The sequence below is a fragment of the Enterococcus sp. AMC1086 genome, assembly GCF_058216575.1.
This window is the reverse complement of sequence record NZ_CM177100.1, coordinates 2363429-2421099: the sequence shown is the minus strand read 5'-3', so window position 1 is coordinate 2421099 and position 57671 is coordinate 2363429. Positions and strand designations below refer to the sequence as shown.

The following is a 57671-nucleotide window of genomic DNA, read 5'->3' as shown; positions in this document are numbered from 1 at the left end:
GCGTACATTGAAGCACCTGCGTGAAGATAAGCAGCGCCGAATCGCACAAGAAACGATTGAAATTTATGCACCTCTTGCTCATCGTTTAGGGATCAGTCGAATTAAATGGGAGCTAGAAGATACGGCATTACGCTACATCAATCCCAATCAATATTATCGAATTGTTAATCTGATGCAAAGCAAACGAGATGAGCGAGAGGCTTACGTTGAAGAAGCGGTGGAAGACATTCGTCTGGCTACAGAAGACTTAGATATTTATGCTGAAATCTATGGTCGTCCCAAACATATATACTCAATCTATCGCAAAATGAAAGACCAGAAAAAACAATTCAATGAAATTTATGATTTACTGGCGATTCGTGTGATCGTTGATTCAATCAAAGATTGTTATGCTGTCTTGGGGGCGATCCACACAAAATGGACACCGATGCCAGGACGTTTCAAAGACTATATTGCGATGCCAAAAGCTAATATGTACCAATCTATTCATACTACAGTCATCGGGCCAAAAGGTAATCCAGTAGAAGTGCAGATCAGAACACATGAAATGCATCAAATCGCTGAATTCGGGGTTGCAGCTCACTGGGCTTATAAAGAAGGTAAAACTGAAAAAGTCGATGAAGATAATGATACAAAACAACTAAGCTGGTTCCGTGAAATTCTTGAACTGCAAGATGAAAGCTATGATGCTTCTGAATTTATGGAAAGTGTCAAAGGGGATATTTTCAGCGATAAGGTTTATGTTTTCACCCCCACAGGCGAAGTTACAGAGTTGCCTAAAGGTTCTGGTCCATTAGATTTTGCGTATAGTGTGCATACTGAAATCGGGAACAAAACAACTGGTGCTAAAGTGAATGGGAAAATGGTTCAGTTAGATTATACACTGAAAAATGGTGATATTATTGAGGTATTGACATCGCCAAATTCCTTTGGTCCAAGTCGAGACTGGCTGAAAATGGTTGCCACAAGTAAGGCAAGAAATAAAATTAAACGCTTCTTTAAAATTCAAGACCGTGAAGTTAATATTATTAAAGGGCATGATGCCATTAGTAAATACTTGATCGAACATGGTTTTGCTCCAAAAGAATTTTTGAGTAAAACGAAAATGGCAGAAGCGTTGGATCGCTTTAATTTTCAAACAGAAGATGATCTTTATGCTGCTGTTGGCTATGGAGAAATTAGTGCCCAAGTAGTCTTTAATCGTTTAACTGAAAAAGAACGCAAAGAACAAGAAATAGAACGCCAAAAGCAAGAAGCAGAGGAATTGATGACGCAACCTGTCAAAAAAGAATCTGATAAAATGAAGGTTCGCCATGAAGGTGGAATCGTGATTCAAGGTGTTGAAAACTTGCTTGTTCGCATTAGCCGCTGCTGCAATCCAGTACCAGGAGACAAAATTGTCGGCTATATTACAAAAGGACGTGGTGTTTCGATCCACAGAGCAGATTGTCCAAATGTTCAGCATCAAGAAGAACTTGCTCAACGACTGATTGAAGTTGAATGGGAAGATACCGACAATTCAAATAAAGAATATGATGCCGATTTAGAAATTTATGGTTATAATCGTAGTGGATTATTGAATGATATCCTGCAGGTTATTAGCTCAATGACCAAGAATCTAGTGAGCGTTGAAGCAAAACCAACAAAAAATAAAATGGCGATGATCCATGTGACCGTTAAAATCCAAAATTTAGCACATTTAAAAACAATTGTCGATAAAATCAAAAATATACCAGATGTATATAATGTTCGTCGAACCAATGGTTAGGAGGGATAAGCTATGAGAGCAGTCATCCAGCGAGTGACACAAGCTGAAGTTAAGATCAATCAAAAAAGTGTCGGGAAAATAAATCGAGGGTTCATGATTTTACTGGGTATTCATGAATCAGATGATCTAGACGATGTCGCTTATTTGGTCCGTAAAATCAGTAAGCTTCGTGTGTTTGAAGATAATGCTGGTAAAATGAATCTAAGTATTGAAGAGGCAAAAGGTAGTATTTTGAGTGTTTCTCAATTTACGTTATATGCAGACACTAAAAAGGGCAACCGTCCTAGCTTTACAGAAGCTGCTCGACCAGAAGTTGCGATTCCTTTGTATGAGCTATTCAATAAACAGCTTAAGGGACTAGGAATTTTAGTAGAAACGGGAGAATTTGGAGCTGATATGGCAGTTTCACTCATTAATGATGGGCCAGTGACGATCATTATTGATACAAAAGATAAATAATCGACAAACATTATTCTTGCAACGCAATGTAGCAGGGATAATGTTTTTTGATAAGTTTTTAGAAAAGGCTATATTAAGAATAAATGCTTGGTATAATAAACTATAAAGTGATTGTAGAGGTGTAAAATGAAAAAATATAATGAAGAGTTGTTACCAAAATTAAAAAAATTACCAGTACCAGAATTACACGAAACGCTCGTTTCATTAAGTGATTGGTTGAGACCCTTGGTTACAGTAGACGAATTAAAGGATTTTCAAAAAAGAGCAATGACCTTCAGTGTCTCCGATGGCGTATTATTACAAAAAAGTCTAGTTGATTATGCGGAAAATATGGCTGGTAGCTGGCTAGCCCCCCTTTGGGAAGAGAATTATTTAGAGAGTCGAGGCCATTTACAAAGTGAGTCAAATTTCGCCTTGATCATTGACGAAAGCTACTACGATCATATCGAATCAAAAGAAATACTGGCAGCTCAATTGATCTATCAAATGACTACTATTTATCTTAGCTTAGCGAATGAAACCTATCCGATCGAGTATACAAAAAATAAGCAAAATATCGATATGTCCTTTTATTTAAATTTTTTCAAAAGCTGTAGAATACCTGGAAAAGACCGAGATTCTTTTTACAGAGGTGAAATACAAACTGCTGGAAATTATATCGTGATTATTGCAAATGGTACTTATTTTCGTTTAGATGTGACAAACGATTTAGGAGAAATCAATGCTCTAGAACAAATACTAGAAAATGTGAAGTATGTTTTATCGTTAGAGCATATACCAAAACATGGTGATGATCTGATTTCGTATTTAACCGGGGTAGAAAGAGAACAGTCAAATTTGATTTATCAACAGATCAAAGCGGAGGAGCTGAATAGCCAAAATTTAAAACAAATCGAAGAAGCACTATTCGTTTTGAGCTTTTCAGACGGGAAAGATGAGTCAAAAGAAGATCGAATCACGGATGTTTTGTTAAATACAAGCCATCAATTTTTAAGCAAAACGACACAAGCAGTCATTACCAAAAGTGGTCATATCGGTTTTAACATGGAACATACAGCGATTGATGGTGTACCAACATTGAATTTACTTACCCAAATTTTTCAATCATTTAATAAGTTGAAACTAGAAAAGACTGAAAAAATCTCTTCAAATTTGGTTCAAAAAATTGAATGGACACTGACAAATCAAATGATCAGTTCGTTAAAAGAAGCGCAAAAACTTGTAGAAATAGAGAATAATTCCTATATCTTCAAACATCTTGTTTTCAAAGAATTTGGAAAAGAACAAATGAAAAAAGCGAAAGTAAGCCCGGATGCTTTCTTCCATATCGCCTTAGCAATGGCGCAGTACAGCGTTTTTGGAAAACTAAGATCTGTTTACGAACCAGTTGCTATGCGTATGTATTATGAAGGCCGAACAGAATCTGCCCGTTCAATCAGTCAAGAGAAAAAAATGTTTGTAGAAGCATTCTACGATGAAACAAAATCGATTTCTGAGGAAAAATTAGTGGAGTTATTTGTAGAAGCAGCAACAGCACATTCTGATCGAATCTTGCAATGCCAAAAAGGGAAAGGGTTAGAACGTCATTTGTTTGGACTTCAAAAAATGGTATGTAACCCTAAAGAAGGTCAATCCTTCTTCTCAGCAGAAGCCCTTAAACGATTAGGGGAAGATTTTATTTCAACCACTGGACTTTCGTATGATCTATTAGAATCATTTAGCTTTGGCCCAGTCAACAAAACAGGTTTTGGTCTTTATTATGGCATTTTAAATGAAAAAATCCTTTTGACCTTATCCGCTAAAAAAACGCATGAAAGTGAAGCGGCACAAATGCTAGAAGCAATTTCTGAGGCACTGATCGCTTTAACTGAGTTTTTAGACATTTAGTAAAAAAAGAGGTTGGACAGAAGCGTTTAACTCGGAAAAATAAGAGTTGTTTCTGGTCCAACCGTTTATTCGGAGCCCTTAAGGCAAGCTAAAATAATTTATTGATTCGTTGATAATCTTCTTGAGTCAAATGGACATCCAAAGCTTTTACATTATTGATTACTTGCTCAGGTTTTTTCGCACCTGGGATCACAACAGCTACAAAGGGATTTTTGATATACCAAGCAAGCACGATTTCTGCAACGCTGGCATTATAATCTGCTGCAATCAATTTAAGTTGGCTGACTTTGTCGATAACGGCTTTAAATCGCTCACCCTGAAAATCTGTTTTTTTACTTCGTAGATCTTCAGGTGGAAACGTTACATCGCTTTCGTATTTTCCTGTCAATAAGCCAGAAGCCAATGGAAAATAAGGAACAAAGGAAATCTGCTGTTCCTTTAAATAGGGCAGTAATTCATTTTCCGCCTCACGATGAATTAAACTATATTCATCTTCAACGATATCGATATTCCCTTCTTGATTTGCTTCTTTGATTTGCGCCAAACTAAAGTTAGAAACGCCAATTGCTCTAATTTTTCCCAGTTCTTTTAACTTTTGTAGGGCAGCAATTGCTTCATTTTTAGGGGTTGTTTCATCTGGAAAATGAATGTAAAAAATATCGATATAATCTGTTTGTAGTCGCTCTAATGCTTCATTAACAGAACGTGTTAAAAATTCTGGTGTATTATTGAACGCGCCATCTTTCGCTGGATCATGAGCAGCTTTAGTTGCGATAACAATTTTACTACGATCAAATTCTTTTAAAACCTCACCAATCAATTCTTCTGAACGACCCATCCCATAAGCAAAAGCGGTATCTAATAAAGTAATTCCACTATTTAAAGCCGTTCGGATGATTTCTTTCCCAATGTCATCATTTAAGTTTGGAAAAAGGTTATGACCACCTACCGCATTTGTTCCTAAACCTAGAGGTGTTGAAAAAACCTGAGTTTTACCAATTTGTACGTCTTGTGTCATTATAATTCCTCCTAAGTTTTTCTTTTAGTGTAGTTGATATCGGTGAATCAGTGAAGTGTTTTGACTTATTTTTAACTTTACAAACAAGAAACGCGCATTCTTTTTGATTTCAGCGCTGAATTAGTTGGATCCCTCTTGACTTTACGATGAAATTTTAGTAATTTATATGTAATATCAAAAAAATCAATGAAAGAACGAGTAAATTTCAAACTGATCGTATAAGAGAAAGTTGCCAAGGCTGAAAGCAACTTCATTAGGGAAATTGAAAGACATTCTGGAGATGAACGGATAAAAAACCGTTCCGTTGCGAGCGTTAATCGTTAGAGGAAAGAGCAATCTTTCAAACTTAGGTGGTACCGCGTGTGTCTATTCACTCGCCCTTGTATTTATACAAGGGCGAGTTTTTGTTGTGAATCACTACGATTGGCTCTGCCAGAGTAGATGATGAACAATACTTGGCGAACGCAGTGAGAGAAGTGACCGTACTAGTGAATCACGCCACTTCGATTCGAACGCATCACTTTCTAAAAGCCAACGGTTCAAGAATTAAAGGACTACGATTGGCTTCGCCAGAATAGATGATGAACAATACTTGGCGAACGCAGTGAGAGAAGTGACCATACTAGTAATTCATCAAACGCTATGCTCTCAAACAAACAACAAGGTCAATCAATAAAAAAGTGCGCCCGACGCGTCCGATCAAAATCTTGATCAATCGTTAGAAAAATACAGTGCAAACAATAACTAGGAGATGAAGCCAATGAGTTATCAAAAACCAAAAGGAACTAATGACTTGTTACCCGGAACTTCTGAAAAGTGGCAGTTTGTTGAAGAAACTGCCCGTTTGATTTTTCGTGACTACCAATATGAAGAAATTCGTACCCCTATTTTTGAACATTATGAAGTGATTTCTCGCAGTGTAGGAAATACGACCGATATCGTTTCAAAAGAAATGTATGATTTTTACGATAAAGGAGATCGACATGTAACCTTGCGTCCAGAAGGAACAGCACCAATTGTCCGTTCATTTGTAGAAAATAAATTATTTGGACCGGAATTTGTAAAACCATATAAAACATACTATATGGGCCCCATGTTTCGTTATGAGCGTCCTCAAGCAGGGCGTTTGAGACAATTCCACCAAATCGGTGCAGAAGCCTTTGGTAGTGTGAATCCAGCGGTAGATGTTGAAAGTATGGCGATGGCGTTAGACTTTTTCAACCAATTGGGAATCAATCAAATTCGTTTAGTAATCAACTCTTTAGGCGATAAAGCAACAAGAGCTGCTTATCGTCAAGCGTTGATCGATTATTTAGAACCAAAAATGGCTGAACTAAGCGAAGATTCAAAACGTCGCTTACATGAAAATCCTTTACGTGTTCTAGACAGCAAAGATAAAAAAGATCAAGTGATCGTCGCCGATGCACCCTCTATTTTAGATTATCTGAGTGCTGAGTCAAAAGAACATTTTGAGACAGTCCAAACGATGTTAAACGAATTGAATATTCCGTTTGAAGTGGACAGCAATATGGTTCGTGGGTTAGATTATTACACGAATACAATTTTTGAAGTGATGAGTGAGGCTCCAGGTATGGGCGCTCAAGCGACAATTTGTGCTGGTGGACGTTATGATGGCTTAGTCGAAGAATTGGGTGGGCCAGCAACACCTGGTTTTGGTTTTGCAATAGGAATTGAACGTGTGCTGATCACAATGGAAGCAGAAGAGATCGTAGTTCCGGTAATCAATGAAATCGATGCTTATGTTGTCGGAATTGGTGACCAAACAAATGTTGCAACACTAAAACTTGTACAAGCTATTCGGAACTTTGGTTTCTCAGCAGATCGAGATTTTATGGATCGTAAAGCAAAAGCTCAATTTAAAACAGCGGCTAAATTAAATGCAAAACTTGCTTTGACCTTGGGTGAAACTGAATTATCTGAAGGGATTGTAAATGTAAAATCAATGGCTAATCGTAATGAAAAAACGTTTCCACTATCAGATATTTATGAAAGATTCGATGAAGTTTATGATGAAATGATGACAGTGATGTTTGATTAATAATGAATAAAAAATGAAGAGGAGTAATGATCAATGACAGAAAGAACAGTATACTGCGGAGAAGTCTCAGCAGATTTAGTAGGGCAGGTTATAACATTAAAGGGTTGGGTACAAAAACGTCGTGATTTAGGCGGAGTTATTTTTATCGATTTACGTGATCGAGAAGGCATCGCACAAGTTGTTTTCAATCCAGCACATTCAAAAGAAGCATGGGAAATTGCAGATAAATGTCGTAGCGAGTATGTGATTGAAATCACTGGAGAATTAACGTACCGTGATAAAGAAGCTATCAACCCTAAAATGAAAACCGGTGAGTTTGAAATAATGGCGACAGCTATCACGATTTTAAACACAGCTAAAACGCCACCCTTTTTAATTGAAGATGAAAATAATGTCGGCGATGAAATTCGTATGAAATACCGCTATTTAGATTTGCGCCGTCCACAAATGACAGCTAACATAAAATTACGTCACGAAGTGACAAAATCAATTCGTCATTATTTAGATGATACTGATTTTATTGATATCGAAACGCCTTATTTTGGCAAATCAACACCTGAAGGCGCTCGTGATTATTTAGTTCCTTCTCGCGTTCATGCGGGTCATTTCTATGCATTGCCACAATCACCTCAAATTTTTAAACAATTATTGATGAATGCTGGTTTTGATCGTTATTACCAAATCGTTCGCTGTTTCCGTGATGAAGATCTACGTGGGGACCGTCAGCCTGAGTTTACTCAAATTGATATCGAAACGACTTTCTTATCACCAGAAGAAATCCAAACAATGACTGAAGAAATGTTAGCAAAAGTGATGCGTGAAACAAAAGGGATCGAAGTCACATTACCGTTCCCGCGTATTAGCTATGATGAAGCAATGGCACGTTATGGAAGTGATAAACCAGACACACGTTTCGATATGGAATTGATCGATATCGCGGATGTGGTAAAAGACGTTGATTTCAAAGTGTTCCAAATGGCCTTAGAAAATGGCGGACAAGTTAAAGCGTTAAATGCTAAAGGTGCAGCTGATAAATATTCAAGAAAAGATATGGATAACTTAGGTACTTATGTAAGCCAATTTGGTGCTAAAGGGCTCGCTTGGTTAAAAGTAGAAGAAGATGGACTAAAAGGACCGATTGCAAAATTTTTAACGGATGTGTCAGATGATTTGATCAAGGCAACAAATGCTGAAATCGGTGATATTTTGATGTTTGGTGCAGATAAACCAGAAGTGGTTGCAGCTTCATTGGGTGCGGTTCGTTCACGTTTAGGGAAGGAATTAGGATTGATCGATGAGTCTAAATTCAACTTCCTATGGGTCGTTGATTGGCCATTGTTTGAATACGATGAGGAAGCAGGTCGTTATGTTTCTGCCCACCATCCATTCACACAACCAAAAGAATCAGACATCGAATTACTTTCAACAGATCCAGCAAAAGTTTACGCTGAGGCATATGATATCGTCTTAAATGGCTATGAATTAGGCGGCGGTTCACTGCGTATCCACAAACGTGCGTTACAAGAAAAAATGTTTGAAACACTAGGCTTCACTAAAGAATCAGCACAGGAGCAATTTGGTTTCTTATTGGATGCTTTAGAGTATGGTTTCCCTCCACATGGCGGAATTGCTTTAGGCTTAGATCGTTTAGTAATGTTGTTGGCAGGTGAAAATAATATTCGTGAAGTGATTGCCTTTCCTAAAAATGGAAAAGCGGCTGATCCGATGACAAGCGCACCAAGTGTGGTTTCACCATTACAATTATTTGAGTTGAACATTGATGTAACAGCAGTTGATGAGTAAATAAAAACTTAAGAAGAGAGGGTGCTTCTGCTCTCGCCGTTTATTCGGATTCTTTAAGGCTAGGAGATAACTCGTAGAGTTATCTCCTAGCCTTTTGTTGTTAAAGAGAATGATATATCGTTAAATTTGATAGTGTAGGCATCGTTTATAAAATATTTATATTTATGTTTTATACTGAATATATAACGTTTCAAAGGAGGGATATGGTGATTAAAAAGAAACTTTTGACAAAAGTATCGTTGATAACACTATTTTTAATTATTCTATCAGCTTGCCAAGTAAAAAAAACGGATCAAACAATGCCAACAAAGGAGAGTACAGCCATGACAAAAGAAGAGAATAGTACAAATCAATCAAGTGAAACAGTGGAAATAAATTCATCAGAGTTACCTAATAAATCTTTTGCTGAGGGATCTTTAATTCAAGCTGTAAGAGAAAATGATTTGAAACAAGTTCAAGAAATACTAAAAGATGACAATTACAAGATCGATGAAGTTGATACTCAAGATGAAACGCCACTTTTAATCGCAACGCATCAAAACTCTATTGAAATTGCAAAATCATTGATCGATGCAGGAGCAGATATTAATAAACAAGACACAATTTCAGATAGCCCATATTTATATGCAGGAGCCCAAGGTAAGACAGAGATCTTACGGTATATGTTAGAAAAACAAGTGCCTGATCAGCAAAAAGTTAATCGGTTTGGCGGAAATGCGCTGATACCTGCTGCTGAAAAAGGACATCTGGATAATGTCAACATTTTATTAAAAGATGAGCGCTCAAATGTTGATCATCAAAATAATTATGGCTACACTGCTTTGATAGAAGCTGTTGCATTAACAGATGGTTCTTCAATCTATCAACAAATTGTCAAAGCGTTGCTAGAAGGTGGGGCTGATAAAACATTGAAAGATAATACAGGTCGAACAGCTGAAGACTATGCTAGAAGTTTAGGTTATTCTGAAATATTGACTTCATTAAATGAGTATTAAACAATAATGGAACAGAAGTTTCCCTTTAAAGAGGTTACTTCTGTTTCGTTTTTTTATTCACAATGAGTTTGAATAAAAAATAGTATAAACATAAAAAATGCCTAAAGAAAGATTAAAGATAGTGAAACTTTTGGTTTATTTAAAAGATTCTGCTTTTTTTCTTCCCTTAAAGCACGTATAATGAAATTCAAATGAATCGAGTAAAGTGAGGCTGCTTCCACATGAAAAAATTATTTGAAAGTTTACCTGTCCATGATTATACGACAAAACTTTCAGTGTCGATCGTTTACGCGATTTTGGCATCTGTTGCAATGAACTTCTTTTATCAACCAGGAAACATTTATTCCAGTGGGATTACTGGATTGGCACAAATTTTAACGACATTATCAACAAATGTTGTGGGATTCCATGTGCCGGTGTCGATTACGCTGTACGCGTTGAATATTCCTTTATTTTTTATAGCATGGCGTAAAATAGGTAAAAAATTTACAATTTTTACTTTTTTAACTGTTACGTTGACATCTATATTTATGCAAATCGTGCCACAAACAAGTCTGTCAGATGATCCTATTATTTGTGCGATTTTTGGTGGGGCTGTTATGGGATCTGGAATTGGATTTGCATTGAAAAATGGTTTATCTTCAGGTGGCCTAGATATTTTTAGTATCACGATCAGAAAAAAAACAGGGCGCTCAGTAGGTTCTATTTCAATGTACTTTAATGCCTTGATTATTTTTGTTGCAGGCTATTTGTTTGGTTGGCAGTATATGTTTTATAGTGCGTTATCGATTTTTGTGAGTGGAAAAGTGACAGATGCCGTCTATACGAAACAAAAGAAAATGCAAGTCATGATCATCACAAAAAATCCAGATGCTGTGATCGATGGGATTCAGCAGAAAATGAGAAGAGGAATCACAATCATTCATGAAGCGGAAGGTGCTTATCGTCATGATAAGCAGACATTATTGTTGACAGTTGTCACTCGGTTTGAATTGCCGTCATTGGAAGCAGCAATGAAAGAAACTGATCCGTCAGCTTTTGTAAGTATCTCAGATAATGTCAAGATTCTTGGCCGGTTTTATGAAGAGGATCTATAGGGAAAGAAGTGTCTCATCCTAAGAAATAAGGAGGAATTAACGGGAGTTGTTCAATAAAATTTTGTGAATTTAAGCTTATTTATAAAGAGATTACTTCTGCTCCAATCGTTTATAAAGATTCCAAGTGAGTGGGACATGACTGAAAGAGAGTTGTGTCCCGCTCACTTTCTTTTTTAAGATTATATTTGAAGTATAAGAGTGTAGAATAAAGTATTGTATTGATAAGATCAGGCTATAAATTATCGGGTTATAATTTTAGTTGTATTGATTCAAGTAATGTCAGAAACTTTTTGACGGTTAGTTAAAATGGCTGGATATAAAATTAAGAAACAAGTGACTAATTCAAAAAAATAATCTCTTTTTCTTGAAATGAAAAGTGAAAACTGGTACACTTAGAATGTAAGATTGAGGGGCACTTTTAAGATGTTAATAGAATTTAACAATGCGAAAGAGGAACATCAATCCTATTTTTTTAAAGTTCATAGGTCGTTTTAAGTCTTACTTGGACGTTTTTAGACCAACGAAGGAGCGCATCATGCTAGATGAATTGAAAATGATTGAAGCAGTTGCTCCAGATTTGCTCGATGTAATGCAGGAAAGGTTTCATATTCTTCGTAATATATACTGGATGCAGCCTATTGGACGTAGAAGTCTATCGGATAGTATGGGAATTACAGAACGGGTCTTAAGAACAGAGACCGATTTTCTGAAAAACTTACAATTGATAGAGACTTCTAAAAGCGGAATGACATTAACTGAAAAAGGATTAGATGTTTATCAAGGTTTAGAAGCTGTTATGAATCAGTTACTTGGTATGCATCAAGTCGAAAAAGAAATCAGTCAATATTTTGGGATCAAGCGTTGTATCGTTGTGGCCGGTAATAGTGACAATCAAGAGAAAGTTCTTTACGAATTCGGTGATATTTTGACCGATTCATTAGACTTACTTTTACCTGAAAGCAATAATATTATTGCTGTTATGGGTGGCACTACAATGGCAATGACTGCTGAGCATATGGGCACGCTAGAGACGGAAAAAAGACATAATTTGTTTGTTCCAGCTAGAGGCGGAATCGGAGAAGCAATGACGGTTCAAGCTAACTCAGTAAGTGCTGTAATGGCCAGCAAAACTGGTGGTCATCATAGAGCATTATATGTTCCAGAACAATTGAGTCTTGAAACATATAATTCATTACTGCAAGAACCATCGATTCAAGAAGTATTGACACTGATCGAACAAAGTAATTGTGTTGTTCATAGTATCGGACGTGCTTTGCATATGGCTGCACGCCGCAAAATGTCAGATGATGAAATGGTCATGTTAAAGCAAAACAACGCTGTTGCAGAATCTTTTGGTTATTTCTTTGATGAAGAGGGGAAAGTTGTTTATAAAATCCCTCGCATTGGACTTCAGTTAAAAGATGTACAAAAAATTCCGAATGTCGTAGCAATTGCTGGCGGTAAGACAAAAGCCAAAGCAATTCGCGCATACATGAAAAACGCACCAAAACAAACGTGGCTCATCACGGATGAAGCTGCTGCAAATGAGATTTTAAAAGGGGTAACCCTTTAAAATAAAAAAATTTTTGATTTTCATAAGGAGGAAATCTTTAATGACAGTTAAAGTAGGTATTAATGGATTTGGACGTATCGGACGCTTAGCATTCCGTCGTATCCAAGATGTAGCAGGAATCGAAGTAGTAGCAATCAATGATTTAACAGATGCTAAAATGTTGGCTCACTTGTTAAAATATGACACGACTCAAGGACGTTTCAACGGAACTGTTGAAGTTCATGATGGATCTTTCAACGTAAACGGTAAAGAAGTAAAAGTTCTTGCTAACCGTAACCCAGAAGAATTACCATGGGGCGATTTAGGTGTAGATATCGTTCTTGAATGTACTGGATTCTTCACTTCAAAAGAAAAAGCTGAATTACACTTAAAAGCTGGTGCTAAACGTGTTGTTATCTCTGCTCCAGGCGGAAATGACGTACCAACAATCGTTTATAACACTAACCACGATATCTTAACAGGTAAAGAAACAGTTATCTCAGGTGCTTCATGTACGACTAACTGTTTAGCTCCTATGGCTAAAGCTTTACAAGATAACTTTGGTGTTGTTGAAGGTCTTATGACTACGATCCACGCTTATACAGGTGACCAAATGACTCTTGATGGACCTCACCCAGGTGGAGACTTCCGTCGTGCACGCGCTGCAGCAGAAAACATCGTACCTAACACAACTGGTGCTGCTAAAGCAATCGGTCTAGTTATTCCTGAATTGAACGGTAAATTAGACGGAGCTGCTCAACGTGTTCCTGTAGCAACTGGTTCATTGACTGAATTAGTAACAGTTCTTGACAAAAAAGTAACGGTTGAAGAAGTAAATGAAGTTATGGCTAAAGCTGCTAACGAATCTTACGGCTACAACACAGACGAAATCGTTTCTTCTGATATCGTAGGTATGACTTTCGGTTCATTATTCGATGCTACTCAAACAAAAGTAATGACTGTTGGCGACCAACAATTAGTGAAAACTGTTGCTTGGTATGACAACGAAATGTCTTATACTGCACAATTAGTTCGTACTTTAGAGTACTTCGCTAACTTATAAGATTCATTCTTATCATTAGTGAAATTTGAACAACTGTGAAATAATAAGCGGGGAAGCAACGCGCTTCTCCGTTTTTATTATTTTGTTTAAAAATACCTAAAAACTTTTTATAGATAGGAGTACTCCATAATGGCTAAAAAGACAATCAAAGATGTAGAGTTAAAAGATAAAAAAGTACTTGTCCGTGTTGACTTTAACGTGCCTTTGAAAGATGGTGTGATCACAAACGATAACCGTATCGTAGCGGCACTTCCAACAATCAAATACGTAATCGAAAACGGTGGAAAAGCGATTTTATTTTCTCACTTAGGTCGTGTGAAAACAGAAGAAGATAAAGAAGGCAAATCATTAAAACCAGTTGCTGAGCGTTTAGGTGAATTATTGGGCAAACCAGTAACTTTCGTTCCCGAAACTCGTGGTACTGAATTAGAAACAGCTGTCAACAACATGAAAGACGGCGACGTTTTAGTGTTTGAAAACACTCGTTTTGAAGATATCAATGGTAAAAAAGAAAGCGGAAATGACGCTGAATTAGGTAAATACTGGGCTTCTTTAGGCGATGTATTTGTTAATGATGCTTTTGGTACAGCGCACCGTGCGCATGCGTCTAACGTAGGAATCGCGTCAACGGGTATTCCAACAGTTGCTGGATTCTTAATGGATAAAGAAATCAAATTCGTTGGTGAAGCTGTTACTGCACCAAAACGTCCATTCGTTGCTATCTTAGGTGGCGCAAAAGTTTCTGATAAAATCGGCGTTATCGAAAACTTGATTTCTAAAGCAGATAAAATCCTTATCGGTGGCGGAATGACGTATACTTTCTATAAAGCTAAAGGTATGAACATTGGTAAATCTTTAGTAGAAGAAGACAAAGTTGAATTAGCAAAAGAATTGATCGAAAAAGCGGGCGACAAATTAATCTTGCCAATCGATTCGATCACAGCGGCTGATTTCTCAAACGATGTACCAACAGAAGAACATACTGGTGATGTTCCTGATGGCCAAATGGGTCTTGACATTGGACCTGAAACAATTGCTTTATTCGCTCAAGCATTAGAAGGCGCAAAAACAGTTGTTTGGAACGGACCAATGGGCGTATTCGAAATGAGTAACTTTGCTAATGGTACAATCGGTGTTTGTGAAGCAATCGCAAACTTACAAGATGCAACAACGATCATCGGTGGTGGTGATTCAGCTGCAGCGGCAATTCAATTAGGTTTTGCTGACAAATTCACTCACATCTCAACTGGTGGGGGCGCAAGCTTAGAATTGTTAGAAGGTAAAGAATTACCTGGATTAGCAGCAATTAACGATAAATAAAAAGTTTTCTTTTTGAACACTGTGATCGATATATACCATAAATCGATATATACCATAATAAGAAAAGGATGTGCTTTTCCATGCGTAAACCAATCATCGCTGGTAACTGGAAAATGAACAAAACTTTAGCAGAAGCGCAAAGCTTTGCTGAGGCAGTAAAAAATGCTATTCCGTCAAAAGATGTTGTTGATTCAGTAATCGGATCTCCAGCGTTATTCTTAGCACCACTTGCTTGGAGTCTTAAAGATTCTGAAGTACAATTATCTGCACAAAACTGCTACTGGGAAAACTCAGGCGCTTTCACTGGCGAAAACTCACCAGCTGCTATTGCAGACTTGGGCATTCAATATGTGATCATTGGTCATTCTGAACGTCGTGAGTATTTCCACGAAACAGATGAAGATATCAACAAAAAAGCGAAAGCTATTTTTGCAAACAACATGACACCGATCTTTTGTTGTGGTGAATCTTTAGAAACTTACGAAGCTGGTAAAACTGCCGAGTGGATCGAAGGTCAAATCACAAATGGTTTAGTTGGTTTATCAAATGAGCAAGTATCTTCAATGGTTATTGCTTATGAACCAATCTGGGCAATCGGAACTGGTAAATCTGCTGATGCAAACATTGCAGATGAAATCTGTGGCGTTGTTCGTGCAACAGTTGAAAAATTATACGGTAAAGAAGTATCAGAAGCTGTACGTATCCAATACGGCGGTTCTGTAAAACCTGAAAATATTGCTGAATATATGGCAAAAGAAAACGTTGATGGTGCTTTAGTCGGCGGAGCGAGCCTTGAAGCAGACTCATTCTTAGCTTTGTTAGATGCGGTTAAATAATCACGGCTTATAACAATATACGCAATTAATCAAAGATTTATTGAATAATCTATGAATTATGCAAAAAATGTTTGCATAGCTCGCGTTTATTCACTACAATCATAATTAAGGGAATCGAATCCCCTTAGTATAAAACAAACTCAAAGGAGAGACAAAACATGTCAATTATTACTGATGTTTACGCACGCGAAGTCTTAGACTCACGCGGTAACCCAACAATCGAAGTAGAAGTATACACTGAAAGCGGTGCTTTTGGTCGTGGAATGGTTCCATCTGGAGCTTCGACTGGTGAATACGAAGCAGTTGAATTACGTGATGGCGACAAATCTCGTTACTTAGGTAAAGGGGTTGTTAAAGCAGTTGACAACGTTAATAACATCATCGCTGAAGCAATCATTGGCTACGATGTACGTGACCAAATGGCTATTGATAAAGCAATGATCGATTTAGATGGAACTCCTAACAAAGGTAAATTAGGCGCAAACGCTATTCTTGGTGTTTCGATCGCTGTAGCTCGCGCTGCTGCTGATTACCTAGAAATTCCTTTATACCACTACTTAGGCGGATTCAATACGAAAGTATTACCAACTCCAATGATGAACATCATCAATGGTGGATCTCATGCTGATAACAGTATCGACTTCCAAGAATTCATGATCATGCCTGTAGGCGCTCCTACATTCAAAGAAGCATTACGTTATGGTGCTGAAGTATTCCACGCATTAGCTGGAATCTTAAAAGCTCGTGGCTTAGCTACTTCTGTAGGTGACGAAGGTGGATTTGCTCCTAACCTTGGTTCAAACGAAGAAGGTTTTGAAGTAATCATCGAAGCAATCGAAAAAGCTGGTTATGTACCTGGTAAAGATATCGTTCTTGCTATGGATGCTGCTTCTTCTGAATTCTACGACAAAGAAAAAGGTGTTTACGTTTTAGCTGATTCAGGCGAAGGCGAAAAAACAACTGAAGAAATGATCGCATTCTACGAAGAATTATGTGCGAAATACCCAATCATCTCAATCGAAGATGGATTAGATGAAAATGACTGGGATGGCTTCAAAAAATTAACGGTTGCTTTAGGCGACAAAGTTCAATTAGTTGGTGACGATTTATTCGTTACAAACACAACTAAATTAGCTGAAGGGATTGAAAAAGGCATCGCGAACTCAATCCTTATCAAAGTGAACCAAATCGGTACTTTAACTGAAACATTCGAAGCAATCGAAATGGCTAAAGAAGCTGGTTATACAGCAGTTGTATCTCACCGTTCAGGTGAAACAGAAGATTCAACAATCTCTGATATCGCTGTTGCAACAAACGCTGGCCAAATCAAAACTGGTTCTTTGTCACGTACTGACCGTATTGCTAAATACAACCAATTATTACGTATCGAAGACCAATTAGGCGAAGTTGCTGAATACAAAGGCTTGAAATCTTTCTACAACTTAAAAAATAAATAATTTTCGTTGATTATAAAGTAAAAAGGGACAACTGATTCTTGGATCTTTTCTCCTTATGCTCATACGTAAAGCCTCCTTTTACATTCGTAAGAGGAGGTTTTTTTACATATTCAATAACCGAAATGGATTATAAAAAGAGCTGCTAATTAGCAGCTAAAAAAGTGGAAACAGGTTCTATTATCAAAAATAAAAAATCGGTGTTATACTAAAAAAAACGAGGAGGGTGCAACATGAACCAATCAGATCTCCAGACTATCATGAAAAAACAACACGATTTTTTTAACACAAACCAAACAAAATCAATTCCGTTTAGAAAAGAACAATTGGAACAACTGTTGGTAAACATAAAGAAACACGAAGAGGATTTCTACTGGGCTTTTGAAAAAGATCTAAAAAAACCTAAAGCAGAAGTTTATGCAACAGAGCTAGGACTCGTTCTCTCAGCAATAAAAGACATGCTTAAGAATCTTGATAAATGGACCAAACCAGTAAATAAACCAAGAGCTGTCTCGTCTTTATTAAATAAAAATACTGTATTTTTAGAACCTTATGGAACAGTCTATATTATTGGACCCTTTAATTATCCTCTTCAATTGACCTTAGTTCCTTTGATTGGAGCATTAGCATCTGGCAATTGTGCAATAGTAAAACCGTCATCAAAAACACCGAATGTAGCTGCTGTGATCGGTGCGATCATTGGAGAAACATTTGATGAAGAATATGTCAAAGTTCTTTCACCTAATTCAATCGACAATGCTTCTGTTTTAAAAGAACGTATGGATTTTATCTTTTTTACAGGAAGCACTAAAGTTGGAAAAATCGTCATGGAAGCAGCGGCGCAACACTTAACACCTATCGTCCTGGAACTCGGTGGTAAAAGCCCGGCAATTGTGACGGAACAAGCAGATATAGAGTTAGCTGCTGAACGAATTATGTGGAGTAAGTTGCTGAATACAGGACAAACATGCATTGCAACAGATTACGTGTTGGTAGATGAAAAAGTCAAAGAGCAATTAATTATCGCATTAAAAGAAAAAATCATTGAATTTTATGGGGAAAACATTCAATCCAATCCCGATTATGGTCGTATTGTTCAAGGATCAGCTATTGAGAAGTTTATTCAATTGATCGATGAAAATGCTCATTATTTGATTCACGGGGGCGAGTTTGACCAGAAAACACGATTTGTCGCACCTAGTTTATTTGATATTGGCTTAAGTCGTGAAAATAGTTTGATGCAAGAAGAATTATTTGGGCCGCTTTTACCGATTTGTACCTATCGAGCGTTAGATGAGGCGATTCAATTTGTTAAAGACGGTGAAAAACCTTTAGCGTTATATTTATTCTCAGATGATCGAGACGTGCAAAAACAGATTTTACATGAAGTTTCTTTTGGCGGTGGTGGAATCAATCAAACAATTCTTCATGTAGCAAATGATGATCTGCCTTTTGGTGGAGTAGGTGCCTCTGGGATGGGCAATTATCATGGAAGATACAGTATTGAAACATTCTCTCACAAAAAATCAATTGTTTACGGTCGAAAAGATACCATGGGAAAATTGATTTATCCGCCTTATGACCAGAAAAAATTCGATTGGTTAAAGCGCTTATTATAAAAAAATGTAATAGATCAAGAATAAACAAGACAAAATAGAAGCTGGAATAGAGGTCTTTAACTCTCGAAAAATAAGCGGAAATTGACAAAATTATTCTTCAAATATTTTGAATCTCAGCTTATTTTCACAGTTAAAGATAACTTACCTCGCTATCTTTAAACGGAGGATCAATTTTTGTCTCATTTGATCTTTTCGCCAAATCTCATCGGATAATGTTCTTTCAATTAATATATCTCAATCTTAAATGGACCTCTTGCTTACTAGTGTAACCTTATCTTTAATAAAGTTGTGGATAAAAAGTGGAAACTATTTAAATAAAATGAAAATATGTAGAGTGTTATATGATAAAAAAACACTTTAGACGCATATGTTTTTTTCAAATACAATTTATTTGTTATAATAAGTTTATTAAAGTGAAAGGAGGAAATTTTTATGAAAACAAGAGCTGAATTGAAAAATGAGGCAAAAGGAGTACTTCGTGGTCGTTGGAAAGATAGTATATTGATGAGTTTGGTACCAACATTAGTCTCAATTGCAATCGGACTGCTTTTATTTTTCTTATTAGTAATACCCACGATTACCTTTGTTCAAAATAATTCAGATTTATTAAACAGCACTGCAAATTACGACGGAAACTCTGGAGGTAGCGGCGGTAGTTTTATCGGTGGTATCATAGGTGCCTTGTTTAGTGCAGGGATCTCTTGGACATTTCTTGACCTTATAAGAGGAAAAAGACAAAATATTCGTCCATTTTCTGATGCGTTTAGAGGGTTCGGAGGACCAGTAGTATTAGGTGTGATATGCATTTATTTATTAATGGCTATTTTCATTTTCTTATGGTCATTACTATTAGTTATCCCAGGAATTATTAAGGGTTATTCTTATTCACAAGCCTATTTTATCTACTATGATCGCTATGAAGAAACAGATATGCGACCAGGTTTTCTAGAGTGTATAACTCGTAGTAAGCACATGATGAAAGGATATAAAGGCCAATTATTTATATTAGACTTAAGCTTTATTGGCTGGCATATCTTAGCAATTTTAACAGCTGGTATTGGTTATCTATGGTTAACACCTTATATTACAGCAACAAAAGCCGCTTTTTATGAAAACTTACCAAAAACAACGACAGTTTAAAACGAAAAGTTGGGATGTAACTCTAAGAGTTATATCTCAACTTTTTTCTTGTTCTTTCAAGCAAATCTGTTTTACAAAAATTTATTTATAATTTGTTTATTTTCTTGTTAGAACCTGTTTAGAACTCCTCTATATACTAAAGATAAGCAATAGGAAGTTGCAGTCGATTATATGAGGAGGAATAAAGATAATGAAAAATAAAAAAATCATCATAGGTATTTCAAGTTTAATAGTATTACTAGCAGGTTGTAATGCAGGAGCAAAAGAATCAAATGATTCGAAAGACAGTAGTCAACAACAAACGGAACAAACAAAAAAATCCAATAATGATAACAAAGGAGAGCAACTGACAAAGATTTTAGGTGAAACAAATTGGCAAGGAACAAAAGTATATGATAAAGATAATAATGATTTAACGAAAGAAAATGCGAATTTTATTGGGTTAGCAAAATATGATGGAAACACTGGACGTTATGAATTTTTCGATGCACAAACTGGAGAAAGTCGTGATGATCGTGGGACGTTTTTTATCACTAATGATGGAACGAAAAGAATTCTAATTTCAGAAACACTGGATTACCAAGCAGTTGTAGAACTTACTGAACTCACAGACAAAAAATTTACGTACACTAGAAAAGGAAAAGACAAAGCTGGAAATGAAGTAGATGTATTTGTGGAACATATCCCTTATAATGAAGAAGAACTAATTTTTACAGAGCAAGAAAAACCACTTAATGCAACAACTGGAAAAATTGAAACAACAGAAAATGGTACTAAAATTTTAGGTGAAACATTGTGGAATGGGACAAAAGTTTTGGATGAAGAGGGCAATGATGTAACAGAAAGTAATGCGAATTTCATTAGTTTAGCTAAATTTGATGCAGATACAAGTAAATATGAATTTTTCAATTTAGATACTGGGGTTAGTCGTGGTGACTTCGGTTACTTTGATGTTTTGAATCATAATAAAATTCGAGCACATGTCTCTATCGGTGAAAATAAATATGGAGCTGCACTTGAACTTACTGAGTTGAACGATAAAAAATTTACTTACAAACGAATGGGTAAAGATCAAGCTGGCAATGATATTACTGTTTTCGTTGAGCATGAACCTTATTCTGGAGAATATGATCCAACTTTTAGTTTCTAAGAACATTTTCACTTATCATGTGGCTGTTTGAGCGGATAGCAACAGTCGTAATACCATAAATAATGTAAAGGAGATAATTATGACAATAAAAAAACGATTTCTTATTTCATATATTGGTGGTATTGCGATTGCTTGTGTATCCTTATTTTCAATCATCTGCATTGTTTTTTATGTAACAACAGGAAAAATCCCTACACCAGCGACAGTCTATAAAACATTTACACAACAACGGTCATTGAGTCCAGAAGAAGAACTTGCGTATATCAAATTACGAGGAATAGCCAAATCAGATCCTGAACAGTTGCTGAAACCAAGCGGGGAACTAAAGGAAACGATTCGGAAATTTGAAACTGAATCACTAGGTGTCGTTGTCCGTAAGCAAGAAGCAATAGATTATTACTCGCAAGAATTGGTTGAAAGATCATTGATTGTTCATTTTCCCAAATTTGATGCGAATAATATTGAAACGAGAGGAACAATTGATAATGATGGACGTTTATATCGTTATATGAAATTCGACTTTTATTTTGAGGACCAAGTACCTGGTAGTCTTTTAGTGCTAAAAAAAGAGAACAATTTCTTGGAATTTATGACTAAATGGGGTGTTTGGGTGATTGGTGTGATTGTTCTGGTTACGATTGGTGGATTACTGTTTTTGAACCACCTATTAAGAAAAACGATCATTCATCCTTTGGAAAACCTTGGGGCAGGAATGGCGGAAATTCGGAATGGTCATTTGGATGCTTCAATGGGAGCTCCAGCAAAGCCGACAGCATCTGAGGTGAAGCAACTAACAGATGATTTTGAAAAAATGCGGGAATCCTTGATTCATTCAACTGAAGAACAAGAGAAGCTTGAAAATAACCGAAAAGAACTAGTAGCTAGCATTTCCCATGACTTAAAAACACCGATCACATCGATCATCGGTTATGTGGAAGGGTTGCTAGACGGTGTCGCTGATACTCCTGAAAAACAAGCGAAATATTTGCAAACGATCCATACAAAAGCCATTTCATTGAATGAATTGATCGAAGAATTATTTCTTTATTCTAAATTAGATGCTGAAGCAATTCCTTTTCACTTTGAGAAAATTAATATCAATGAGTTTTTACAACATATTATCGAAGAATTCCAGTTACAAGAGAATCAAGTTTCTTTAAAATTAGTTAATCATCAGGAAATAGCAAGTTATGTCTTGGCTGATCGAATGCAGTTGAATCGAGTATTTATTAACTTGATTGAAAATAGCTTGAAGTTCAAATCTAGCAATCGGACACTGTCAATCCAAGTAGATGTTTTTGAAACTGCTCAAAATACAGTGATTCAGTTCTCAGATAATGGACAAGGTATTTCAAAAGAACAACTACCTTACGTATTTGATCATTTTTACAGAGGTGAAGAAGCTAGACCAACAAATACAGGCGGTAGTGGATTAGGTCTTGCTATTGTTAAACAAATCATTGACATGCATGAAGGCGAAGTCAAAATTGAAAGTGAACTAAACCATGGTACGACCGTAACGATTTTATTAAAAAAACTTGAGGAGGACAGCTAAATGTCAAATGAAGTCTCACGCATTTTATTGATCGAAGATGATGCAAGTATTGCTGAATTACAAAAGGATTACTTAGAAATCAATCATATGGCGGCAGAAATTGAAAGTGATGGACTGGCTGGTCTGAATCGAGCACTTAATGAAGCATTTGATTTAATTGTGGTCGATATCATGTTGCCATCAATGGATGGTTTTGAAATTTGTCGTCGAATTAGAGAAAAGAAAAATATTCCTTTGATGATCGTTTCAGCTAAAAAAGAAGATATTGATAAAGTTAGAGGATTGGGTCTTGGGGCAGATGATTATATGACTAAACCTTTTAGTCCAAGCGAACTTGTGGCTAGGGTCCAAGCTCATATTAAACGTTATCAACTATTGACCAAAACAAAACAAGTCAATGATACGGTGGAAAGTGGTCAGATCATGATTGATAAAAATTCTCGCAGAGTTTTTGTCTTAGGAGAAGAGCTTATTTTTACCACAAAAGAATTTGATTTGCTGCTCTTTTTTATGGAACACCCAAATCGAGTTTGGATGAAAGAACAGTTATTTCGCCAAGTTTGGGATATGGATGATCTGGATAGCGATATTTATACAGTCGTCGTACATATTGGACGAATTAGAGAGAAACTAAAAAGAGGAAAATTATCTGAAATTCCTATAGAGACTATTTGGGGCAGCGGTTATCGTTTTAATGCCTAATACGTTATTAAAGGAGAAAACGCATGAAACACACACATAAACTTGCAGCAGTCTTCTTGTTTGCAGTTTTCGGATTAGCAGCTTGTAAATCTGATCAAACTAAAGTGGCAGAAAAAACCAGTCAATCATCTGAACCAGCTTTTTTTACGCCTGCTTCATCAGTTGAGGTTGAACCAAGTGAAGAAGAGCAAAAAGCTGCAAATGATTTGACCTTTGAAAACACATCGTACAATTATGATGTTGTAACAGGCGCAACCCAAACGACATTTGGCTCCAATCCAAAACCTCTGTATCCTTATGAAGAAAAATTAAAGAAAATGTTCTGGTCAAATCAGCCGCCATTAGGCTTGATGAAGGGTAATTATTATACAAATGATGGGTATTTTGATGTTGGAAATAAAGGAATCGTAGAGATTGTTACGGATGATACGAGTAAAATCATCAATGTTGAATTTAATGAATATGGTGCTGAAAATTATTACGAATCTAAATACTCAGGGGCCAACAAACGACTTTCTGATTACGCCTTCTTCCAAGCTCAAAATCCTAGAACAGATACTACATTAGTAACGGTCGTTAATGGTATCACCTTTGTTGAAAATCAAATGCGGGAAGAAAATCGAGTTGAAGGGAATTTTGAAACCGTCAGAGGCTCATCAACATCCGCTAGACAAGGGTTAATGGCGATAGCTGCTGAACTAAAAGATGAAATCAGACAACCCTCTAAAACAAAATATATCGGTTATGCTGAAGACTTTGGCGATGGCTTGTTTGGCAGACTTCAGCTAACGGTAACAGATGGAAAAATCGATAGTGCCCGTTATGATGAATATTTTGCGGACCAACCAGAAAAAATTACTGCAGAGCAGCTAAAACAATACTATCGTCAATCAAAATATTTTTCTTTGACCTATAATGAAGCGACAAATAATGATTTTGTTACATTTTCTGATGCCTTAACCAAGGAAATCGTCGATAAGCAAGGATTGACAATTGAAAACAGCGAATTGACAAAACATCCTTCATTTGCTTCTTATCAGAAATTAGCCGAGCAGATCGATCTTTAATGAAGTCATGTGATTGAAATGGTCGTTGTTGGTGTGGTTTATGTGATGGGCAATATAAAAGGCATTGAAGAAATAAGATAAAGAGAGGCTAAGACAGAAGCGCTTATTCGAAGTCTATAAGGCTAGGATATAACTCGTAGAGTTATGTCCAGCCTCTTTTTACTTGATTTTGAAGGCATACTTATACCAGAAAATTATTCGTAGTAGGGATAGATTCAATCTTCAAAGATAAACGGTCAACTTTTTCACCCAAAGTTATATGCAAATTCTATCAACCAATCAGCAATCGAAAGCAACTCAACGTGATGTTCAATTTTACGATCCTAGCTGACTTTCTCTATTCATAGTCAAAAAGGCTAAAATCACTGATCTTAGTGCATTGGTAAAATCAATACAGAAAAAACAAGGAAATTTTGAATTATTTATTAATATTTTATAAAAGAGAAAAGGGTAGAGCACAAAAAAAGTAGACAACTTCTAAGGTCAAAGTGATATAATAAATCAAAAGGAGTAACGTCCACAAAAATTTATAAGGGCTTTGGTAGCCAAAAGATTATTGACCCAATCTATCGACAAAGCAAGCAAGACAGAGAAGCTTAGAAACATAGGCGAAATTGTAGTGATTTTGTTCACAATGTTGACTAGCTGACTGTTACTGGTTATATTGCTTTGGCTACTGGATATTGTTATAAATCAAGAATGAAAGAAGGTATTTTTGATGGATAGAACAGTAAATATTATGGTTTCTCTGATTTTACTTGCTTATCCAGTTTTATCGATTCCTTCAATTTTGAAATCAAAACGAGAAAAAGGCAACTATTTTTCTGAGTCTCGCATGTTTATTCCTAAACGTGTTGGTTATGGGATCGGTCTGAATATGCATAATTGTTTTGGTTTTTTCACCTTATTTTTTATTGGTTTGCTATTTTTAATTTTAGGTATATTTTTTTAAACTAGGAGGATTTATGGAAAGAAAAGAGAAGAAAAAAACGTGGTTATTGTTGATCGCCTTGTTTTTAGGCTATACCATGGTGTACGTTGATAAGATTTCAATTGGGTACTCACTTATCCCAATCTCAACTGAATTTGGTTTGGATCCATCTGCAAAAGGAATGATCATGAGTGCTTTTTTCCTTGGATATGCGATTATGCAGATTCCAATGGGATTAGTCATTAATAAAGTAGGATCACGTATTGTCTTGATTGGGTCGGTTCTGGGGATAGGGATTTTTTCCTTCTTATTTGGTTTTGGGACCTCACTAATCATGTTTGTATCACTGCGCTTTTTAACTGGATTTTTAGCTCATTCAGGTTTTGCTTCATCAGCTAGTAAGGAAGTTACGATGAACATTCCGCAAGAAAAGCGAACATTTGCACAAGGAATTTTGATTTCATCTTCAGGAGTTGCAAGTTTTATTGGACCTTTAGCACTATCACCAATTATTACGAATGCTGGATGGAAAAATGCGTATCTTATTTTAACTATATTAGCTGTTGTAATTGCTATTTTTTTGATTATCGCTATTCCTAGAAGTGAAAAGAAGGAAGAAAAAATTGAAGCGATCATAACAAAAACGGATAAGATTTCTATTTTTGTTATTTGGTCCGATGTACGGGTTTGGATTTTATTTTCTAGTTCATTTTTCATTAACTATTTATTATATGGACTTTCAAGTTGGACACCGAGCTTTCTGATAGCAGAACATGGATTAGATTTAAATAGTGCTGCCATTATAAATAGCGTGGGCGGATTATTTATGTTGATCGGTTCGATTGGCGGCAGCTACATTGTGGGAAGATATTTCCAGAATAAAGAAAAAGTAGTTGTGGCAATTACAGCTGTTTTAGGAGCGATTTCCGCTTTTAGTTTTTATTATATTGGTAATCTTGTTTTACTAGCAATTGTTATGGGTTTTGCGAATTTCTTTTTAGTTATTTCGTTTGTGACGTTGATGAGTATTCCTTTGCGTATTTTTGAAGGAGCAAAATTTGCCCCGAGTTATGGTACGCTAGCTACAGGAGGAATTCTTGGTGGATTTGTTTCTCCCATGCTTATCGGAAAATTAGTTGAGATGTCAAACGGTCAGTATATTTCGACGTTTATTTTCTTTTTAGTTGCAGGATTATTAACTGCTATAACAATTATGTTTATTAAACCAAAATAAAAGATCTGTTTGCATGGGTGAACACGACTCTTATAGATTGCATCAATTCCTATAAGTAAAGGTCTCCATAGCGCTTTTAAAAATAAGGAGGAATCATAATGACAACGATTCAAGAACAAATGCCTCAAACGGATATGATCAAATGGAGAAGACACTTACATCGTTATCCAGAATTATCATTTCACGAAGTAGAAACAGCGAAATATATTCAAAAAGTTTTAGCTGAATTTTCTAATCTACAAGTCAGTTCATTGACAGAAAATAGCGTTATCGCAATTTTGAAAGGCAACAAACCTGGCAAAACGATTGCATTGAGAGCAGATATTGATGCACTACCAATCATGGAAGAAGCCAATGTGGCATTTCAATCTGAAAATCCTGGCGTAATGCACGCGTGTGGTCATGATACACATACGGCAATGCTTTTAGGTGCTGTTAAAGTGTTAAGCACCATGCAGGATAAAATTGCGGGAACAGTAAAATTTATATTCCAACCTGCTGAAGAAGTGCCACCAGGTGGGGCAAAATTGTTAGTTGAAGCAGGTGTGATGGAAGATGTAGATATGGTTTTTGGGTTACATATCGCCCCAAATATTCCAGTTGGAATGATCGGAACTAGAAAAGGAGCTGTTAGTGCGGCTTCAGATGTCTTTACGTTGAAGATAAAAGGCAAAGGCTCTCATGGCTCAACACCAGATTTATCTATTGATCCGATTATGATCGGTGTAGAAATCATCAATAATCTAAATAATATTGTTTCAAGAAATATTAGCCCTTTTGACAATGCTGTGATTTCAATTGGAGAGTTTAATGCAGGAAAAACAGCTAATGTGATTCCTGATACAGCACAAATAAAAGGAACCGTTCGTACGAATGATAAAGAAGTTCGTCTATTTATAAAAAAACGTATTGAAGATATCATCGATGGGATTTGCAAAATGTATGATGCTAGCTATGAATTAGATTATTTATTTGGTTATAGCGAAGTGAATAATGATAGTCGTGCGACAGATATTGTAATAGCCGCAGCAGAAAAAGTTGTCGGGAAAAACGAAATGTTTGAAGCACCTAAAATGATGGGCGGAGAAGATTTTTCTGCCTACACAGATGTGCGACCAGGATCCTTCTTTATTTTAGGTGGTGGAACTGCAGCACAAGAGTGCGGGTATATGAATCATCATCCAAAATTTAAAATCATGGAAGACTGTTTTCCAGTAGGTGCTGGGATGCATGTACAGCTTATTTTAGATATCTTAGGAGAATAATTAGCAGAAAAAGGGTGTGAAACAAAAGGGAAATTTACTTTTGTTTCACACCCTAAATACGAATAAAAGATGGAAACAGAAACAACGCTGTCTTATTTATACGACTTTAAATACTTCTAACTCATCCTATTTTAAATAGGCTGAAAAAAAAGTAAGGCAATAAAGTTCAAGAAATGTTGAAATAAAGATATAATAATGGAATACAATAAAAATAATTAATAAAGGGATGAGAAAAATAGAAGCGAAAAAACCTAGAATTTTTACAATGTCTTTTGCTAGTGTCTATCCACTTTATATCAAGAAAGCAGAGAAAAAAGGGCGAACCAAAGAAGAAGTGGATGACATCATTTTTTGGCTAACAGGTTATGATGAAGCAACATTGCAAAAACAACTAGAGACTGAAGTCGATTTTCAAATATTTTTTGATGAAGCACCAGAGATAAATTCCAATGTTTCAATGATTAAAGGTGTGATCTGTGGTTATCGTGTAGAAGAAATAGAAGATAAGCTAATGCAAAAAATTCGGTATATGGATAAGTTGATCGATGAATTAGCCAAAGGAAAATCAATGGAGAAAATATTGAGAAAATAAGTAATAACAATAAATATTATTTTAAATAGCCTTATCATTTCAAGCTAGAAAGGATCTAGCGTACAGATTTGATAGGGCTATTTGTCTATTAAAATACCTTGATTTTTTTAAGATAAATTTTCGTAAGGTTAAAAAAAAACAACAAATAATCTTAAAAAAGTGATAATAACTTGAGAGACGTAACATCAGAATTGCTTTTTAAATTAGTCTTAATATGTAATATTTAAGATAACGAAGACATGGAGGACAAACATGAAGGAATATTTTTTTTACGGTTATCAAGTAAATAGCTTCTTTGATGAAGGAAGTTTCTCGGGAAATCAAACAGAGTTAGGAATAAATGGAATTGTTACGTAACTTTTTGTGGACACTTATAGAAAATTTTTACATAAATACGTTTTGAAGGTAGGAAGATAATTTATGGAGATTGGAAAATTATTAAAAATCCGCAGAGAACAAAAAAATTTAACACAACAGCAAGTCGCTGCAAAGTTTCATGTGACGAGACAAACAGTGTCACGTTGGGAAAATGACAAGTCATATCCTAATATTGATACATTAGTTGAACTAAGTTTCTTTTTTGATTTTTCTCTTGATGAAATTTTAAAAGGAGATGACCTGATGATTGAGGTAGAAAGTCAACGAGAGGATGAAGAATAGACTAGTTGATGAACCAGTGACTTTAAACGTGAGAAAGAATGAACAGGAATAATTTATCAAGGAGGTTGGGTAAATCACAAGAAAAACGTATCCGTGCTATTTAAACGATCACTAGTTGACAAATAAAAAATGCTTATGATACTCGAATTGGAGATTCAGCCTATGGAGAGCATAAACAGGCCGATGAGTAGGGATTATCAGCAATTGTCCACTGATAAATTAGAGTTTGCAGGTTAGATGATTCCATCTAATTTGTAGGCTCTTTTTATTTCAGAACCATATATTCAGTATAGCCAAAAAGAAAATTATATGAATATAGAAAAAATAAAAAAACTGTATAAATGGCAATGAACTTGAAATCAGGTAAGCTATTTATTTAGTGGAAAATAAATTTATTGCGTATTTAAATGCAGAAAAGGAGTTAATTAAACAATGAAAAATCGAAAATATCTAGAAAAAAAGCAGAATTTTACTAAAATAGTAATTTTCCACTCTTTTTTTATAATTTAGTTAATTATATGATTGTATTTTATAACTAAAAGTATAACAAAGTTTCTAAATGACTAAAATCAGTACAGATAAAGGGGTTGTAAATGATCTTACGAATCAATTTATCGATAGTCTATCAGAAGTTACATTTTTACCCGAAAAATCATTTTCTTTCTCTCAAAGTTCTGCCGTTTCTGGATTAATGAAACGACGTATCTGGTACAGGAGATTGTTCGTTTACATCAAAGACAAAGAGAAGTCTTAAATGAAATCTTGTATTACAGCAAAGCAACACATGCCGAACGTTCAGCAACGATCAACTTAGAAAATTTAGAACAAGAACATCATTCAGTCATGCGTCATTTCGAAGACGGGCAAGAGGCGTTACATACATTAAGAAAATCAGAACAAACGAAGCAAGATCAAATAGAAGGTGACCTGCTCATGCTGCAACGAAAAGAAAAAGAGGGACAAGATGCCGAAATTTGATTATAGTGAATGGACTGAATTATCAAGTGAAATAACGCCCAAATCAGGTGTTCCAGGTGACGTACAAGTCAAAGAGTACGAAAAAATACAAGATTTTGATTTTCATATAGTATATTCTGTTGGGAAATATATCTATGATCCACGATATAATAATTTGCCAATACTAGAAAATGATTATTTTAATATATTAGAGAGCTTGAATCCATCTGGCATCAGTAAAAAAATTCAACAGGTAAGAAGGAGAAAATAAAAAGTGAACAATGAAAGAATAATTGCAGATTACCTTAAAGATAATTTTTCTATGGGACAATTAAAGTATAAAATGTATTTTTCAGACGATAGATATTATAAAAGTGAAAACTATAAAACAGGAAACTTATTTTACAATAAAGAAATACATGAATTTATTTCAACACCTTGCTACCGTAAAATTTCGTTTCACTGATACGTGAATTCCAGTATTCCTAGTCCATGCTTTTTTGAATCTTGCCACTCTTCGCTTTTGTACAAAGGCTTCGAACAGGGCAATCTGAAAAGCCTTCACTTTTACATCGGTTTTTCTAAATGTTTGAAACGTCAATTGACAAAAATCGCTGAATTTTTGCTTTATTCCAAAGACTTTGTACCCAAATTGATCACAAGTAAAAGCTAAGAATTCTAATCCTTGCTCACGATATTTTTTATATAACGCTTCTAACCCTTCATACTTGAGGGGAAAACCGTAACTTGTCGCTTTATTTACGATTAGAAGTACTTCCCCCGATTCTCTAATTACCTGTTTAGATTAAATACTAGCCAGTAAAGGGCTTTTCGCCAATGAAACGACCATTACTTGATTACAAAATTGGTGTCAACTCCAACAGCACGATGCCGTTTGTATCTAGCGTCACGTAATAATTAAACGTCTCATCGATTTGCGTATCAAAGACTTTGATTTTTGGTCGAGTGCTACCTACAATATATTCTTGTGTCTCTAGATCAAGTGCTTCAGCATTATGAAAATTTTCGTATTTGTAAAATAGTGCACCATTATGACGGTTAAAGTCAATTTGTTTGATTTGATAATGGGCTGATTTTATGGCCGCTAATTCAATTTCAAATGTCACTGCCTGACTTTCAAGAAAAGCTTCCTCCGAAGAAAGATGTGGATCAAAATAATTCGTATTAAACAACAGTAACTGATACTTCCCGTCAACATAGGTCAACAGATATTCTTCACCTTGCGACAGAACCTTACCATTCATTCTTCTAGCCAACCACAAACAAAAATAAACCGGTCTTTTCCCACTATAAAAATGAAATAGTTCCAACCCATCATTTTTTAGAGCGCGTTCTTGTGTTTGTTTTTCATACAACTCAATATTCAACCAGAATCCGAAGCCAGATACTAATGTATCCAGCATAAAAAGGTCTTTTAAGATAATCGCTCCCCTAAAGAATGTCCCATTACTATTTCTTGTCATCCCAGTCAAGGTGTTCCATTCAGTAAGGTAAAGTGGCAATTTGATTTCGTATTCTTTTAGAATATGCTTGATATGAAAAGTTTTATTCAGTACATATTGATGATAATTTTTTAAATCTGGAAAGGTACTATCTAAATTTTGAAACACATAATTAGGCTCGGCAGAAAATGACAAAAAATCACACTTTGATGCAATCGTCTCGCAAAAAAAACGCGTTTGTTTTAGATCCTTTTGCTCAAAGAATGGGTCAGGCAGAGGAATTTCTGCGCCTACAGCTATTTTAGGAGAAATCTCAAATAGGCTTTTTTTCACTTCTAGAAATTCTGGATAATATTCTGTAAGATTTTGACCTTTAAATAAGCAATTGACTTTCCATTGCTCAGTCATTTTTGTCCCAAACTTATTTTGAACATGTCGAAAAAATTTACAAAAGATATCTTTCACATTTACACTTAGCTGGTTAAATTCTACAAGAGACAATTGAAAAAAAATATTCAGCTGGGCGCTTTCTAAAAAGGTCAGAATATAGTCCCACTGTTCAAATGCGGGAAATGAATTCATTCCAGCTTCTTGGTGAATCTGAACCATTAAAGGAATTTGTGTGAATAGAGATTGGATACTAATATACTTGATTCCAATTTGTTTTTTTAGATCCAGAATTTCACTTTGGACTTTTTTAGAGGCTAAAGCTTCCCATGAACCTACATGAATGATCACGTCTTTTTTTAAATAATCGGCTGCAGATGGGTCCGTTTTAATATGGAGTTGTTTGGTCTGTAGCGATAATTCTGAAGAGTGAGATTCCTCTAATCCCGTTTGAATGTAGCTGTATAAGGGAACCAAGATTTCTTTGATTTGAAGCTCTGTTGTCTGAACGTCGTGTTTGATTTTTTGTGGTGCCTTGGTTTGTTCTAAGTGAGATGAGCGATAATGGGTCGGCGAATCGTTAAAGACTTTTTTAAAGTGTTGACGATACGTTTTACTATTGTTAAACCCGCTATCTAAAGCAATTTGTTCAATACTTTTTTTTGTATAGAGCAACTCTGACAAACTATGCTTCACACAAACTGTCCGTACATAATGAGAAAAGTACTCTCCAGTTTCCTTTTTAAAAAACTTTGATAAAGAGGATTCTGACATAAAAAAATATTCCGCTGCATCAGATAGTAAAATACTTTCGGAGTAATGTTCTTCGATATAGTCCAAAATCTCTCTTAATTTTTGATTATCTGAAGGATGGTACTCTGCGACTTCTTCTTTTTGAAAATGATGAACCAAAGACAAAATAATCTGAGTTAAAAATAAAGTGATCTTGAGTCTTTTTGAAGGTTCATCGCTAAATTCAACCAAACATAACTCTGCAACTTGCTTTCTTAAAGCTGCGATCGCAGGCATTTTCCCATGCTCTTTTTGGATCGGTGTACAGTCAAAGCGAGTATAGAAAAAAGCAGGAAATTGAGTCGCAAAGAAAACACTATTAATTCTCAATTCCAAATAAGTACAAATTTGTTCTAGATTGCTATCTAAGAGAACCCGATCTCCTATATTGATTACAAATACTTCTCCTTCACTGACCTGATCAGTTGTTTCTTCTATAGTAATAAACAAACTTCCTTTCAAGACGATCAAAATGGTCGTTTCTTTACAATGCATCTCTTGTTCTGTCTGCAGTTGTTGATAATTCATCTGATAATTTTCATTTACAATCATTTACTTACCTCTTTTAGTTATTTGTATCTTATTTTACCACTTAAATGAGAAAAAATCGTTTGAATACTGATCTTTTATTTTCCAATCTGACTATTCTAAAAAGGAATTTCTGAAATTTGGAAATTCCTAGCATTGTGAAGTTTTTAATTAAGCATAGAATATGAATTGTATTTGAAAGGAGAAAATCAAATGGACGATTTACGTACACAACTATTCAAACTGCTGCAACAAAAAGAAGCTGAATTAATCAAGATTCGCCAGCATTTTCATGAAAACCCAGAATTATCTTTTCATGAGACAGAAACAGCAAAATACATCGCTGATTTTTACGCTGGCAAAGATTGTGCTGTTCAAACAAAGGTGGGCGGTGGTAATGGTCTTTTAGTTGATATTCAAGGAGGTAAGAAAGGACCGTTCCTAGCAATTCGAGCTGATTTCGATGCGTTGCCGATCCAAGAGGATACTGGACTGCCTTTTGCTTCAAAAATACCAAATGTCATGCATGCTTGCGGACACGATGGGCATACCGCCTATATGATGATTTTGGCGGATTGTCTGATTGAACTAAAAGAGCAATTAGCAGGAACGATTCGTGTGATCCACCAACCAGCCGAAGAAGTACCACCAGGTGGTGCTAAAGGAATGATCGAAGCTGGTTGTTTGGACGGCGTGGATCATGTTTTAGGGATTCACGTGATGAGTTTGATGACGGTCGGCGATGTTCTTTATCATTCAGGACCTGTTCACACTGGGCGAGCAACCTTTAAAATAGTGATGCACGGAAAAGGCGGACATGGTTCAACACCGCAAGATGCAAATGATACGATCGTAGCAGCTTCTCAATTTGTCACAGCTGTTCAAACAATCGTCAGTCGCAGAATCAATCCTTTTGATACTGCAACAGTCACGATCGGTTCATTTGACGGCAAAGGTTCAGCCAATGTCATCAAAGATTCTGTTACGCTAGAAGGCGATGTACGGATTATGAAAGAAGAAACTCGCACCATCGTGGAAAAAGAATTCAAACAAATTCTAGACGGCATCTGCCAAACATTTGGCATCAGCTATGAACTTGACTATGCCAATGATTATCCAGTCTGTGTCAACGATGCTAAAACGACTGAAATGGTTGTGAAAGCATTGACCGAAGCACAAATCCCAGAAGTGAAGCAATTAATCGAAAGTGGGCCACAAACTCCTTCTGAAGATTTTGCTTATTATGCAAAAGAACGACCAAGTTGTTTCTTTTTTGTTGGTGCTCATAAAGAAGGAACACCGATGTATCCACATCATCATCCAAAGTTTTATATCGATGAAGATTGTTTATTGATAGCTGCAAAATCAATGGGTGCAGCTGTTTTACACTATTTATCTGAAGGAGTTTAATCATGAAAGCAACAACACATACAGCTGAGGCTGTCACATATAAAGGGACAAATAAATTACTGATAGGGATCGTTTTAAGCGTATTGACTTATTGGCTGTTTGCTCAATCTTTACTGAATATGGCGCCAGCCGTACAAAGTGACTTAGGTGTTTCTTCTGGCGTTTTAAACATAGGAATCTCCATGACTGGTTTATTCTCTGGTATTTTTATCGTCGTAGCCGGCGGTTTAGCGGATAAATTAGGCAGAATGAAATTAACATATATTGGACTTATTTTAAGTGTTATCGGTTCAGTTGCTTTAGTGATTGCACACGGACCCATTTTATTTATCGGCGGTCGGATTTTACAAGGACTGTCAGCCGCTTGTATTATGCCTGCAACGATGGCTTTAGTCAAAACGTATTATGAAGGAAAAGATCGTCAACGTGCGCTAAGTTATTGGTCGATCGGTTCTTGGGGCGGCTCTGGTTTATGTTCGTTCTTTGGCGGAGCGATTGCTAGTTCATTAGGCTGGCGTTATGTTTTTATTTTTTCGATTATTATTTCGATTTGTAGTGCGTTATTGATTTTTGGTACCCCAGAAAGTAAGGTCACTAGCAACAGTAATAGTAAATTCGACTCAATTGGGTTGCTTTTATTTATCGTTTCAATGGTTGCTTTAAACGTTGCTGTTTCTAAAGGATCTGAATTAGGATGGACAAGTCCGATCGTGCTTATTTTAGTTGTGATCGTTGTCTTAGGGCTGATCGCTTTTTATAAAATGGAACAAGCAATCGATAATAGTTTTGTTGATTTTTCTTTATTTGAAAACCGGGGCTATCTTGGCGCAACGATTTCTAATTTCTTGTTGAATGCTATTGCTGGCACGTTGATTGTGATTAACACCTATGTTCAACAAGGACGGGGCCTTTCTTCCGCTAAAACAGGGATGTTATCGATCGGTTACTTGTGTCTGGTTTTGGTTACAATTCGGATCGGTGAAAAATTATTGCAAACGATCGGCGCGAAAAAACCAATGTTATGGGGAGCGATCCTTTCTGGCATAGGGATTGGGTTGATGGCTTTAACGATGGTTACAGGGAATTCCTATTTCATTTTAGTTTTTATTGGCTATAGTTTATTTGGAATGGGACTTGGTATATATGCGACGCCATCAACAGATACGGCAATTTCCAGTGTCCCAAATGAAAAAGCTGGAGTAGCTTCAGGAATTTATAAAATGGCCAGCTCTCTTGGCGGAGCGTTAGGAGTCGCGATTTCTGCTGCTGTTTACAATGGCTTTAGTGCTGGTGGTAATTATACACAAGGAGCTACATTTGGCTTACTAACAAATATTCTTTTCTGTGTTTTAGCCTTAGGTTCAATCGTATTTATTATTCCAAAAGAAAAACAAGTATAAGGAGAGAGATTACCATGGATAATCAAAAAGCATTACAATTATTAAAAGAAGTCGTTCAAATCAAAAGTATTTTAGGCAAAGAAAAATTAGTTGCAGATAAATTACAAAGTCTTTTTGAACAGTATGATATTCCCTGTGAACAAGTAGAATATAGCGAGGGACGAAATCAATTAGTTGCAACACTAAAAGGCAATGAAGCAGGCCCTGTCTTAGGTTTTTCTGGGCATATGGATGTGGTTCCTGTAGGTGAAATTCCTTGGGATGAAGATCCCTTTGAAGCGATTGAAAAAGAGGGGTTACTTTACGGTCGCGGTACATGTGATATGAAATCAGGCTTGATTGCAGCAGTTGTTGCGATGATTCGTTTAAAAGAAGCTGGTTCAAACTTTAAAGGCACGATCAAACTTTTAGCTACGGTTGGAGAAGAAACTAGTGCGATCGGTTCTGGTCAATTAGTCGATAAAGGCTATGCAGATGATTTAGACGCATTAGTAATCGGTGAACCTACAGATGTGGAGATCGGTGTGGCTCACAAAGGCGCTTTATGGCCTCGCATCACGACTTATGGGAAAACAGCTCATGGTTCAATGCCTGATCAAGGAGTCAATGCGATCGAGCATATGCTTTTAGTTTTGAATGCCTTTAAAGAAACGTTTGATTTCTCTCAATCTGTGGACGAATTAGTGGGTAGTTCGACTTCCAGCTTGGATATTATCAACGGCGGTAATGGAACCAACGTTGTGCCCGATAAATGTACAGTAGAAATCGATATTCGAACGATCAAAGCACAAAATCATTCTGAATTAAAACAACAATTTAAAGAAATGCTGGATAAATTAACAACGACCGTTCCAAATTTTAAAGCAGAGATCGAGTTTATCAATGATTTACCTTCTATGAAAACTGAACTTGACGATCCATTCACTGTATTGACCCAAAAAATTGTTTCTGATGTTACTGGTAAAACAGCAAATACGTTTGGCATGACTGGTTATACTGATGGTTCACAATTTGAGCGCGTAAAAAAAGAATTCCCTATTTTGATCCTAGGACCTGGTGAAACAAAATATGCTCATCAGCCAAATGAATTCGTAAACATCAATGACTTTTACCAAATGATCACGATCAATGAAAATATTGCAAAAGAATTTTTGAATTAAACAATAGTCAAAAAGATGGCTTTGGTCATCTAATGTTGGTGAATGATTATCCAAAGAATCAAATCAGTTATTGTGGAGCTTGGGACATATGTCCCAAGCTGTTTTTGTGTAAAAGTAGAGTATAGTTAAATTTTACAAAATCGACTGCGGATTTAAAGCTATTTCTATCGTAAATTTTAGGTGTAAACAATAGTATTGATAATTCTTCTTTATAAACGTGTTCCTATTGATTATAAAAAGAACATCGATGTACTTATTTTTATTCTACTATTTATAATAGTCTTTCCTTTTGCATTATAATCATATAAACTAATTATAACAAACTGTTTTTTATAAAAAGAAAGGAGACGCTTAGTGGGACTCAAATTTAGTGTATCAGAAGCACAAACGAGAAGCGCACAAGCTTTATAAGTAAGTAGATAAGCCCAACAAGCGGCTGCTTCTTTACAACAAAGCGTAAGCTCATTTCTATCTGCTCCATTATCCAGTAAGGCATATGATTCTGCAAAGAATTACTTTATGGTTGCCTATACGCCAATTTGCCAGTCCATTATTATGACAGGTGAAGCAATTAGCCCATGCTCACAAAAAATTTTTAAGTGAGTATCAAGCAACGGTTAGTGGAATAGATATGGATTAGGATAAAATCTTAGTTGAGATTGAGGACTACAAAGCCTTGTTGCACACGATTGACGAATTAATACGAGATACGAAAACACCTAGACCAGATTTAGAAAAGCGCTCAATGAATGTGTATGAAGCCATGCAGAAACGACAAGAGAAGCTAGAAAAGTTCCGTGCATACAGTGCGCAGTCAGCAAGCTACTTTGATGAATACAACTCTTCACAACAGGAATTAGACAATGGTGTTGCCAAAATGAAGGACTGTAAAGCATGGAATGCCGTTTCGGGAACGTTTGACATCAAAAAATTAGATATGAATTGGGCAAAACCCATTTCGACTCGTTGGAGTAAACGAGAAAAAATGAGACAAGAGAAACTAAAAAAAGCAGAACCAACCAAAGCCAACACACTAGCAAAACATGGATTAACTGAAGTAGACCTCGTTCAACCGAACGATCCAGAAAGTGTCGTATTTGAAAAATATATACGGCTGACTCAAATGGGTGTGAATCCCCATACAGGGTTAATAATAACAGATGAAGAAAAATGGAAATTCCAGTATGCGGCACACACGAAAACAGCTTTTGATGTACTAGGGTTAGTTGGTGGGGCATATGCAGGGCAAAAAGCTGCGGATGCAAATTTTTAAAAAAATAACAGTCCAAAGAAAATTAGCAAAACAGACTTTGGAGCTGAAAGTACAGTATCTGGAAAAGACTGGGATAATTATTTCAGGAATAAATATGGAGCTGACAATATAAAGTGGAAACCGAGTTCACTCAGTTGATATGCTGAAAAACATAAATTTAAGAATGGAGATTTGATTGTATGCGAAAATTCATATGGAGATGCATTGCTTATATAAGTATTCCTATAATTTTAAGTCTTATAACCACTAAAATAATAAGTATTGAGTTACCTATTTTGATTATTATATATTACGGAGTGTTACTTTTTTTCTTAATTCCTTCTGATGTGTATTTTGGAAGCACTTTAGACTACAACACAAAAGCTATAAATCATACATATAGGTCTGAAAATAATAAATTTAAAGAAGACTCTAAAGATAATTTATATTATGTGTTAATTGTTGTTTTATGTTTGATTACTACACTTTTATCTTGGTATTATCTTACCAAATAATGTATGACTAAAAAGAAATGATCCAAAATCAGTTATTTTGATTTAAAATGCACTTATAAATACTTTAATATAGTTATTTTAGAAGTAGTTCAACTTTTCCCGAAAATGATCAAAAAATTAATGACAAGAACGAGTTTTTGGTTGGCTGTTTCATATTTTATACTGGCATTCATTTTTGTTTTTAGGGGTGGGAATTTCAATTTATTAATTAGCTTTATTTGGTTTGTAAATTTTGTTTTCAATCTAAATATAGCGAGTAAAGAGATACAGAGACAACAAAACTAGAGATAAAATTAATCAGCGTTGAAATGGCAAAGAAGAAGAAGATACATATTTACATGGGCTGCTTAGAAATGAAACAAGAAAAACACAGTCTATAGAATGTAAAAATCAAGAGCTCGTAAGATTTTCTAAAGATAACAATAAAATAAATGGAAATCTTAGTAGAAAGATTATGAAGAGTCTCAAAAAGGTTTATTAAGGAGGAGTTTGTATTTTGAAGAAAGATAATTTAAAAGTTAGCAGCACAACTATAAGTTTATTTGTAATCTTGATGAGTGTTCTTCCCTTAAGCTTATACGTAAACAGAATATATGATGATTCTATCGAAAATATAGTTTTGAATTTTAGTATACCGTATATGATTCTGTTCATTTCCCTTTTTATAAAAGGAATAAAGAAAGCAGTAAGAATTCCATTAATTATCTTTGGATTAGTTTGGGTAATCTATTTAGGTATGCATTACTTAATTGGATTTCATAATCCGTTTTGGGAAAATTAGTAAAATGTTAGCTGTCTCAAAAAGGATCAATAACAAAAAACACTTATCAAAGATATGATAGTTGCTGCTGATCTCTTAAATATCAAAAAGAATGGAAAAAGTAATGGTCCAAAATAAGCTGTTTTAATAGGGAATATTGATATAAATGCTTTAATCTAGCCGTTTGAGAAGTGGTCCGACTTTTGTCAAAAACGATTATATAAAAGAAGGGAAGAATAAGAATGAAACAGACAATTTTTTTAATTTTATTTTTTAGTATGGCACTAGTGGGTTGTACGGGTAAGCAATCAGAAGAAGTAGTTACTTCAAAGGTTAAAAGTCTCGAATCAGAAAATTCAACTACTATAACGACAGAAAATTCAACTACTATAACGACAGAAAATGTAACTGATGAAAAGACAGTAGCTTCTACTGATAGCAATGAACCAAATTATACATTACAAGCAATAAGAAAAATGGCAGAAAATAGTGATGATTTAGATACTATGCTAATTGGTCTTTACGATACGCCGGATGATTATAAAATTTTAGCAGAACCGGCTTATGAAGAAGGATCATACAGCTTTATTAGTGGTCCTGCTAATGGGAAACCTGTTGCTTACACTGATAATAAAGAAGACACAGAAAAATATAATTTAATTAAAAATCCAAAAGCAGCTTCGATTAAAGAAGTGAAGCAATTGATAGAAGAATTGAAACAGGAACGAGTACAAAATGAATGATAAATTAAGAATTTAAGTGTAAAAGAAATGCTATAGAAAATGAAAATGAGAAAATTATGGAACAATCACATTCTGAGCAAGAGCTATTAGAATTAGCAAAAAAAAGGAAATTGTTGGAAAAATTGTCGTTTGATGATATGCCAAAAAAATTCAGAGAACATAGAAATTTTTTGAAATTAGCAGCTGTATTAGTTGATTATGGTTATATGTGTTCTTGGTTACCTGTAGACAATGAGGGAGCAGATTTTATAGCTATTCATTGTAAAACAAATGATGTACTCAAAATACAATTAAAAGGAAGAGTAGCAGTCGAAGAAAAATATTTTGGTAAAGATATATATATGGCATTTCCAATAAATGATAAAAAATCCTTAGAAAATTGGCTGATCGTGCCACATGATGAACTTGTAAATATATTTATATCAGCCCGTTCATGGGAAAAGTTGGGTGGTAGAAGTAGCGGTAGGGTACCATTAAAGATATTGAATGATGTACAAAAAATATCAATTATTGAACCAGTTGATTTGCAATAACACAAAAACTAAAAATTTCCCAAAAGGATCGCTATTTACATGAGATCTAAAAATAATCAACAGGCGGAAATAAAATGAAAGAGAAAGAATATTTCCCAAAATAGATTTACAAATATTGATCAAAAGCTGAGGTAGTAGACAAATTTACTAGCAGGTATAAAAAGGTTTATACTATTATTTTAATAGAAGAGGTTATAGGAGGATATTATGAATTATAAATCGATTGATTTTAAACAAAAGTTGACACTTTTTAATGAATTATGGTCACCAAAAGTCATTGCAGAAATGAATGACTATCAATTTAAATTAGTAAAAATTCAAAATCATTTTGTGTGGCACCAACATGAAGACACGGATGAGGTATTCATAGTTTTAGATGGACAAATGGTAATTGAATTTCGAGATGGAAAAGTCGAGCTTAGTCAAGGGCAGATGTTTGTTATACCTAAGGGAGTGGAACACTGTCCATATGCTGAAAATGAGTGTCAAATTTTGTTAGTAGAACCTAAAGGGGTCGTTAATACTGGCGATAAAGAGAGCAAGTTGACAGCAGAAAGCGATGTTTGGATCTAAATTCAAACTAAGGCTAAATAAACGTACGAACTCATTCCCAAAAAGGATTGGTAAGGAGTAAAGAAATGAAAAATTGGTGAATTATTGTAAAATTGCTGGAAATTTCTATGATGAAAGTTCCTATAAAATTAAGATAGCCATACAAGGTGCAGCATTTATCACTTCATTTCCTCCCCATTTTAAACGTACTCTTAAAACTAGTAACATGAAGCGCTGAATAATAGCATCCAACGCCCCACTTAACTCATCTATCTGTGCATTGACTAGGGCAACGATTAAACAAACCAGTGATAAAAACGACTTACGTATGATTTTTCTAAGTCTGTCCGTATTCCCATCACTTTCTTCTCAAAGCAAAACAAAAAACGTTATTAATGCTACCCAATATCGTCATCAATTCTCTAGATAAAGCCCAAACCCTCATAAAATACAAAATCCCAACCAAAAGTTTCCAGACAGACTAGAAAATCCCAGTAAAATTAGGTACAATAAAAAGAGTTAGTGCTTTTGTGCTAGCAATTGGCAACTTGTATAGATAGTTTCTGCTGTCTATGCAAGGCTTCATCATGTGATTGCTGTCAGATGATGAAGTGCCTTTTTGTTTTGCATCACTACGTTCCACTTTGATCTCATTAATTTCTAAGAGCTAAATCTCTTAGAATTGAAGGACCACGGCTGATCAAAAGGCAGAGTGGATGATGCAAAAAGTACAAGGTGAACAAAATGAACGTTGTCTTCTTGTCTTATATCGATCATTGATCATTTGTTTTACTTTGAACAAACCCTCCTTTTACTAGATTTGTAGAATAGAAAAAACGATATTAGGCAATCTCACCCAATATCGTTCACAATAGTCCCAAAGAATCATCTACCGCTTATTCAGAGTAACCTAAAGAGGCTCCAAGAAACCTATAGAAAATTTAGGTACAATGAAAAAGCTAGTACATGTTGCTAGCACTATTGGCAACTTGTTTGGGCAGTTTCTGCTGTCTTTACAAGGCTTCAATTGTCTGGTTGCTGCCAGACGTTGAAGTGCCAATTTATTTTTATATTCTGATTTGAACAGTTCATGTCACTATGAGCTGTCGTTCTATTCTACCTCCTAAGTATATCCGAAAAGAATACGAACACGCAACATAATTTTTCTTACAACGACCATTAAATAACACCAAAAATCACCCCCTTATATATAAGGAAAAATAACAAAAAATTTTTTCTGAAAACCATCTTGATCCTCTATTGACTGAATTTATACAAATAAAATTCTAGTTTTAGATCTATCGAAGTTAGATTAATCTTAAAAAAAACTTTTATTTTTATAATAGATAAATTATACTATAGAGTATGTTGTAGAAAGAAGGATGTAAAATGAAAAGAAAAGGACTCTCTTTGTTACTTTTAAGTTGTACCGCTGTTTTGGCTGTCGGCTGTTCATCAAATAAAAGTACGAGTGACACATCAGAAAAGAAAGAAGCAACCACAGAAACAACAGCGCATGCAAAAAAATCTGAGCATATTGATTATGAGGATCAAGAAGACTGGGAATTTTCTGCAGGAGAGATGCAATCACCGATTGATATCGTTACCGAAAAAGCTGAGAAAATGACACCAGATACTGGGACACTCACAATCGATTATGGGCAAGATGTTACAAAAGCCGAAAATAATGGGCATAGTATTCAAATCACAGATGGTGGTAAAGCAGTGATCAACGGACGAAATTTTGAATTAAGCCAATTTCATTTTCATGCGGAAAGTGAACATACAGTTGACGGAAAACATTATCCAATCGAAGCGCATTTTGTAAATACTGCGCAAGATGGGCGGATTGCAGTTATTGGTGTTTTCTTTAAAGAAGGTACTGAAAATAAAGGATTTCAAGAAGTATTAAATGATGTCAATGATGATAAAAACGATCCGATCACAGATATAAACGATATGATTCCCTCTAATAGAAGCTATTACCATTATCTAGGTTCATTAACTACGCCACCACTAAATGAAAATGTAGAGTGGTATGTGATGAAAGAACCTGTTGAGGTATCGTCAGCTCAAATAGAAGACTTCAAAAAATTATATTCACACAATAATCGGAAGATTCAACCATTAAATGATCGATCGATTTTAGAGCATGATGAATAAACGATAGTATCAATTCTAATCCTTAGAAGTTGTGAAAACGAGCATAAAGGTGCTAACCGCTGCTCGTTTTCACGACTTTTTTTATAGCGATTTTGTGTCTGCAGGGCGTGTTATACTATGTTGAGTCGGCTTACGTGCTATATTATAAACATAACAATTTATCAAAAGGAGGATTTACAATGAAACACATAAAAAAAGAATTTATACTGAATTGTGGACCCAAAGAGGCTTGGCAACTGGTTATTGATCGTAGCAAATATAAAGTATGGGCTGCATCTTTTCAAGAAGGTTCAACCTATGTTGGTGAGATGAAATTGAACGAAACGATTTCATTTGTTGATGAGATAGGGAATGGTTTGGTTTCTAAAGTTGTTATTTTTGAACCAGATAAAGAAATCAAGTTTGCCTTCTTAGGAGAAGTTACGGATGGTAAGTATGTGGAAATACCTGAGTTTGCTGAAATGACTGAACACTATGTATTTGAGCCAATAGGCAATCAAACGAAAATGCTAGTGGATGTTACTATGGATGATGAGTATTATGAAATGATGAATGATTTATGGGACAAAGCAGGAATTGAATTGATAAAACTAAGCAATTGATCGTACGAAAAAAGGTAAAATAATATAAATTAATATAAGAAGAATAAAAAAGAGTAAGGCATTAGTCAGAAAAAACTGATTATTTTCTTACTTTTTTCAATTTAAGGGTACACAAAAAGTACTCAAAGCTGTAAAATTAAACGTAAACAGAAAGAAAATGAATATTTTTTGTTTGAAAAAGTATATCTGCGATCAATGATGTTACTATTTTTATGCAGCAAAATTTACAGCAAATCGCTTAATAAAAATTTTGCTATTGGTTGGCATTGATTTTTACCAAGAAGGGATGGCGTTATCATGAAAAAGAAGGTTTATCTGATCAGTTTTTCACTACTTTTACTAGTTGGTCTTGCAGCGGTTACGGTCCATAACAAATCGAAGGCACACACCCAAAAAAGTGAGGAAACAAAACGTAAAAACCAAGTATTAGATAAAGAAACAATTAAACGATCCATGAAAAAAATTAATGAAAGAAATGCAGCAGCATTTTCGGTCGATCTTAAAAATGCTGACGCAAAAAAGATATATGAAACATTTAATGGCCCAAATGCCGATTCAATTATCGATCTTTTAGAAATGTCTAATGCTGATTCAGATAGAATTTTAGTGTCTACAGACGGATCGATCCTATCAGGACAAGCAACTATAGACGAAAATGGTACTAAAGTTGATTCTAAGACAGATAAAAATAGTATAACGGTCAAAGAGCTTAAAGATATAGTGCTGTCACATAAACAAAAGATCGATGAATTAGCGGATCAAAATAGTCCAACAGAATAAAATCAAAAGTCAAAAATTACGTGAAGTCAATTTAGTGAAGAGGAAAAAAGATGAAGAAAATCAGGTCACAAAATCCAATCTATCTTGTTCTATGCTTGTTTTGTCCATGGCGATTTATAAATACTTACTATATTATGAAAGAAGATAGCTTTATAATAAGCCGCTACTATGCGAAAAAAAATGCGAAAGAATTATATCGAAAAGTTGATAAATTAGATTATAATACACTGATTAAATTTGGTTTACCAAAAGATATTGGTTCAACAAGACTAGAACCAATTATTCATGGACCAAAAGGTACCTATAAATCAAGGACAAAACAATCGTTGCGTGGAATGTTCGTCCATATACAAAAAAACAATTGAGGCAGTTGTCGGAATTGATTTACTTAAGAACGGAGATCATGGCAAGTGATTGTTTAAAAAAGATAGTCGGTATCAATTATTGAGTTGGAAAGATAAAGATTTTAGAGTGTTATTTACGGCTAGCTATCAAAGAAACCCTTTTTTTGCCTAAACTTCATAGTAAAAAGTGTTTGAAATGAGGAATCCTTAGGAAGATAATTATTTTTGATTCACCAGAAGAAAAATCAGTTTTGTTGAAGAGATATTTAATGATAATAAACCTTGTTACTATCTTTTTTATAACGTGACAATAAAGAAAGAGGCATCTTCGTTTCAATAATGTACAATTAGAATATGTATAAGTAAAAATAGATATTGAGTTTAGGATGCAAGTCTTAAACTCTTTTTGGTATAGTTTAAAACAATCAAAATGAGGCGTTTATAGGATGGTGGCGAATATATATGAAAAAGAGAAACTAAACAAAAGTTACTTATTGGTTTACTATACATATAATCCCGCTGGTGCTGAGATTATTAATCATAGTTGCTCTTGGATTAGCGCATCAAAGAGCAATCAATCCAGTGTTTTATATAAATTAAATTAGGGAGATGCATAATGTTGAAGGATAAAATAGAATAATAAAAATGAGGCACTATTTCTTATCTGAAAAATAGTTGAAATAATAGAGGCAAGGAAAGGAGAGCGGGTTGTTTTTTGTTATACTCTAAAAATCATATCGGTCAAAAAAGCTAAGAATAGACTACACGATTTAACTAAATTTATCCCAACATATAAACCTTCTCAGGAAGTTCTATACGTTGGGCTTTTTTATTTTTGATACACAAAATATGATAATAAAAAGATGTCGTTCTTTGAAATTCTATATAGTACTTTTTTTGCTGAAAAGAGCTAATCGTAGGCATTATCTAAAAAACAAAAAGATTCATCGCACGCGAACGTAGATACTGCATCACTTGAAGCCTCAAATCGATCGAAGCAGCAAAAAGACAAAATAAATAGTATCAATTACCGCTATATATCCGCAACGCGCTTTTTACCTTGTCAATGCTTTTAGCCCCAATTGACAGTATGTGCTGTCCATCAAATAAAATCTGTTCATTTTTTCTATCAATAGAAATAATATTTTCAAGATTAAGGATATAGGATTGTAAAGAAGTCATCATATATTCCTGTTTTAACTGTTTCTTGATTTTCCCGATTTTAGCTTCAATCATTGTTTCCTCGTTTAACGTTATGACTAAGACTTGTTTCTTAAAACCTTTTAATGATTGAATATAACAAATATCACGGGCATTGAAAAACAACGTTTCAGAACCACTAGAAAATTCAACTTTATCTTGCTTGAAGCGCCAAAAGTTTTTGGAAGCGAGCTGACTTTTTTTAATCATTTCAGTAATTATTTGTTTTGTTTCGGAAGGATCTCTAAAATTTTTAATCATATATCCTAAAGGATAAATATTATTATTCAATACACTGATGGCTTTATCTTCTAAACTAGTCAAGAAAATAATCGAACATTTTGTGTTGTACTTTCGAATTTCTATCGCTAAATCAATTCCAGTATAGGTAGTCTTTAAATCAATATCCAAGAAAAAAACATCATTATCATTAATCGTTAATTTAGGAATTTCTTCCATAAACGTTAAATGATTAGACCGGTTTGATAACTCTAAATCAAAAAAAATAGTTGAACATTCATTTAAATAATGAATAATTTGTTTTCTTTGCTGATTATCATCTTCAATAACATATATAATCATTTATTTCTCCTTAATATTTATATTTATGAATGATAATAACACTAATTATTTGAAAAATAAAGATAAATTATTTTCTCAGTTAGGATTTTACAGCGCTTACATGGCATTTCGTTCCATTTGAAAAAAGAATAAACTATGTCAAGTGAGATAAAAAAGAAAAAAACTTTTAATAAAAGTGAAATTAGGAGGACGGAAATGGTTAAATTAGGTTTTATTACGTTAAATGATGCAAAAGAAAATTGGTATCACGAATTACAATCCTATTCTGATATTGAAATTAGTTTTCAAAAGGAGTTTACCGAAAAAGATAAGTGTGATGCTTACTTTATTTTAGGAGGAGCTTCTCAGCTTGCTGATATATGCAATACATATTTGAAAATTATAGAATCTGGTTCTTGCCCAGTTTGGATATATAAAGAAGAGTGTAACGGAAATGACCGGTTACTATTGTATAACATAGGTGCGATCAGTGTTTTCAATGAAACGATGCATCAAAACGAAATAGTCAAAGCGATACATAATGGATTGGCATTGATACAGAAGAACTTAGAGGAAGAAAAGAAAGAAATCATCAAAAAGAAGAATGAAAATAAATTTAAATTGATCAATGAAAACCTCTGTGTAGTCATTGACAACAAAACAACCATTTATTTGACAAAAAAGGAATTTAAAACACTTTCGATTTTATATTCAGTCTCTCCAAAAGCAGTCTCATATAAAGAGCTTTTCGAGCAGGTATGGGAGTTGCCTTATGATGAAAAAAACTATCGGATAGCAAATATCATTTTTCACCTAAGAATGAAATTAGAAAAAGATGTAAGTTCTCCGCAAATTGTCAAAACAGTCAGATTCAGTGGGTATTTATTCAATAATAATTATAAGTAACTTGAAGAAAATTAATGCCGTAAACGATCATTTAGAGGAAATGGAAGGTAAGTAATGTGTCTAAATTAAGTAATAACGATTTTCGAAAGTATAAAATGTATTATCTGGTTGGGATAACCCTTATTATTGCTTGGCTCATTTATTTAATATCCTTTTGGCACTTTTATCATGAGATGTCTTTTTGGGTAGATAAGAGTGCTAGATATGTAGTTCAATTGATTTTTATATCAAGTTTTTATTTAAAGGAAATAATGGTATACATATTTATTTATTTTTTTCTGCTGATATCTAATTTATATTTAATATTATTCTTCTTTTTCAAAAATAAAAAAGAAGGAAAAATGAAAAAAATAACACAGGTTATCATAATTAGTTTTAGTCTCATCACACTTTTATGTTCTGGCGCATTGTTCATGACTCTTTGTTGGCCGTATTTCTTAGCGATTTTTATTGCTTCATTTGTGATCATCTTTATCACATATGCTATTACCAAGTATTTATATGAAGACAATCAAGACCGTTATGTAGACAATGAATGTATAAAAGAAGCAGGTCCGTTCAAACAATTAGATGAAGCTGAAACGTATTCAAATGAGTTTATTGCTTACTGGACGCCTTATTTCATCAAACATTCATTCAGCTTAGTTCATGAAATCAAACACCAAGATGAAGGATACCTAGTTGAGATTTATACTTCAAAGCATAAGGACGAATTCAATTCATTTAGTTAGGAGAATTTTTTTGAAAAAGATAATTTATAGCGCACTCTTTTTAGTAAGTTGTACATTGGTTAGTCTGGTGTCAACGAGAGAAGCTTTAGCCAAAGACGAGAACAATTTAGGGTATGTGGTGACACCGCTTCAACCTAGTACTCAAATTGACTTAGAAAAAAGTTACTTTTATATAAAAACAGTTCCAGGCCAAACACAAACACTGCAAATACGTGTCGCAAGTACCAAAAAGGAAGAGGTTCATTTGAAAATTTATGGTGTCGATGCGATGACCTCAAATAATGGGACGATTGATTATACAGAAGATTTAGCCAATAAAGACGAGTCGTTGAAAGAACCTGTTTCTAGTTTGTTGAAAATAGAGACTCCGGAAATTACTTTGGGCAACTTTGAGGAAAAAACGGTTAAAGTTCAAGTAACCGCACCAAATGAACCCTATGAAGGGGTAAAAATGGGTGCAATCGTTGTTGGGACAAAGTCAGATAAAAAGAAACAAAAAGGGATGTCAACAGAATACAATTATAAAATAGGCTTGATCACCGCAGAAAATGGGGATGAGTTTACCGATGGGAAAACGCTAAAACTAAATACAGTCAAAGCAGCGATACTTCACGGTAAGAAAATGGTATTAGCCAGTTTACAAAATCCAGAACCTAAAGTCATCGATAATCTAAACATTGTGACAACGATGATAGAAAAAGAGTCTGGAAAAGTCGTTAAAGAAAAAACAGTTCAAAATTACAAATTAGCGCCTAATAGTCACTTTGATTTTGAATTAGATTGGGGGATCAATGATTTACCTACTGGAACCTATACCTTAAAGATGGAGGCAAAAAATGCTGATGAAGAATGGCAGTTGTCAAAAGACTTTAAAATCACGAATGACGAAGCCAAAGAAATCAATGCATTAAGTGTCTTTAAGATCAAGACACCCACTTGGTTAAAAGTCGTTAGTATAGTGATGGCCATTACAAGTTTGGTGCTAATGGGCACACTCTTCTATAGAAGAAAAAAATGGGAGAAGGCATGGAAACGATTAAGGATCGCCAAGAAGAAAAAGAAAGGAAAGAATAAGAATAAGAAGTAGGAGGGTGATGACAATGAAAAAGTTTTTGCAAGTGTTTGTTTTGGTAGGCATGTTTTCATTTTTTCCGATGCATACGGTGTTAGCAGCGGGAAATGAAGGCTCAAATGATCTGGTCATAGAAATTAAACCAGATGATGGTAAAACAATCGATAAAGAAATAGTGGGAAAACCGACACCAAAGTTTCCAAATACAGGTGGACCTAAAACCGGCTCATTGCCCCATTTAGGTCAGATGATTACTTCGTTTATTCTTTTATTATCGGGAATCGCCTGTTTGATTGTATTTTGCGGCGTGATTAGTTTTAAAAAAATTTATTATAGAATATAGGAGCAAACAGAAAATGATTGATTATTTATGGATGTATATATTAGGAGCGATTTCCTTTGTGACGCTTGTGTATTTCTTAATGTCTTTTTCAAGAGATATCTTTTTAGTCAGAAGATTGAAGCTAAGCAAATCAAGTTTAGTGATCAATTTTAGCTTATTACTTATTACTTTGAGCAGTTTAATTTTGATTATCTATTTATTCGTCTTATTAAAAGAACAAATTAAATTACTGGGCTAAAAAAAACGATGAACGATTTACAACAATAACTGTTACTAATCTTTCTATAATCAAAGAAAGGTGATAAACAAATGAAAAAAGGGTTATTAGCAACATTACTAGTATCAGCAGGGGTTCTTTCTTTAGGACTTGTACCAACAAATGCACATGCGGAAGATCAAACAGATTTAGAAATCACGATCGATCCAGATGGCGGAAGTAAACCAGGGGAAAACCCGTTACAAGATAACTTAGCTGTAGCATTTATTCCAAGTAGTATGGACTTTGGTACTAATGCGAATAGTGGTAAGGGTGCAGGTGTTGTACAAGTCTTTAAAGATCACGGAGAAAAAGGTTCATATTTGGTAGTAAGTGATGATAGAACTGCTGGTGAAGGTACTAAATTGGCAAAATGGAGAGCAGTTGCACAACTTAGCGATTTTGCAGTTAAAGGTAGTACAGAGGCCGCAGATAAATTAGCAAATGCGCAATTAGAATTTAATACTGGTGCCGTACAAGATTACGCGCTTGTAAAAGACGGTCAAGATATTATTTCAGCTCCAGATCCATCGACAGAGGATGTATTGAAACCACATAATGGTGATGATATCGTAGCTTCAGCTATAGAAAAAAAAGCAGTTGTTGTTGCTGGTGGAAGTGCTGTTCCTGTTTTAACAAAAGCACAAGAAAATGATACTAAAGGTGCTTATGCAACTGAAATTACAGGCAGACAATTACGAGTAGCGTTACCTCAAGATCAAGCAGGTAAAACCTTTACTGCAAAACTTACATGGAGTTTAGAGGATACATTCTAATCAATTCAAACAATAGACAATAAAAAATAAAATAATGTGAAGAGATTATAAATGGATTAGCTAACAGTTATTGTTGTAAGTCGTTCATATTCAAAGATAGAGTATCTATGACTGCTACTTAGAGATTATAGAGACTCTATCTTTTAGTTTTAGCTTATTTAAAGGAGACAATGCATGAAACAAAGAATTACTTATTTAATTATAATCGTTTTTTTTCTTCTAACTTATCCAATGAAAAGCTATGGAGAAGAAAAAACAATCAGTACCTTAAAAGACTTTTCTTATGAAGTTATTTTTCCAGAAAATCAACGGAATAAAGAGGTTGGATATTACGATCTTCTAGTACAACCTGGTAAAAACGAAACAATCCAACTAAAATTAAACAATTTATCTACCCATAAAATGACGCTATCTCTAAAATTCAATAGTGCCAAAACCAATGGGAGTGGTGTGATTGAATATGGACCTAATAACTTTCTGAAGGATTCTTCTTTGGCTTATGATTTTTCTGAGATTGTGACTGGACCAGATAAAGTAGAAATTGATGCTAATAGTAGTAAAGAAGTGACGCTAATGATCCATCCCCCAATTGAACCATTTGAAGGGTACATAGTAGGCGGAATTCAAGTAAAACCCCTCGATAATGCAGTAGAAAAAAATAAAAAAGGGAGCGACGTTGTTATCAATGAGTTTGCCTTTTTGATAGGTGTAATGCTTAGTGAGAGTGATGTCAATAAGATAAAGCCAGATTTGAAATTTCATTCTATCTCTGTCGATACAAATGGGAAGAATGCCCAACTTATTTTAAATTTTTCAAATAGTCGGCCCGTTTTTGCGGAAGACATGGCATTAGCCGTTGAAGTAAGGAAGAAGTCAAATGATCGCGTCATTTTTGAACTGAATAAAAATAAAATGCGGATGGCCCCCAACACGCAAATCAATGTTCCAATCCCACTTAAATATAAATTGGAAACACCGGGTGCTTATACGATGAAGACAAGTGCCACGCTTAAAAATGGTGAGTCTTGGTCATGGGAACAGGATTTTGACATAACTGAAAAGGACGTTCCTAAATTGAATACTCAATTTACCAAAATGGACAATGAATTGAATCCTTTTTTTATCCTTCTTTTAATAGTAGTCGTTGTCATAATCGTTGGTACTGCTGTTCTAGTATTTGTTAAGTACAAAGGGCGAAAAATAAACTCAAAAAAGAGTTGAAGACACTACAATAAGTAATTCACGATAAAGTTTAAATAATGATAAAAACAAAAAGGACTTAATGATTAAAGGGGAGCTTAAAAATAAAAAAGAGGATGAATCAAGAAAAAAATACCAAGTATTATGGGGATGCTATTCTGATATTTTTTACTTTGATTCTGTTGGTTACTTTACAGACTGTACCAGTATTCGCAGAGCAAAACAAAGCAGAAATGACTGAAACAAAAGAGCTTATTTTAAAACAAAACGAGGTCTTGCCAAATCTTGAGAAGGAATCAGAGTTGACTGCACTACTCAATTGAAATCGTAGTAGTTGGGGGTTATCAAGCAAAGATTTTATGGCAAGTAGGAAATACGCCTTAAGATAGTTTATAAATAAATAGATTAGTTTAGAGAAGATAAAAAGAGTCACTTTTGATTCTAAAGCCCCCTTTTTTATCTCTCACTTTTTTTAATGTAAAATATGTAATTTTACAAACGTTTTGCATTGAATGGTTACAGAGTGTTTTATTTTATTAAAGAAAAGAAGGAGTATGATCATGTCTATAAAAAAAAATTTATTTGTTTTAAAAATCCTTAGCTTTATTTTTTTCTGTTTCTATTTTTCTATGCCGGCATCCGCAGCAAAAGTGATCTCTGATGATTTATATGTAGCTTATCCGAAAGTAAATGAAACTTTGGCAGTTGATGTCAGTCAAAAGATAACTTCGCCAGACTATCAATCACTCATTACGTACGCAGCTCATGGAAAAGGAAATCAATTATTAGGGTATGAATATAGACCTGAAAAAGATGGGTACATAATATATTTAGGAAATAGTACTCAAAAAGTTATAGGAAGCACAAAGTCCAATACTGCAAAAGTAACCATGTTTACAATTCCTATCAATAGTTATACTGAATTTAGTGATGACTATATTTGGGATATTATTCAAGCTGAAGAGACCTATTATAAGATTAGAAATAGGAAGACAGGAACCTATCTTACTGTGACTAAGGCAATTAATGATGCGTTGGTCACTCTAGCATCAGACAACGGTGGGGACTCGCAGAAATTTAATTTAAAAACGATGAATGGTGTGTATAAAATTAAAGCATTCAATAATTATAGCTATAAGTATTTATGGAGCATACCTGGTGAGGCTCAGGAAGGCAAGGAAGTAGCGAGTTATCCTGAAAATGGGGATATCAATCAATACTGGATGATTTTATTCAAACCTAGTGATAATGCTTATGTTATTTCAAGTTTCTTACAAAAGGATTTTATAATAACACAAGAGACAGAAAGTGGTTCCCCGAAGATAAGAAAAAATACGGCCTCTTTTGAAACGCCTTTGGGGGCGACAAACGTATTTGATTTTAAATTATTAGGCAACACAGCGAATGGTCAAAGTAAAGTAGCAATCAAAAACAGTAATTTCAGTGGCTATTATAGAAAAGACTATAATGTGACTGGAGGTGTAAGTGCACTTTCTTTATATCCTTATAATTCAAGTTATGAAAACCTACAATGGGTTTTAGATAAAGTTAGAGACATACCTAAACCAGAAATCAAAAACTTAAAGATAGCAAGTGCTAATTCACATTCTGGCTCATTTTTCTATGTTGGAGAAGAACTGACCGTAACAGGAGATTTTAAAGGAGCAGGTTATAACACGTATAATCTGTACTCAGTATTTAACACAGATGAACCAGTATTAAACCAAAAAGATATTAGAATAGATGGATCGGGTGATTCGACTTTTTCGAGTAAAATAGATACGAGTAAGTATAAAGAAGGAACATTTTATATTGAAGTTTATGCAAGAGCAGATTCAATGTTCCAATCGAATAGAGTGAATGAGAAGTACAAACTAGTCTATCCGACACCAAGTGGTGAGGCAATTCCACAAACAATCACAAAAGGAACACCGATCAATACATTAAAGCCCTCAAATTTTGTTAAAAATCTACATGATGAAATGGGAAATACGGTTACTGCAACAAAGATCGAGGGAATCAACACAAATGTGTTGGGCACACAAGAGGCTAAAGTTACTCTAGCGAACAAATTTAAGACAGAAGTGGTGACAGTACCTGTTACGATTGTAAGTGTGGCAAAGACGACTCAAGTTGAATTTAGTAATGAGGATGGTACTGGGCTAGGTGTTAGTCCGATTACTTTTACTGAATCTGATGAAAAAATGGTAGATTTACGTGAAATAAAAGAAGTCAAAGCAATATTAACAGGTGAATTAAATCAGTACGAAGTTGTTGGAGCAGAAGATAGTCGTACCAATAGTGCTATAGATGTAGCGAATTTTAAAGTAGGAAGCACTGCATCAGTAAAATTAGTACTGAAAAAGAAACCACCAACCCAAATCACAACGAGCATTAAATTTCTAAATTCAAAAGATGAATTACTTGATAATAATATGACGAGTAAAAATCGTGTTGGGGATGTCATTAATTTAAATGAAATTGCTAAGGAGACTATTGCTAGAATAAAAAATCAAGGATATGAGGTAGACAAAGTCGAAGCATTTGATTTCGCAAGTATATCCTATAAACCTGTCAAAGATCCAACGGCTTATAAAGTACCAGAAAGCTCAAATGGTACTGGAGTAGTCAATTATTACTTTAAAAAGGCATTGATTACCACGACCATTAAATTCTTTAATACAGATGATAAGAGCGAAATTATGAAAGAAATGATTAGCACAAATAGTATTGGAGATATCATCAACTTAAATACTATTGCTAAAAATACTATCAGTGCAATAAAAAATCTAGGCTATGAGATTGAAAAAGTCGAGGCATTTGATTTTGCAAGTACATCTTTTAAACCAGTTTCAGATCCTACAAATTATAAAGTACTAGCAAATCCGAATGGAACGGGTATGGTTAATTATTACTTTAAAAAAATCCAAGTTAAGACAACTGTTCAATTTACGGATGAAAAAGGGGATGCTATTAAAGGAATCGATTCGGTTCAATTTACAGAAGCAATCGGAGAGACCATAGACCTACTAGAAGTAAAAGAGATCAAAGAAAAATTGGCTAGCGTATCCGTTCAATACGAACCGATTGAAGCCAGAGACAGTAGTAATAATAAGATCCCAACGTATCCGAAATACAAGATAGGAAGTCAAAGTGATAACAACCTTAAATTAGTTCTCCGAAATAAAAAACAAACGATTTCAATCAAATTTTTAGACGATAAAGGAGGTCTGATTGAGTATAGAGCAATGCCGACAGATAACCCTGTCACCATTTCTTTAGATATTGGTAAAACGTACGATTTCAAGAACGGAGACAATACTGAAATTCAACATGTGCGAGATATTCTTGAACGATTAAAAATAGATCAAGGCTATTCTGAGTTAATAAAGATCGAGAATAACAAAGCTGAAACACTAGATGAAACCACTATTAAAATCAATAAGGATACAACAGAAATTTCGTATTATTTGAAGAGAGTGAAACAGCCGATAACAATTGAGTTCTTGGATCCAAATGGCGCCACGTTGGCTAAGAGTATCGAAACAAGTAGTTGGATAGGGGATTTTGTCGATGTAATTCAACTAACTTCATCAACACGTCAAAAACTTGAGTTGAACTATACATTAGAAAAAACAGAGGCTGGAACTGGAAACTTTACTGGACATACAATCAATGATTCAAACTATTTTGCAGAGTACGGTGTTGAGAAAATCAGGTATACATTTGCACCAAAAGATTCTGTAGAAACGAAGGTTCAGTTTGTCGAAGAAGGAGAAGAAACGCCAATCGCAACAGTGCCATTTTCTGGAAAACTAAATTCAGAAATCGCCAACTTAACAACCGTGCCAGCAATCAAAGCAAAACTTGATGAGTTAAGTAAGGAATATATACCGACTGGCGCCACAGATAAGAATGGTAAAGTAATCGCAACTTATCCAAAATATACAATCGGAGCGACTGAGGAAAATATTGTCCGATTGATTCTTAAAAAGAAACAAACTATTACTGTCAATTTTATAGATAGATCCGGTAAACCTATTAGTGATCGTGAGCCCCTTGAAATTATATTGGACCTAGGTGAATATAATTTCAAAACAAGCCAAGATGCTGGAATTAAAAGTGTAAGAGACGCACTGGAGAAACTCAAAACTGCTGGATTTGATGAGTTAATAGGAGTCAAAAGTAATGTCGTTGACAAACTAGTAGAAGAAAAAATCACTATCACAAAGCAAACAACAGAGATTACGTATCAGTTAGGACATACTAAACAAGCCTTAACGATTGAGTTTGTAGATGAAAATTCAAGCAAACTAAAAAGTGATCTAACATGGTCGTTCGCAATTGGTTCTACCTATAATCTACGCAAAGATTTCGGCACTAAAAGTACCGAACTTGAAAGTACGATCAAAACACTTGAAAAAGACTATGTATTAAAAAGCATAGAGGAAGGCCACGGGAATTTCGGCAAAGGTTCTGGTACCTCAGTTGATGATACCAAATTTAAGGCTAAAGACGATGGTACGGACAGACTTAGATACACGTTTGCGCCAAAGGCATCTGTCACGACAACAGTTCAGTTTGTCGAAGTTGGAAAAGAAGAGACACCGCTGGCAACCACAACATTTTCAGGGAAAATCGATTCAGAAATAACGGATTTAACGAATGTAACAGTGATCAAGAGTAAGATAGACGAATTAAGCAAAGAATATATGCTAGTCGGTGCATCAGATAAGCTTGGAAAAAAACTACCAGGCTACCCTAAATACACAATTGGCAGTGCTAAGGACAACATTATTCGTTTGATATTTGAAAAGAAAACAGGAGCTCAAATTACGACGACCGTTAAGTTTATAAATGCAAATCATGCAGCACTTGATAATGATCTGACTATTCAAATTAATGTTGGCGATATTGTCAACTTAAATGAACTTGCTAAGGACTCTATTGCACGGGTAAGCGCTAAGGGATATGCGATTAGTAAGGTTGAAGCATTTGATTTTACAAGTATATCCTTTAAAGAAATCCCAGATCCAACAGCTTATAAGGTACCAGAAAG

Annotated in this window: 51 protein-coding genes and 1 other annotated feature (2 of these 52 running past the window's edge); of the genes, 47 read left to right on the top strand and 4 right to left on the bottom strand. The window is 34.8% G+C overall.

The genetic code is table 11. The features are described from left to right. The 3 genes from AC4BC4_RS11370 to AC4BC4_RS11360 form a co-directional block, all read left to right on the top strand. A protein-coding gene (locus AC4BC4_RS11370; protein ID WP_438756907.1) for a RelA/SpoT family protein crosses the window boundary here: on the top strand, positions 1-1768 show its 3' portion. Its footprint begins 446 nt before the window's first position; only the last 1768 of its 2214 coding nucleotides appear in the window; the start codon falls outside the window, past its left edge; the stop codon is at positions 1766-1768. Between the two features lie 12 nt (positions 1769-1780). After that, positions 1781-2227 (top strand): D-aminoacyl-tRNA deacylase, encoded by a 447-nt coding sequence (gene dtd / locus AC4BC4_RS11365; RefSeq protein ID WP_490475771.1) that lies wholly within the window; start codon positions 1781-1783, stop codon positions 2225-2227. A 126-nt stretch (positions 2228-2353) separates the two neighbouring features. Further along, the gene (locus AC4BC4_RS11360) at positions 2354-4114 is read left to right on the top strand and encodes a choline/carnitine O-acyltransferase (protein ID WP_490475770.1); all 1761 of its coding nucleotides are present in this window, start codon (positions 2354-2356) and stop codon (positions 4112-4114) included. An 88-nt stretch (positions 4115-4202) separates the two neighbouring features. Here the strand turns inward: AC4BC4_RS11360 and AC4BC4_RS11355 are convergent, their stop codons facing one another. After that, on the bottom strand, positions 4203-5132 hold the full coding sequence (locus AC4BC4_RS11355; protein ID WP_490475769.1) for an aldo/keto reductase: 930 nt from the start codon (positions 5130-5132) through the stop codon (positions 4203-4205). A gap of 177 nt (positions 5133-5309) precedes the next feature. Beyond that, positions 5310-5517 (top strand) — a binding site (T-box leader). Positions 5518-5587: 70 nt separating this feature from the next. On the opposite strand from AC4BC4_RS11355, the gene AC4BC4_RS11350 reads away from it, so the two are divergent. From AC4BC4_RS11350 to AC4BC4_RS11235, 24 genes are all read left to right on the top strand, one after another. Then, positions 5588-5710 carry a hypothetical protein gene (locus AC4BC4_RS11350; RefSeq protein WP_490475768.1) on the top strand — a complete coding sequence of 41 codons (123 nt, stop codon included), beginning with the start codon at positions 5588-5590 and terminating at the stop codon, positions 5708-5710. Positions 5711-5892: 182 nt separating this feature from the next. Then, positions 5893-7191, top strand: a complete 1299-nt coding sequence (gene hisS / locus AC4BC4_RS11345) for a histidine--tRNA ligase (RefSeq protein WP_490475767.1) — start codon at positions 5893-5895, stop codon at positions 7189-7191. Between the two features lie 33 nt (positions 7192-7224). Beyond that, positions 7225-8994: an aspartate--tRNA ligase gene (gene aspS / locus AC4BC4_RS11340; RefSeq protein ID WP_438756902.1), complete on the top strand. Its 1770-nt coding sequence runs from the start codon at positions 7225-7227 to the stop codon at positions 8992-8994. Positions 8995-9200: 206 nt separating this feature from the next. Next, positions 9201-9989 carry an ankyrin repeat domain-containing protein gene (locus tag AC4BC4_RS11335; RefSeq protein WP_490475766.1) on the top strand — a complete coding sequence of 263 codons (789 nt, stop codon included), beginning with the start codon at positions 9201-9203 and terminating at the stop codon, positions 9987-9989. A 221-nt stretch (positions 9990-10210) separates the two neighbouring features. Then, positions 10211-11086 (top strand): YitT family protein, encoded by an 876-nt coding sequence (locus AC4BC4_RS11330; protein ID WP_438756900.1) that lies wholly within the window; start codon positions 10211-10213, stop codon positions 11084-11086. A 535-nt stretch (positions 11087-11621) separates the two neighbouring features. Beyond that, positions 11622-12659, top strand: coding sequence for a sugar-binding transcriptional regulator (locus AC4BC4_RS11325; RefSeq protein WP_438756899.1), 1038 nt, complete (start codon positions 11622-11624; stop codon positions 12657-12659). A 40-nt stretch (positions 12660-12699) separates the two neighbouring features. Beyond that, positions 12700-13701: a type I glyceraldehyde-3-phosphate dehydrogenase gene (gap, locus tag AC4BC4_RS11320; RefSeq protein ID WP_069646063.1), complete on the top strand. Its 1002-nt coding sequence runs from the start codon at positions 12700-12702 to the stop codon at positions 13699-13701. A 129-nt stretch (positions 13702-13830) separates the two neighbouring features. Continuing rightward, entirely contained in the window at positions 13831-15021 is a 1191-nt protein-coding gene (locus AC4BC4_RS11315; RefSeq protein WP_490475765.1) for a phosphoglycerate kinase, read from the top strand. Positions 15022-15101: 80 nt separating this feature from the next. Beyond that, the gene (tpiA, locus tag AC4BC4_RS11310; RefSeq protein WP_438756897.1) at positions 15102-15857 is read left to right on the top strand and encodes a triose-phosphate isomerase; all 756 of its coding nucleotides are present in this window, start codon (positions 15102-15104) and stop codon (positions 15855-15857) included. Between the two features lie 158 nt (positions 15858-16015). After that, a complete protein-coding gene (gene eno / locus AC4BC4_RS11305) occupies positions 16016-17314 on the top strand; it encodes a phosphopyruvate hydratase (RefSeq protein ID WP_438756896.1) in 1299 nt (432 codons plus the stop codon). A gap of 230 nt (positions 17315-17544) precedes the next feature. After that, the gene (locus tag AC4BC4_RS11300) at positions 17545-18930 is read left to right on the top strand and encodes an aldehyde dehydrogenase family protein (RefSeq protein ID WP_490475764.1); all 1386 of its coding nucleotides are present in this window, start codon (positions 17545-17547) and stop codon (positions 18928-18930) included. Between the two features lie 432 nt (positions 18931-19362). Beyond that, the gene (locus AC4BC4_RS11295) at positions 19363-20070 is read left to right on the top strand and encodes a DUF975 family protein (protein ID WP_438756894.1); all 708 of its coding nucleotides are present in this window, start codon (positions 19363-19365) and stop codon (positions 20068-20070) included. A gap of 190 nt (positions 20071-20260) precedes the next feature. After that, positions 20261-21220, top strand: coding sequence for a DUF4822 domain-containing protein (locus tag AC4BC4_RS11290; protein WP_490475763.1), 960 nt, complete (start codon positions 20261-20263; stop codon positions 21218-21220). A gap of 79 nt (positions 21221-21299) precedes the next feature. Next, positions 21300-22775 (top strand): sensor histidine kinase, encoded by a 1476-nt coding sequence (locus tag AC4BC4_RS11285; protein WP_490475762.1) that lies wholly within the window; start codon positions 21300-21302, stop codon positions 22773-22775. Further along, positions 22776-23477: a response regulator transcription factor gene (locus AC4BC4_RS11280; RefSeq protein ID WP_490475761.1), complete on the top strand. Its 702-nt coding sequence runs from the start codon at positions 22776-22778 to the stop codon at positions 23475-23477. It begins immediately after the preceding gene. Between the two features lie 23 nt (positions 23478-23500). Then, complete coding sequence (locus AC4BC4_RS11275; protein ID WP_490475760.1) at positions 23501-24544, top strand: hypothetical protein; 1044 nt, start codon at positions 23501-23503, stop codon at positions 24542-24544. Between the two features lie 718 nt (positions 24545-25262). Further along, positions 25263-25496, top strand: coding sequence for a hypothetical protein (locus tag AC4BC4_RS11270; RefSeq protein WP_438756888.1), 234 nt, complete (start codon positions 25263-25265; stop codon positions 25494-25496). A gap of 13 nt (positions 25497-25509) precedes the next feature. After that, the gene (locus tag AC4BC4_RS11265) at positions 25510-26709 is read left to right on the top strand and encodes an MFS transporter (protein WP_490475759.1); all 1200 of its coding nucleotides are present in this window, start codon (positions 25510-25512) and stop codon (positions 26707-26709) included. Positions 26710-26807: 98 nt separating this feature from the next. Continuing rightward, on the top strand, positions 26808-27974 hold the full coding sequence (locus tag AC4BC4_RS11260; RefSeq protein ID WP_490475758.1) for an amidohydrolase: 1167 nt from the start codon (positions 26808-26810) through the stop codon (positions 27972-27974). Positions 27975-28200: 226 nt separating this feature from the next. Then, positions 28201-28566, top strand: coding sequence for a DUF2200 domain-containing protein (locus AC4BC4_RS11255; protein WP_438756885.1), 366 nt, complete (start codon positions 28201-28203; stop codon positions 28564-28566). Between the two features lie 420 nt (positions 28567-28986). Next, positions 28987-29226, top strand: a complete 240-nt coding sequence (locus AC4BC4_RS11250) for a helix-turn-helix transcriptional regulator (RefSeq protein ID WP_438756884.1) — start codon at positions 28987-28989, stop codon at positions 29224-29226. A gap of 559 nt (positions 29227-29785) precedes the next feature. Further along, on the top strand, positions 29786-29980 hold the full coding sequence (locus AC4BC4_RS11245) for a hypothetical protein (protein WP_438756883.1): 195 nt from the start codon (positions 29786-29788) through the stop codon (positions 29978-29980). Between the two features lie 8 nt (positions 29981-29988). Continuing rightward, positions 29989-30204, top strand: a complete 216-nt coding sequence (locus tag AC4BC4_RS11240; protein ID WP_438756882.1) for a hypothetical protein — start codon at positions 29989-29991, stop codon at positions 30202-30204. Further along, positions 30191-30454, top strand: coding sequence for a hypothetical protein (locus AC4BC4_RS11235; RefSeq protein WP_490475757.1), 264 nt, complete (start codon positions 30191-30193; stop codon positions 30452-30454). The genes AC4BC4_RS11240 and AC4BC4_RS11235 overlap by 14 nt, the downstream gene beginning before the upstream one ends. Positions 30455-30613: 159 nt before the next feature. On the opposite strand, the gene AC4BC4_RS11230 is transcribed toward AC4BC4_RS11235, so the two are convergent. Continuing rightward, positions 30614-30976 carry a hypothetical protein gene (locus tag AC4BC4_RS11230; protein ID WP_490477372.1) on the bottom strand — a complete coding sequence of 121 codons (363 nt, stop codon included), beginning with the start codon at positions 30974-30976 and terminating at the stop codon, positions 30614-30616. 64 nt (positions 30977-31040) lie between these two features. Next, positions 31041-33377, bottom strand: coding sequence for a helix-turn-helix domain-containing protein (locus AC4BC4_RS11225; protein ID WP_490475756.1), 2337 nt, complete (start codon positions 33375-33377; stop codon positions 31041-31043). Between the two features lie 189 nt (positions 33378-33566). Here AC4BC4_RS11225 and AC4BC4_RS11220 point away from each other — a divergent pair, with 189 nt between their 5' ends. From AC4BC4_RS11220 to AC4BC4_RS11165, 12 genes are all read left to right on the top strand, one after another. Continuing rightward, a complete protein-coding gene (locus AC4BC4_RS11220) occupies positions 33567-34763 on the top strand; it encodes a M20 family metallopeptidase (RefSeq protein ID WP_490475755.1) in 1197 nt (398 codons plus the stop codon). A gap of 2 nt (positions 34764-34765) precedes the next feature. Then, entirely contained in the window at positions 34766-36163 is a 1398-nt protein-coding gene (locus tag AC4BC4_RS11215) for an MFS transporter (RefSeq protein WP_490475754.1), read from the top strand. Positions 36164-36177: 14 nt separating this feature from the next. Then, positions 36178-37323 (top strand): ArgE/DapE family deacylase, encoded by a 1146-nt coding sequence (locus tag AC4BC4_RS11210; RefSeq protein WP_490475753.1) that lies wholly within the window; start codon positions 36178-36180, stop codon positions 37321-37323. A gap of 676 nt (positions 37324-37999) precedes the next feature. Further along, on the top strand, positions 38000-38596 hold the full coding sequence (locus AC4BC4_RS11205; RefSeq protein ID WP_490475752.1) for a hypothetical protein: 597 nt from the start codon (positions 38000-38002) through the stop codon (positions 38594-38596). A gap of 990 nt (positions 38597-39586) precedes the next feature. Then, positions 39587-39871 (top strand): hypothetical protein, encoded by a 285-nt coding sequence (locus AC4BC4_RS11200; protein ID WP_490475751.1) that lies wholly within the window; start codon positions 39587-39589, stop codon positions 39869-39871. Between the two features lie 221 nt (positions 39872-40092). Next, positions 40093-40593 carry a hypothetical protein gene (locus AC4BC4_RS11195; protein ID WP_490475750.1) on the top strand — a complete coding sequence of 167 codons (501 nt, stop codon included), beginning with the start codon at positions 40093-40095 and terminating at the stop codon, positions 40591-40593. A gap of 56 nt (positions 40594-40649) precedes the next feature. Beyond that, a complete protein-coding gene (locus AC4BC4_RS11190; protein WP_490475749.1) occupies positions 40650-41126 on the top strand; it encodes a hypothetical protein in 477 nt (158 codons plus the stop codon). A 207-nt stretch (positions 41127-41333) separates the two neighbouring features. Continuing rightward, positions 41334-41699: a cupin domain-containing protein gene (locus tag AC4BC4_RS11185; protein WP_490475748.1), complete on the top strand. Its 366-nt coding sequence runs from the start codon at positions 41334-41336 to the stop codon at positions 41697-41699. Positions 41700-43067: 1368 nt separating this feature from the next. Beyond that, positions 43068-43841, top strand: a complete 774-nt coding sequence (locus AC4BC4_RS11180) for a carbonic anhydrase (RefSeq protein ID WP_490475747.1) — start codon at positions 43068-43070, stop codon at positions 43839-43841. A gap of 179 nt (positions 43842-44020) precedes the next feature. After that, positions 44021-44443 carry an activator of HSP90 ATPase gene (locus AC4BC4_RS11175; protein WP_490475746.1) on the top strand — a complete coding sequence of 141 codons (423 nt, stop codon included), beginning with the start codon at positions 44021-44023 and terminating at the stop codon, positions 44441-44443. A 297-nt stretch (positions 44444-44740) separates the two neighbouring features. Further along, complete coding sequence (locus AC4BC4_RS11170; RefSeq protein ID WP_490475745.1) at positions 44741-45223, top strand: hypothetical protein; 483 nt, start codon at positions 44741-44743, stop codon at positions 45221-45223. Positions 45224-45273: 50 nt separating this feature from the next. Further along, entirely contained in the window at positions 45274-45588 is a 315-nt protein-coding gene (locus AC4BC4_RS11165; RefSeq protein ID WP_490475744.1) for a hypothetical protein, read from the top strand. Positions 45589-46590: 1002 nt separating this feature from the next. Here the strand turns inward: AC4BC4_RS11165 and AC4BC4_RS11160 are convergent. Next, complete coding sequence (locus AC4BC4_RS11160) at positions 46591-47349, bottom strand: LytR/AlgR family response regulator transcription factor (RefSeq protein ID WP_490475743.1); 759 nt, start codon at positions 47347-47349, stop codon at positions 46591-46593. A gap of 195 nt (positions 47350-47544) precedes the next feature. Here AC4BC4_RS11160 and AC4BC4_RS11155 point away from each other — a divergent pair, with 195 nt between their 5' ends. From AC4BC4_RS11155 to AC4BC4_RS11120, 8 genes are all read left to right on the top strand, one after another. Continuing rightward, a complete protein-coding gene (locus AC4BC4_RS11155; RefSeq protein ID WP_490475742.1) occupies positions 47545-48234 on the top strand; it encodes a winged helix-turn-helix domain-containing protein in 690 nt (229 codons plus the stop codon). Positions 48235-48575: 341 nt separating this feature from the next. Then, entirely contained in the window at positions 48576-48965 is a 390-nt protein-coding gene (locus tag AC4BC4_RS11150; protein ID WP_490475741.1) for a hypothetical protein, read from the top strand. A 10-nt stretch (positions 48966-48975) separates the two neighbouring features. Then, positions 48976-50052: a WxLIP family cell surface protein gene (locus tag AC4BC4_RS11145; RefSeq protein ID WP_490475740.1), complete on the top strand. Its 1077-nt coding sequence runs from the start codon at positions 48976-48978 to the stop codon at positions 50050-50052. Between the two features lie 13 nt (positions 50053-50065). Next, complete coding sequence (locus tag AC4BC4_RS11140; RefSeq protein ID WP_490475739.1) at positions 50066-50380, top strand: hypothetical protein; 315 nt, start codon at positions 50066-50068, stop codon at positions 50378-50380. A gap of 309 nt (positions 50381-50689) precedes the next feature. Next, positions 50690-51412, top strand: a complete 723-nt coding sequence (locus AC4BC4_RS11135; RefSeq protein WP_490475738.1) for a WxL domain-containing protein — start codon at positions 50690-50692, stop codon at positions 51410-51412. Between the two features lie 174 nt (positions 51413-51586). Further along, entirely contained in the window at positions 51587-52633 is a 1047-nt protein-coding gene (locus AC4BC4_RS11130) for a WxLIP family cell surface protein (protein ID WP_490475737.1), read from the top strand. Positions 52634-52728: 95 nt separating this feature from the next. After that, the gene (locus AC4BC4_RS11125; protein WP_490475736.1) at positions 52729-52935 is read left to right on the top strand and encodes a hypothetical protein; all 207 of its coding nucleotides are present in this window, start codon (positions 52729-52731) and stop codon (positions 52933-52935) included. A gap of 237 nt (positions 52936-53172) precedes the next feature. Then, positions 53173-57671: the 5' portion of an RICIN domain-containing protein gene (locus AC4BC4_RS11120; protein ID WP_490475735.1), read on the top strand. It continues 1249 nt past the right edge of the window; only the first 4499 of its 5748 coding nucleotides appear in the window; the start codon lies at positions 53173-53175; the stop codon falls past the right edge of the window.

Excerpts from the sequence above, each read along its gene's own strand:
- AC4BC4_RS11290 (WP_490475763.1), top strand. The coding sequence starts at position 20,261 with ATGAAAAATAAAAAAATCATCATAGGTATTTCAAGTTTAATAGTATTA.
- gap (WP_069646063.1), top strand. The coding sequence starts at position 12,700 with ATGACAGTTAAAGTAGGTATTAATGGATTTGGACGTATCGGACGCTTA.
- AC4BC4_RS11325 (WP_438756899.1), top strand. The coding sequence starts at position 11,622 with ATGCTAGATGAATTGAAAATGATTGAAGCAGTTGCTCCAGATTTGCTC.
- AC4BC4_RS11315 (WP_490475765.1), top strand. The coding sequence starts at position 13,831 with ATGGCTAAAAAGACAATCAAAGATGTAGAGTTAAAAGATAAAAAAGTA.
- AC4BC4_RS11250 (WP_438756884.1), top strand. The coding sequence starts at position 28,987 with ATGGAGATTGGAAAATTATTAAAAATCCGCAGAGAACAAAAAAATTTA.
- AC4BC4_RS11215 (WP_490475754.1), top strand. The coding sequence starts at position 34,766 with ATGAAAGCAACAACACATACAGCTGAGGCTGTCACATATAAAGGGACA.
- AC4BC4_RS11245 (WP_438756883.1), top strand. The coding sequence starts at position 29,786 with ATGACTAAAATCAGTACAGATAAAGGGGTTGTAAATGATCTTACGAAT.
- AC4BC4_RS11295 (WP_438756894.1), top strand. The coding sequence starts at position 19,363 with ATGAAAACAAGAGCTGAATTGAAAAATGAGGCAAAAGGAGTACTTCGT.
- AC4BC4_RS11210 (WP_490475753.1), top strand. The coding sequence starts at position 36,178 with ATGGATAATCAAAAAGCATTACAATTATTAAAAGAAGTCGTTCAAATC.
- dtd (WP_490475771.1), top strand. The coding sequence starts at position 1,781 with ATGAGAGCAGTCATCCAGCGAGTGACACAAGCTGAAGTTAAGATCAAT.
- AC4BC4_RS11180 (WP_490475747.1), top strand. The coding sequence starts at position 43,068 with ATGAAAAGAAAAGGACTCTCTTTGTTACTTTTAAGTTGTACCGCTGTT.
- AC4BC4_RS11170 (WP_490475745.1), top strand. The coding sequence starts at position 44,741 with ATGAAAAAGAAGGTTTATCTGATCAGTTTTTCACTACTTTTACTAGTT.
- AC4BC4_RS11235 (WP_490475757.1), top strand. The coding sequence starts at position 30,191 with ATGCCGAAATTTGATTATAGTGAATGGACTGAATTATCAAGTGAAATA.
- AC4BC4_RS11135 (WP_490475738.1), top strand. The coding sequence starts at position 50,690 with ATGAAAAAAGGGTTATTAGCAACATTACTAGTATCAGCAGGGGTTCTT.
- AC4BC4_RS11155 (WP_490475742.1), top strand. The coding sequence starts at position 47,545 with ATGGTTAAATTAGGTTTTATTACGTTAAATGATGCAAAAGAAAATTGG.
- AC4BC4_RS11280 (WP_490475761.1), top strand. The coding sequence starts at position 22,776 with ATGTCAAATGAAGTCTCACGCATTTTATTGATCGAAGATGATGCAAGT.
- aspS (WP_438756902.1), top strand. The coding sequence starts at position 7,225 with ATGACAGAAAGAACAGTATACTGCGGAGAAGTCTCAGCAGATTTAGTA.
- AC4BC4_RS11165 (WP_490475744.1), top strand. The coding sequence starts at position 45,274 with ATGAAGAAAATCAGGTCACAAAATCCAATCTATCTTGTTCTATGCTTG.
- tpiA (WP_438756897.1), top strand. The coding sequence starts at position 15,102 with ATGCGTAAACCAATCATCGCTGGTAACTGGAAAATGAACAAAACTTTA.
- AC4BC4_RS11125 (WP_490475736.1), top strand. The coding sequence starts at position 52,729 with ATGAATCAAGAAAAAAATACCAAGTATTATGGGGATGCTATTCTGATA.
- AC4BC4_RS11190 (WP_490475749.1), top strand. The coding sequence starts at position 40,650 with ATGGAACAATCACATTCTGAGCAAGAGCTATTAGAATTAGCAAAAAAA.
- AC4BC4_RS11140 (WP_490475739.1), top strand. The coding sequence starts at position 50,066 with ATGAAAAAGTTTTTGCAAGTGTTTGTTTTGGTAGGCATGTTTTCATTT.
- AC4BC4_RS11360 (WP_490475770.1), top strand. The coding sequence starts at position 2,354 with ATGAAAAAATATAATGAAGAGTTGTTACCAAAATTAAAAAAATTACCA.
- AC4BC4_RS11220 (WP_490475755.1), top strand. The coding sequence starts at position 33,567 with ATGGACGATTTACGTACACAACTATTCAAACTGCTGCAACAAAAAGAA.
- AC4BC4_RS11275 (WP_490475760.1), top strand. The coding sequence starts at position 23,501 with ATGAAACACACACATAAACTTGCAGCAGTCTTCTTGTTTGCAGTTTTC.
- AC4BC4_RS11260 (WP_490475758.1), top strand. The coding sequence starts at position 26,808 with ATGACAACGATTCAAGAACAAATGCCTCAAACGGATATGATCAAATGG.
- AC4BC4_RS11265 (WP_490475759.1), top strand. The coding sequence starts at position 25,510 with ATGGAAAGAAAAGAGAAGAAAAAAACGTGGTTATTGTTGATCGCCTTG.
- AC4BC4_RS11150 (WP_490475741.1), top strand. The coding sequence starts at position 48,576 with ATGAAAAAAATAACACAGGTTATCATAATTAGTTTTAGTCTCATCACA.
- AC4BC4_RS11160 (WP_490475743.1), bottom strand. The coding sequence starts at position 47,349 with ATGATTATATATGTTATTGAAGATGATAATCAGCAAAGAAAACAAATT.
- AC4BC4_RS11330 (WP_438756900.1), top strand. The coding sequence starts at position 10,211 with ATGAAAAAATTATTTGAAAGTTTACCTGTCCATGATTATACGACAAAA.
- AC4BC4_RS11255 (WP_438756885.1), top strand. The coding sequence starts at position 28,201 with ATGAGAAAAATAGAAGCGAAAAAACCTAGAATTTTTACAATGTCTTTT.
- AC4BC4_RS11130 (WP_490475737.1), top strand. The coding sequence starts at position 51,587 with ATGAAACAAAGAATTACTTATTTAATTATAATCGTTTTTTTTCTTCTA.
- AC4BC4_RS11225 (WP_490475756.1), bottom strand. The coding sequence starts at position 33,377 with ATGATTGTAAATGAAAATTATCAGATGAATTATCAACAACTGCAGACA.
- AC4BC4_RS11185 (WP_490475748.1), top strand. The coding sequence starts at position 41,334 with ATGAATTATAAATCGATTGATTTTAAACAAAAGTTGACACTTTTTAAT.
- eno (WP_438756896.1), top strand. The coding sequence starts at position 16,016 with ATGTCAATTATTACTGATGTTTACGCACGCGAAGTCTTAGACTCACGC.
- AC4BC4_RS11270 (WP_438756888.1), top strand. The coding sequence starts at position 25,263 with ATGGATAGAACAGTAAATATTATGGTTTCTCTGATTTTACTTGCTTAT.
- AC4BC4_RS11175 (WP_490475746.1), top strand. The coding sequence starts at position 44,021 with ATGAAACACATAAAAAAAGAATTTATACTGAATTGTGGACCCAAAGAG.
- AC4BC4_RS11355 (WP_490475769.1), bottom strand. The coding sequence starts at position 5,132 with ATGACACAAGACGTACAAATTGGTAAAACTCAGGTTTTTTCAACACCT.
- AC4BC4_RS11195 (WP_490475750.1), top strand. The coding sequence starts at position 40,093 with ATGAAACAGACAATTTTTTTAATTTTATTTTTTAGTATGGCACTAGTG.
- AC4BC4_RS11285 (WP_490475762.1), top strand. The coding sequence starts at position 21,300 with ATGACAATAAAAAAACGATTTCTTATTTCATATATTGGTGGTATTGCG.
- hisS (WP_490475767.1), top strand. The coding sequence starts at position 5,893 with ATGAGTTATCAAAAACCAAAAGGAACTAATGACTTGTTACCCGGAACT.
- AC4BC4_RS11300 (WP_490475764.1), top strand. The coding sequence starts at position 17,545 with ATGAACCAATCAGATCTCCAGACTATCATGAAAAAACAACACGATTTT.